The organism is Pseudomonas sp. S04 (assembly GCF_009834545.1).
Taxonomy (GTDB): Bacteria; Pseudomonadota; Gammaproteobacteria; order Pseudomonadales; family Pseudomonadaceae; genus Aquipseudomonas.
Map to the genome: position 1 here is coordinate 4167995 of NZ_CP019427.1, position 57671 is coordinate 4225665.

Annotated in this window: 46 protein-coding genes and 1 other RNA gene (2 of these 47 running past the window's edge); 28 read left to right on the plus strand and 19 right to left on the minus strand. The window is 62.1% G+C overall.

The genetic code is table 11. From position 1 onward, the window contains the following. A protein-coding gene (locus PspS04_RS18365) for an ATP-binding cassette domain-containing protein (protein WP_159997043.1) crosses the window boundary here: on the minus strand, nucleotides 1-443 show its start. The gene continues 1480 nt to the left of window position 1, outside the view; 443 of the gene's 1923 nt are visible here — the first part of the coding sequence; its start codon is at nucleotides 441-443; its stop codon lies off the left edge, out of view. A gap of 213 nt (nucleotides 444-656) precedes the next feature. Here PspS04_RS18365 and PspS04_RS18370 point away from each other — a divergent pair, with 213 nt between their 5' ends. Then, a complete protein-coding gene (locus PspS04_RS18370) occupies nucleotides 657-2585 on the plus strand; it encodes a transglycosylase SLT domain-containing protein (protein ID WP_095165339.1) in 1929 nt (642 codons plus the stop codon). Nucleotides 2586-2657: 72 nt separating this feature from the next. Here the strand turns inward: PspS04_RS18370 and PspS04_RS18375 are convergent, their stop codons facing one another. Continuing rightward, nucleotides 2658-3716: a Fic family protein gene (locus PspS04_RS18375; RefSeq protein WP_159997045.1), complete on the minus strand. Its 1059-nt coding sequence runs from the start codon at nucleotides 3714-3716 to the stop codon at nucleotides 2658-2660. Nucleotides 3717-3784: 68 nt separating this feature from the next. Next, the gene (locus PspS04_RS18380) at nucleotides 3785-5560 is read right to left on the minus strand and encodes an ABC transporter transmembrane domain-containing protein (RefSeq protein ID WP_162530208.1); all 1776 of its coding nucleotides are present in this window, start codon (nucleotides 5558-5560) and stop codon (nucleotides 3785-3787) included. Nucleotides 5561-5820: 260 nt separating this feature from the next. On the opposite strand from PspS04_RS18380, the gene PspS04_RS18385 reads away from it, so the two are divergent. After that, nucleotides 5821-6000, plus strand: coding sequence for a PA1571 family protein (locus PspS04_RS18385; protein ID WP_095165344.1), 180 nt, complete (start codon nucleotides 5821-5823; stop codon nucleotides 5998-6000). A 63-nt stretch (nucleotides 6001-6063) separates the two neighbouring features. Here the strand turns inward: PspS04_RS18385 and pdxB are convergent, their stop codons facing one another. Further along, entirely contained in the window at nucleotides 6064-7206 is a 1143-nt protein-coding gene (gene pdxB / locus PspS04_RS18390) for a 4-phosphoerythronate dehydrogenase PdxB (RefSeq protein ID WP_159997049.1), read from the minus strand. A 148-nt stretch (nucleotides 7207-7354) separates the two neighbouring features. Here pdxB and PspS04_RS18395 point away from each other — a divergent pair, with 148 nt between their 5' ends. After that, complete coding sequence (locus tag PspS04_RS18395) at nucleotides 7355-8770, plus strand: MATE family efflux transporter (protein WP_159997051.1); 1416 nt, start codon at nucleotides 7355-7357, stop codon at nucleotides 8768-8770. A gap of 76 nt (nucleotides 8771-8846) precedes the next feature. Here the strand turns inward: PspS04_RS18395 and tusA are convergent, their stop codons facing one another. Then, entirely contained in the window at nucleotides 8847-9089 is a 243-nt protein-coding gene (gene tusA, locus PspS04_RS18400; RefSeq protein ID WP_174244624.1) for a sulfurtransferase TusA, read from the minus strand. Between the two features lie 116 nt (nucleotides 9090-9205). Beyond that, entirely contained in the window at nucleotides 9206-10279 is a 1074-nt protein-coding gene (gene rlmM / locus PspS04_RS18405; RefSeq protein ID WP_159997053.1) for a 23S rRNA (cytidine(2498)-2'-O)-methyltransferase RlmM, read from the minus strand. Nucleotides 10280-10477: 198 nt separating this feature from the next. On the opposite strand from rlmM, the gene acnA reads away from it, so the two are divergent. Together acnA and PspS04_RS18415 are read left to right on the plus strand one after the other, a co-directional pair. Further along, nucleotides 10478-13219 carry an aconitate hydratase AcnA gene (gene acnA, locus PspS04_RS18410; RefSeq protein ID WP_159997055.1) on the plus strand — a complete coding sequence of 914 codons (2742 nt, stop codon included), beginning with the start codon at nucleotides 10478-10480 and terminating at the stop codon, nucleotides 13217-13219. Between the two features lie 224 nt (nucleotides 13220-13443). Further along, nucleotides 13444-15009 (plus strand): methyl-accepting chemotaxis protein, encoded by a 1566-nt coding sequence (locus PspS04_RS18415; protein ID WP_159997057.1) that lies wholly within the window; start codon nucleotides 13444-13446, stop codon nucleotides 15007-15009. A 661-nt stretch (nucleotides 15010-15670) separates the two neighbouring features. Here PspS04_RS18415 and PspS04_RS18420 read toward each other — a convergent pair. Next, complete coding sequence (locus PspS04_RS18420; protein ID WP_159997059.1) at nucleotides 15671-16345, minus strand: alpha/beta family hydrolase; 675 nt, start codon at nucleotides 16343-16345, stop codon at nucleotides 15671-15673. A gap of 98 nt (nucleotides 16346-16443) precedes the next feature. Between PspS04_RS18420 and ccoN (PspS04_RS18425) the strand changes: the two genes are divergently transcribed. The 17 genes from ccoN (PspS04_RS18425) to PspS04_RS18505 all read left to right on the plus strand — a co-directional run bounded on the left by ccoN (PspS04_RS18425) (nucleotide 16444) and on the right by PspS04_RS18505 (nucleotide 32796). Then, nucleotides 16444-17868 (plus strand): cytochrome-c oxidase, cbb3-type subunit I, encoded by a 1425-nt coding sequence (ccoN, locus tag PspS04_RS18425; protein ID WP_095165357.1) that lies wholly within the window; start codon nucleotides 16444-16446, stop codon nucleotides 17866-17868. Between the two features lie 10 nt (nucleotides 17869-17878). After that, the gene (ccoO, locus tag PspS04_RS18430) at nucleotides 17879-18487 is read left to right on the plus strand and encodes a cytochrome-c oxidase, cbb3-type subunit II (protein WP_095165359.1); all 609 of its coding nucleotides are present in this window, start codon (nucleotides 17879-17881) and stop codon (nucleotides 18485-18487) included. A gap of 3 nt (nucleotides 18488-18490) precedes the next feature. After that, entirely contained in the window at nucleotides 18491-18706 is a 216-nt protein-coding gene (locus PspS04_RS18435) for a cbb3-type cytochrome oxidase subunit 3 (RefSeq protein ID WP_095165361.1), read from the plus strand. Beyond that, a complete protein-coding gene (gene ccoP, locus PspS04_RS18440; RefSeq protein ID WP_095165363.1) occupies nucleotides 18703-19656 on the plus strand; it encodes a cytochrome-c oxidase, cbb3-type subunit III in 954 nt (317 codons plus the stop codon). The genes PspS04_RS18435 and ccoP (PspS04_RS18440) overlap by 4 nt, the downstream gene beginning before the upstream one ends. A 481-nt stretch (nucleotides 19657-20137) precedes the next feature. Continuing rightward, nucleotides 20138-21580 (plus strand): cytochrome-c oxidase, cbb3-type subunit I, encoded by a 1443-nt coding sequence (ccoN, locus tag PspS04_RS18445; RefSeq protein ID WP_095165365.1) that lies wholly within the window; start codon nucleotides 20138-20140, stop codon nucleotides 21578-21580. After that, nucleotides 21580-22188, plus strand: coding sequence for a cytochrome-c oxidase, cbb3-type subunit II (ccoO, locus tag PspS04_RS18450; RefSeq protein ID WP_009042961.1), 609 nt, complete (start codon nucleotides 21580-21582; stop codon nucleotides 22186-22188). Before ccoN (PspS04_RS18445) ends, ccoO (PspS04_RS18450) begins: the two co-directional genes overlap by 1 nt. A 5-nt stretch (nucleotides 22189-22193) precedes the next feature. Then, on the plus strand, nucleotides 22194-22379 hold the full coding sequence (locus tag PspS04_RS18455; RefSeq protein ID WP_003175465.1) for a CcoQ/FixQ family Cbb3-type cytochrome c oxidase assembly chaperone: 186 nt from the start codon (nucleotides 22194-22196) through the stop codon (nucleotides 22377-22379). Continuing rightward, a complete protein-coding gene (gene ccoP, locus PspS04_RS18460) occupies nucleotides 22376-23353 on the plus strand; it encodes a cytochrome-c oxidase, cbb3-type subunit III (RefSeq protein ID WP_095165367.1) in 978 nt (325 codons plus the stop codon). The genes PspS04_RS18455 and ccoP (PspS04_RS18460) overlap by 4 nt, the downstream gene beginning before the upstream one ends. Nucleotides 23354-23841: 488 nt before the next feature. Further along, the gene (locus tag PspS04_RS18465; RefSeq protein ID WP_159997061.1) at nucleotides 23842-24048 is read left to right on the plus strand and encodes a hypothetical protein; all 207 of its coding nucleotides are present in this window, start codon (nucleotides 23842-23844) and stop codon (nucleotides 24046-24048) included. A gap of 305 nt (nucleotides 24049-24353) precedes the next feature. Further along, complete coding sequence (gene ccoG, locus PspS04_RS18470) at nucleotides 24354-25769, plus strand: cytochrome c oxidase accessory protein CcoG (protein ID WP_159997064.1); 1416 nt, start codon at nucleotides 24354-24356, stop codon at nucleotides 25767-25769. Nucleotides 25770-25780: 11 nt separating this feature from the next. Then, nucleotides 25781-26320: a FixH family protein gene (locus PspS04_RS18475; RefSeq protein ID WP_159997066.1), complete on the plus strand. Its 540-nt coding sequence runs from the start codon at nucleotides 25781-25783 to the stop codon at nucleotides 26318-26320. 146 nt (nucleotides 26321-26466) lie between these two features. After that, nucleotides 26467-28917, plus strand: a complete 2451-nt coding sequence (locus PspS04_RS18480; RefSeq protein ID WP_159997068.1) for a heavy metal translocating P-type ATPase — start codon at nucleotides 26467-26469, stop codon at nucleotides 28915-28917. Nucleotides 28918-28939: 22 nt separating this feature from the next. Beyond that, nucleotides 28940-29167, plus strand: coding sequence for a cbb3-type cytochrome oxidase assembly protein CcoS (ccoS, locus tag PspS04_RS18485; RefSeq protein ID WP_095165375.1), 228 nt, complete (start codon nucleotides 28940-28942; stop codon nucleotides 29165-29167). Further along, a complete protein-coding gene (locus PspS04_RS18490) occupies nucleotides 29160-29843 on the plus strand; it encodes a sulfite exporter TauE/SafE family protein (RefSeq protein WP_159997070.1) in 684 nt (227 codons plus the stop codon). Before ccoS ends, PspS04_RS18490 begins: the two co-directional genes overlap by 8 nt. A gap of 98 nt (nucleotides 29844-29941) precedes the next feature. After that, complete coding sequence (gene hemN, locus PspS04_RS18495; protein WP_159997072.1) at nucleotides 29942-31324, plus strand: oxygen-independent coproporphyrinogen III oxidase; 1383 nt, start codon at nucleotides 29942-29944, stop codon at nucleotides 31322-31324. Nucleotides 31325-31434: 110 nt separating this feature from the next. Beyond that, a complete protein-coding gene (gene fnr, locus PspS04_RS18500; RefSeq protein WP_095165381.1) occupies nucleotides 31435-32169 on the plus strand; it encodes a fumarate/nitrate reduction transcriptional regulator Fnr in 735 nt (244 codons plus the stop codon). Between the two features lie 78 nt (nucleotides 32170-32247). Further along, nucleotides 32248-32796: an adenine phosphoribosyltransferase gene (locus PspS04_RS18505; protein WP_095165383.1), complete on the plus strand. Its 549-nt coding sequence runs from the start codon at nucleotides 32248-32250 to the stop codon at nucleotides 32794-32796. Between the two features lie 47 nt (nucleotides 32797-32843). Here PspS04_RS18505 and PspS04_RS18510 read toward each other — a convergent pair whose 3' ends face one another. From PspS04_RS18510 to dnaX, 5 genes are all read right to left on the minus strand, one after another. After that, nucleotides 32844-33992 carry an acyl-CoA dehydrogenase family protein gene (locus tag PspS04_RS18510; protein ID WP_159997074.1) on the minus strand — a complete coding sequence of 383 codons (1149 nt, stop codon included), beginning with the start codon at nucleotides 33990-33992 and terminating at the stop codon, nucleotides 32844-32846. A gap of 114 nt (nucleotides 33993-34106) precedes the next feature. Beyond that, the gene (gene recR / locus PspS04_RS18515; protein WP_095165387.1) at nucleotides 34107-34709 is read right to left on the minus strand and encodes a recombination mediator RecR; all 603 of its coding nucleotides are present in this window, start codon (nucleotides 34707-34709) and stop codon (nucleotides 34107-34109) included. A 76-nt stretch (nucleotides 34710-34785) separates the two neighbouring features. Next, nucleotides 34786-35820, minus strand: coding sequence for an NADP-dependent oxidoreductase (locus PspS04_RS18520; protein ID WP_159997076.1), 1035 nt, complete (start codon nucleotides 35818-35820; stop codon nucleotides 34786-34788). A 267-nt stretch (nucleotides 35821-36087) separates the two neighbouring features. Then, on the minus strand, nucleotides 36088-36426 hold the full coding sequence (locus PspS04_RS18525; RefSeq protein WP_008028561.1) for a YbaB/EbfC family nucleoid-associated protein: 339 nt from the start codon (nucleotides 36424-36426) through the stop codon (nucleotides 36088-36090). A gap of 68 nt (nucleotides 36427-36494) precedes the next feature. Then, entirely contained in the window at nucleotides 36495-38570 is a 2076-nt protein-coding gene (dnaX, locus tag PspS04_RS18530) for a DNA polymerase III subunit gamma/tau (RefSeq protein WP_159997078.1), read from the minus strand. Nucleotides 38571-38715: 145 nt separating this feature from the next. On the opposite strand from dnaX, the gene PspS04_RS18535 reads away from it, so the two are divergent. Continuing rightward, nucleotides 38716-39465, plus strand: coding sequence for a substrate-binding periplasmic protein (locus PspS04_RS18535; protein ID WP_159997080.1), 750 nt, complete (start codon nucleotides 38716-38718; stop codon nucleotides 39463-39465). A gap of 2 nt (nucleotides 39466-39467) precedes the next feature. Here PspS04_RS18535 and PspS04_RS18540 read toward each other — a convergent pair whose 3' ends face one another. Continuing rightward, a complete protein-coding gene (locus PspS04_RS18540) occupies nucleotides 39468-41168 on the minus strand; it encodes a putative bifunctional diguanylate cyclase/phosphodiesterase (RefSeq protein ID WP_095165394.1) in 1701 nt (566 codons plus the stop codon). 487 nt (nucleotides 41169-41655) lie between these two features. On the opposite strand from PspS04_RS18540, the gene PspS04_RS18545 reads away from it, so the two are divergent. Continuing rightward, the gene (locus PspS04_RS18545) at nucleotides 41656-41970 is read left to right on the plus strand and encodes a helix-turn-helix domain-containing protein (protein ID WP_095165396.1); all 315 of its coding nucleotides are present in this window, start codon (nucleotides 41656-41658) and stop codon (nucleotides 41968-41970) included. 236 nt (nucleotides 41971-42206) lie between these two features. Here PspS04_RS18545 and ffs read toward each other — a convergent pair. The 6 genes from ffs to PspS04_RS18575 form a co-directional block, all read right to left on the minus strand. Further along, nucleotides 42207-42303: signal recognition particle sRNA small type (gene ffs / locus PspS04_RS18550), an RNA gene on the minus strand. 293 nt (nucleotides 42304-42596) lie between these two features. Beyond that, nucleotides 42597-43763 (minus strand): zinc-binding metallopeptidase family protein, encoded by a 1167-nt coding sequence (locus PspS04_RS18555; RefSeq protein ID WP_159998878.1) that lies wholly within the window; start codon nucleotides 43761-43763, stop codon nucleotides 42597-42599. 147 nt (nucleotides 43764-43910) lie between these two features. Then, complete coding sequence (ligA, locus tag PspS04_RS18560) at nucleotides 43911-46268, minus strand: NAD-dependent DNA ligase LigA (protein ID WP_159997082.1); 2358 nt, start codon at nucleotides 46266-46268, stop codon at nucleotides 43911-43913. 128 nt (nucleotides 46269-46396) lie between these two features. Beyond that, nucleotides 46397-47251 (minus strand): cell division protein ZipA, encoded by an 855-nt coding sequence (gene zipA / locus PspS04_RS18565; protein WP_095165425.1) that lies wholly within the window; start codon nucleotides 47249-47251, stop codon nucleotides 46397-46399. Between the two features lie 256 nt (nucleotides 47252-47507). Further along, nucleotides 47508-50996 carry a chromosome segregation protein SMC gene (gene smc, locus PspS04_RS18570; RefSeq protein WP_159997084.1) on the minus strand — a complete coding sequence of 1163 codons (3489 nt, stop codon included), beginning with the start codon at nucleotides 50994-50996 and terminating at the stop codon, nucleotides 47508-47510. 2 nt (nucleotides 50997-50998) lie between these two features. Then, nucleotides 50999-51658: a GntR family transcriptional regulator gene (locus tag PspS04_RS18575; RefSeq protein ID WP_159997086.1), complete on the minus strand. Its 660-nt coding sequence runs from the start codon at nucleotides 51656-51658 to the stop codon at nucleotides 50999-51001. 267 nt (nucleotides 51659-51925) lie between these two features. Between PspS04_RS18575 and xdhA the strand changes: the two genes are divergently transcribed. The 4 genes from xdhA to guaD form a co-directional block, all read left to right on the plus strand. After that, a complete protein-coding gene (gene xdhA, locus PspS04_RS18580) occupies nucleotides 51926-53380 on the plus strand; it encodes a xanthine dehydrogenase small subunit (protein WP_159997088.1) in 1455 nt (484 codons plus the stop codon). Continuing rightward, complete coding sequence (xdhB, locus tag PspS04_RS18585; protein ID WP_159997090.1) at nucleotides 53373-55772, plus strand: xanthine dehydrogenase molybdopterin binding subunit; 2400 nt, start codon at nucleotides 53373-53375, stop codon at nucleotides 55770-55772. The genes xdhA and xdhB overlap by 8 nt, the downstream gene beginning before the upstream one ends. A 135-nt stretch (nucleotides 55773-55907) precedes the next feature. Beyond that, a complete protein-coding gene (gene xdhC, locus PspS04_RS18590) occupies nucleotides 55908-56750 on the plus strand; it encodes a xanthine dehydrogenase accessory protein XdhC (protein ID WP_095165434.1) in 843 nt (280 codons plus the stop codon). Between the two features lie 8 nt (nucleotides 56751-56758). Next, on the plus strand, nucleotides 56759-57671 hold the 5' portion of the coding sequence (gene guaD, locus PspS04_RS18595) for a guanine deaminase (protein ID WP_095165436.1). The gene runs 392 nt beyond the window's last position; the window shows 913 of its 1305 coding nt (coding positions 1-913); it begins with the start codon at nucleotides 56759-56761; its stop codon lies beyond the right edge, outside the window.

A 57671-nucleotide genomic window follows, 5' to 3' on the forward strand; every position in this document is an offset into this window, starting at 1 on the left:
TCGGCAGGCAATTGCAGACGGCTCAGGGTGCTGTCGACCAATTGCTGCAAGCGCCAGCCGTCACGGGCTTCGAGGTCGTGCTGGACGTGCATCAGCTTGTCCAGGTCGGCATCGGTAACGATGTTCTGGCTCAGGTGATGGTACTGCGCGAGCAGTTCGCCAACACCGTCCAGGCCTTCGGCGACCACGTCGAACACGGTCCGCTCGTCGGCCACCGGCAATTCTTGCGGCAATTCGCCGATCTTGAGGCCAGGTGCGCGCCAGACGGAGCCGTCATCGGGCTTCTGATCGCCCTTGACCAGCTTCATCATGCTGGACTTGCCTGTGCCGTTGCGGCCGATGATGCACACCCGCTCACCACGGGCGATCTGCCAGGACACCTTGTCCAACAACGGCATAGAGCCGAAAGCAAGGGACACATCGCTGAATTTGAGCAGGGTCATGAGCTTCTCCAAAAACTGGGCGCGCATTCTACCTGACTTGAGGCGTCAGAAGGCTGGCATTTTCACTGTAGGAGCACTCTGCACATTAATTGTTGCGAACTTGTGCCGGCGGGCCGGCAAAGCTTTCACCCGTTGCTGGCAAAAGGCTAAGCTACAGATAATCAGTGCTGGCACCTGCTGGCACTTGTCATGATTTCTCTGCCCGGATGTCTCATGCGCAGTCGCCTCTTCAGCTTTTTATCCTGTCTGCTTCTTTCTGCCACAGCCGTTCAATCCGCCCAGGCAGTGGACCTGTCCACCCAACGCCAGTATTACGATGAAGCCAAGCGCGCCCTGGCCAAGGGTGACACTGGCCCGTACTTTCGCTACAGCCAGGCCCTCGCCGACTACCCGCTGGAGCCCTACCTGGCGTATGACGAGCTGACCGCCCGCCTGAAAAGCGCGAGCAACGCCGAAATCGAGAAATTCCTCGCCGAACACGGCGACCTGCCCCAGGCCAACTGGATGAAGCTGCGCTGGTTGCGCTGGCTGGCCGATCGCGGGGACTGGGCGACCTTCCAGAAATACTACGACCCCAAGCTCAACTTCACCGAGCTGGACTGTCTCAACGCGCAGTACCAGATCAGCCACAACCTCAAGGCTGAAGGCTACGCCAACACCGAAAAACTCTGGTTGACCGGCAAATCCCAGCCGGCCGCATGCGACGCCCTGTTCGGCATGTGGGCGGCCCAAGGCCAACTCACCGAACAGAAACGCTGGGAACGCGCCAAGCTGGCCGCCCAGGCGCGCAACTACGCGCTGGCCAACAGCCTGGTCAGCAGCATGACCACCTTGGCACCCCGCGGCCGCCTACTGGTGGACGTGGCGCAGAAACCCGAACTGCTGAACCAGCCATCGCGCTTCACCCCGGCGGATGAGCCCATGGCCGATGTGGTCAGCCTGGGCCTGCGTCGCCTGGCCCGCCAGGACCCGGAAAAGGCCATGGCCCTGCTCGATGGTTATGCCGCCAGCATGCATTTTTCCCGCGATGAAAAAGTCGCGATTGCCCGCGAGATCGGCCTGACCCTGGCCCGCCGCTTCGACAGCCGCGCCCTGGACGTGATGACCAAATACGACCCGGAACTGCGCGACAACACCGTGTCCGAATGGCGCCTGCGCCTGCTGTTGCGCCTGGCCCGCTGGGACGACGCCTATCAGCTGACCCGGCGCCTGCCGCAAGACCTGGCCACCACCAATCGCTGGCGCTACTGGCAGGCCCGCAGCCTGGAACTGGCACAACCGCAGAACCCGGAAGCGCAGACCCTGTACCGCAACCTCGCCCGTGAGCGGGACTTCTACGGCTTCCTCGCCGCCGACCGCTCGCAGTCTGCGTATTCGCTGAACAACAAGCCCCTGGTGATGAGCCAGGCCTTGATCAACAAAGTGCGCAACACCCCCGGCGTGCGCCGCGCCCTGGAATTCCATGCCCGCGGGCAGATCGTCGACGGCCGCCGCGAGTGGTACCACGTCAGTCGCCACTTCAACCGGGACGAAATGGTCGCCCAGGCCAAGCTGGCCTACGACTTGAAATGGTACTTCCCGGCCATCCGCACCATCAGCCAGGCGCAGTACTGGGACGACCTGGACATCCGTTTCCCGATGGCCCACCGCAACACCCTGGTCCGCGAAGCCAAGGTGCGTGGCCTGCACTCCAGCTGGGTGTTCGCCATTACCCGCCAGGAAAGCGCCTTCATGGATGACGCCCGCTCCGGCGTCGGCGCCAGCGGCCTGATGCAGTTGATGCCCGGTACCGCCAAGGAAACCGCGCGCAAATTCAACATCCCCCTGGCCTCACCCCAGCAAGTGCTGAACCCGGACACCAACATCCAGCTCGGCGCCGCGTACCTGAGCCAGGTCCACAGCCAGTTCAACGGCAACCGGGTACTCGCTTCTGCCGCCTACAACGCCGGCCCCGGCCGCGTGCGCCAATGGCTGCGTGGCGCCGACCACCTGAGCTTCGACGTCTGGGTAGAAAGCATCCCGTTCGACGAAACCCGCCAGTATGTGCAGAACGTGCTGTCTTATTCGGTGATCTACGGGCAGAAGCTCAACTCTCCCCAGCCGCTGGTGGATTGGCATGAGCGCTATTTTGACGATCAGTAACCTTCCTAACTGAAACAAAAAATGCCCGCATCATTGGATGCGGGCATTTTTTTGTACTTCGATAAACGCGCCTCACCGACCCCGTGCAACAGAACCAGAGCGTGCCGCGACCCTCTCGCCAAGCTCTGTCAGGCGATACCTTTGAGCAGGGTTGTTGGGCGAGTCCGGCTGAGTCATCTCGATCAAACCTGCCATCAATGCGGGCTTGAGGTAGTTAGCCCGGAATGTCGCTTTATGCGTCAATCCAACCTCAGCCATCAGTTCACTGATCTTCAGCGCTCCTGCCCCCGCCAGCACGCCCAGCAGCCTGGCCACTTGGTCGGTTACTGGGTCGGTGACTAGGTCGGTTACTGGGTCGGTTACTGGGTCGTTCAGGACGGCCTCGGCCAAGGCCAGGCTCAAAGACTGCAACATGAACTCGACAAAAGGTGTCGATTCGGCCATCCGATCGGCGGCGGACAAGGCCGCGTAATAAGCATCCTGTTGCTCGCGAATGACCGCATCGACCGGCAGATAGGCCAGCACCGGCCGCCAATGACTGAGAATCAGGGTCTGCCACAGCCGCCCCATGCGTCCATTGCCGTCAGCGAAGGGATGAATGAATTCGAATTCGTAGTGAAAGACACAGCTGAGGATCAGCGGATGCCAATCGCTGGCATCCAGCCAGGCCAGCAAGTCATCGATCAGGGTTGCCACACGACTTGGTGGTGGAGCCATATGAACCAGTTGCTCGCCTCGGTAAATACCGACTCCCTCGCGGCGGAACCGACCACAGTCGTCGATCAAGCCCTGCATCAACAACTGGTGCGCCGACAGCAGATCGGTCCGACTGCTGGCACGCCACTGCGGCATGGACTCATAGGTCGCAAACGCGTTGCGCACCTCCTGAATCTCCCTGGGTAACCCCAGCACTCGCTGCCCCGCCAGTACCGCCGTCACCTGCGCGACGCTGAGGGAATTGTTTTCGATGGCCAACGAAGCCTGAATAGTGCGGATCCGGTTCCCGCGACGCAGTTGAGGTGTTTGCCGAGCTTCGTCCACTGCCGAAAGCTGACCGATCTGCTCGCTGATTTCAGCGATCAGCGTCAGAATTCTGGTGTTCAGGGTCAACGGGGGTTGATAGCGGCTCATTGGCGGATCCAGGTATTTCCTTGAGCCCGACATAATGCCCGAAGGCGGATGCATTCAGCAGCCTTCATTCATGACACCTCATGCCCATCACTGAACTGCAACGCCGCCAGCCGCGCGTACAACGCGTTACTGCCGATCAGTTGCTGATGGGTGCCCACCGCCACCAGCTTGCCTTGGTCCATCACGGCGATCCGGTCGGCGTTTTTCACCGTGGCCAGCCGATGGGCGATGACCAGCGTGGTGCGGTTTTTCATCAGACTGGGCAGGGCTTGCTGGATCAAGTGTTCGCTCTGCGCATCGAGGGCGCTGGTGGCCTCGTCCAGCAGCAGGATCGGTGCGTCCACCAGCAAGGCGCGGGCGATGGCCAGGCGTTGCCGCTGACCACCGGAAAGCCCCAACCCGCCATCACCCAGGTGGGTCTGGTAGCCGGCGGGCATCTGCTCGATAAACTCGTGGGCGTAGGCAATCCGCGCGGCCTCCTGGACCTGCGCCAGGGTCGCCTCGGGCTTGCCATAACGAATGTTCTCTTCAATGCTGCCAAAAAACAGCGCCGGGGTTTGTGAGACCAGGGCGAAGCAGCGCCGCAGATCCTGCGGGTCGAGCCGGGTCAGGTCGACGCCATCCAGCAGGATCTGCCCCTGCAGCGGATCGTAGAAGCGCAGCAGCAGGTCATACACCGTCGACTTGCCCGCCCCCGAAGGCCCGACCAGCGCCAGGGTTTCGCCGGCGTTGATCCGCAGGCTCAAACCGTCGACGGCAAAGCTTTGCGGGCGCGACGGGTAGCTAAAGCGCACCTCCTGCAGTTGCAACTCACCGCGAACCCGCTCGGGCAAGGTCACCTGGCCACTGCGTGGCGGCTGGATGATGTTTTCCGAACGCAGCAACTCGGCAATCCGCTCGGCCGCACCGGCAGCCCGCTGCAATTCGCCAATTACCTCGCTCAGGGTGCCAAAGGCACCGCCGACGATCAGGCTGTAGAACACGAACGCCGCCAGTTCCCCAGCGCTGATGCGACCGGCGATCACGTCCATGCCACCGACCCAGAGCATGACCCCGACTGCGCCGAGCACCAGGATGATCACCAACGTGATCAGCCAGGCACGCTGCAGAATGCGTTTGCGCGCGGTGTCGAACGCCTGCTCCACCGTGGCCGCGAAACGCTGCTCGTCCTGGGCCTGGTGGTTGTAGGCCTGGACGGTCTTGATCTGGCCCAGGGTCTCAGCGACATAGCTGCCGACATCCGCTATCCGGTCCTGGCTCAGGCGCGACAGGCTGCGTACGCGCCGGCCGAAAATCAGGATCGGCGCCAGCACCAGCGGCAGCGCCACCACCACAATGCTGGTCAACTTGGGGTTGGTGATGAACAGCAGCACGATGCCGCCGATCACCATCAAGGCATTGCGCAAGAACAGCGACAGCGACGAACCGATCACCGATTGCAGCAAGGTGGTATCGGCGGTCAGGCGCGACTGGATCTCGGAACTGCGGTTGTCCTCGTAAAACCCGGGATGCAGGTAGATCAGGTGGTTGAACACCTGCCGACGGATGTCCGCCACGCAGCGCTCGCCAATCCACGACACCAGGTAAAAGCGGGTGAAGGTGCCGATCGCCAGACCCACTACCAGCAGCAGGAACAGGCCGATGCTCTGGTTGAGCAGGTGCGGTGACTGGGTCATGAAGCCCTGGTCCACCAACAACCGAATGCCCTGCCCCATGGACAGGGTAATGCCGGCAGTGACGATCAGCGCCAGCAAGGCACCTAACGCCTGCCAGCGATAGGGCGCAATAAAACGCAGGGACAAACGAATCGCGCGACGGTGGCGGGCTGACAGCATCAGGATCATCCAAAAGGGCCAACTGAAAGAATTAACGCGGGCCAGCGTACACCGGTCAATTCAAGGGAACTTGGGTAAATCGTAATCAGTCGGATTGAATATGACCTGTAACAATAGAGCCTAGATGCTATCGGTCTAAAGTCCGGCTGGAAGTTGAAGAGTATTTCTGGTGGAGTGGAGATACCGCCTGATCGGCCTGTGTAGAGCTGTCACAGCGTGGTCACCTGGCGGATCTAGAGTAAGCGCACAACCTGATGAGGAGACAGGCCATGTCCTTGCAACACAGCAGCGATGACAAGATTCAAGTGATCCGCACGCAGCCGCACCAGTCTCTAGGGTGCGCCATTATTGACGCCCAAGGCCGCGAAGTACCGATCACTGAAGACATGATCCAGAGCGCATGCCGCGAGCTGGAACAGCGATTGGTCAAGCCTGCCGAACAAAAGTGACATATAGCCTGATGTCTTCGAACCCGGCCCGCCTAGGCCGGGTTTTTTATCGCCGCGATTACGCTATACCGCCTGCGCACCCAAGGCTGCCACGATCTGTCGCAACTCAGGCGCCTGACCCTCGATCTGCACGCGCAGCCCGTCAATCTCACGGCGCTGCGGGTAGTGCTTGCGCAACAGGTCAAATGCCGTGCGCTGCTCAGCGCCGCTGACCACCAGGCTGCGACGAAAATCCGCATCGTCGCGACGCGGGTCGTACACCCCACGGCAGAGCATCGCCAAGGCCCAAGCCGGATCACTGCTGGCGCTCAGGCTGACCTGCGCCAGCCAGGGGGCAGGTAGCAGCTGGTCCAGCGACACAGTCGCAGGCTGGCCAAGGAACTGGCACAACGCCTGATAGATCTGCGCAGTGCCACGCTGTTTGCCATCGAGGCTGTAGCCGGCGATATGCGGGGTGGCAATCACGCACAGTTCGGCGAGGGCGATATCGACACTCGGCTCGCCTTCCCAGACGTCCAGTACCGCTTGCAGGTCTTCGCGCTCCAGCAGCACTTCACGCAGTGCCTGGTTGTCCACCACCGGGCCGCGACTGGCATTGATCAGCCAGGCACCCGGCTTGAGTTGCTCCAGGCGCTGGCGATCAAACAGGTGCCGGGTCGATTGCTCGCCGGACGAGGTCAAAGGAGTGTGCAGGCTGATCACGTCGCATTGCGCGATGATTTGCTCAAGGCTGGCGTAATCGCCTCCTTCGCTTGCCTGGCGCGGCGGGTCGCAGACCAGCACCTTCCAGCCCAGGCCTTGCAGCACCTTGACCAGCCGCCCACCCACTTCGCCAGCCCCGACCACCCCATAGGTGCGCTCGGCCAGTGCTACGCCTTCGATCTCGGCGAGGGTCAGCAAGCTACCCAGCACATAGTCGACCACCCCACGGGCATTGCAGCCCGGGGCGCTGGACCAACCGATATTGGCCTCGGCAAAGTAATCGAGGTCCAGGTGATCGGTGCCAATGGTGCAGGTGCCGACAAACCGCACCTTGCTGCCTTGCAGCAGGTCGCGACTGACGTTGGTCACCGAGCGCACCAGCAGCACATCGGCCTGCTCGACAGTGGCGCGATCAATGGAGCGGCCCGGCACGCGGCGGATTTCGCCGAAACCTTCGAAGAAGGCATCGAGCAGCGGAATATTTTCGTCAGCAACAATCAGCATGGCAGGCTCCTTTGGCGGACCGGCAGTGTAGCTCAGCTCCCGCCAGAGGCGGCGATTACAAATCCGCAACACTGGAGTTTTCCTGACTGCTGCGTCAGGGCGTAGAATGCGCCGCCTTGCGCATCAAAACCCTTTGGACGCTTCGCCTGTGAACTCCGTGACTGACAGCACCGCCGCTACTGCCCCGCCCCGCACAACCCCGGTTCGCCTGGAGCTCAAAGGCCTGCTGGGCCTGGCCCTGCCGATCATGGTCGCGCAACTGGCCACTACCGCCATGGGGTTTGTCGATGCAGTGATGGCCGGCCGGGTCAGCCCACGGGACCTGGCGGCAGTGGCCCTGGGCAACTCGATCTGGATTCCGGTGTACCTGTTGATGACCGGCGTCCTGCTGGCCACCACGCCCAAGGTCGCCCAGCGTTTTGGCGCCGGACAATTCGAGCAGATCGGCCCACTGACCCGCCAGGCCCTGTGGCTGGCGCTGGTCGTCGGCCTGCTGGGCAGCGGCCTGTTGCTCAGCGCCGAGCCGATCCTGCACTGGATGAAAGTCGACCCGCTGCTGATCGACCCGAGCATGGGCTACCTGCAGGGCATCGCCTTCGGTTTTCCGGGTATCGCCTTCTACTACGTACTGCGCTGCTACAGCGACGGCATGGGTCGTACCCGCCCGAGCATGGCCATCGGCCTGAGCGGCCTGCTGCTCAACATCCCGCTCAACTATGCGCTGATCTACGGCCACTTCGGCCTGCCGGCCATGGGCGGCGTTGGCTGCGGCTGGGCCAGTGGCATTGTGATGTGGTTCATGGCCTTGAGCATGGCCGGCTGGACCCGCTGGGCGCCCTTCTATGCCCGCACCCGGGTGCTGGTGCGGATCGATTGGCCGCAGTGGGCAGTGATCAAGCGCCTGATCGGCATCGGCCTGCCGATCGGCATCGCGGTATTCGCCGAATCGAGCATCTTCGCGGTCATCGCCCTGCTGATCGGCAGCCTCGGCTCGACCGTGGTGGCCGGGCACCAGATCGCGCTGAACATCAGCTCGCTGCTGTTCATGATTCCCTACTCGCTGGGCATGGCGGTCACGGTTCGGGTCGGCCAGGCACTGGGTGCCGGCAATCCCTACCAGGCGCGTTTCGCGGCGAAGGTCGGGCTGGGTGCAGCCCTGGTGTTCGCGGCATTCTCGGCGAGCCTGATCCTGCTGCTGCGCGAACCCATCGCCTCGATCTACACCCCTGACCAGAGCGTGATCCAGATCGCCTCGATGCTGATCGTGTATGCCGCGCTGTACCAGTTCTCCGATGCGATCCAGGTGATCTGCGCCGGTGCGCTACGAGGCTATCAGGACACCCGGGTGACGATGATCCTGACCCTGTTCGCCTATTGGGGCATCGGCCTGCCGGTGGGTTACGTACTGGGACTGACCGACTGGTTCGGCCCCGCCAGCGGCCCGAGCGGGTTGTGGGAAGGGCTGATTGCCGGCCTGAGCTGCGCAGCGCTGATGCTGTCGATCCGCCTGGTGCGCAGTGCCCGCAAGCGGATTCGTATTCACCAGCGCACCCCGGCCGTGTAGGAGCGGGTGCCCGCTTGCGGCTTGCTCGCGATGGACGTCAACGCAATCGCGTACTAGTGGCTGCCCCTAACGCCGATCAACCGGACTTCTTGCGAATCCAGTACAGGTAGGTGCCGCCATCCTCATGTTGACCGACCAGCTCATGGTCGAGAAACACGCAGAACTTGGGAATGTCGCGACGGGTCGAAGGGTCCGTGGCGATCACCTTGAGCAGGCCGCCCGGGACCAGGTCGCGAATGTGTTGGTGCAGCATCATCACCGGTTCCGGACAGTTCAGGCCGGTGGCGTCAAGGGTGCCGTCAACCGGCGTATGGATCAATTCACTCATGTCTGACTCCTGAAACGTGCCGGCATTGTCGCGCAAAGCCGGGGGCCCCGTCAGCTATGGCATAACACCATTACTGTGGCAGCGCCCCCGCTCGCGACGGAGCCCGCTCAACGGGACCTGGTTTTCTTCACATCATGGCGACGCAAATGGCAGGTCACTTCCTCGCGGTCGTGATACAGCTGCTTGCAGCCGATGTCGACCCGGATCCCGCGGGCCTTGAAACCTTCCGCGATGCGCTCGAGCAGGCGCTTCACTTCGGCATAACGCTGCTTCATCGGCAGCTTGAGGTTGACCACCGCTTCGCGGCAATGCCCGTCACCGATCCACTCTTCCAGCATCGCCGCGTTGCGCGCCGGTTTCTCGACGATGTCGCAGACCATCCAGTCCACCGGCTGCTTGGGCTTGAAGGTGAAGCCGTCGGCCATCAAATGCTGTACCAGCCCGGTATCCATCAGGCTTTGCGCCATCGGCCCGTTGTCGATGGCCGTCACCAGCATGCCCCGATTGACCAGTTGCCAGGTCCAGCCACCCGGTGCGGCACCCAGGTCGACACCGGTCATGTCGCTGTGCAAGCGCTCATCCCACTGATCGCGCGGGATGAAGTGGTGCCAGGCCTCTTCCAGTTTCAGGGTCGAGCGGCTTGGCGCTTCGCGGGGAAACTTCAGGCGCGGAATGCCCATCGGCCACATCGCCGAGTTGTTGGCTTCAGCCAGCCCCATGAACACTTCGCGCCCACTTTTGAAGGTCAGCAGCAAACGTGGCTTGAGCGGGTCTTCCACCAACTTGCCAGCCGCGATGAGGGCCTTGCGCAAATGGCCTTCGAATTTCTTGCAGAAGTTCGACAGCTCCTTGCCGTCATTGGTATCGACCATTTCCAGCCACAGGCTGCCGCACACCGGGAACTGCGCCAGGTGGGCGAGGATCACACTGATGCGATCGGTTTCCGGCAGGTCGATGAAGATCCCGCGTGCCCATTGCCGCGGGAAGATCAACTGGGCAAAACGCTGGCCGCGCATCAAGCGCTCGGCGCCGTCTTCCTCGGTGCAGACGAACTCGGTGCAGGCGCTGGCGGTTTTCGCCTTGGCGTAGCCGGCCACGTTCAAACGCGCGGCATGTTCGGCGATCTCCGAGCAGACTTCACCTTCGAAGCCCGGCCGGCAATGCATAAAGAGGATGTTCATTAAATCTCCTGGGCAAGTGCGCGCAAACTTGCCCTGTAGCAAAGCCTGTCACGAAAACCGGCGCATGATAGCTGACTTCGCAACCCTGGACCTGCCCATAAAGTCCAGTAATTAGCCAGCTACTTAAAACAGGGCTAGGTTTAATGCTCTGTCCATCCCGTCAGTCCGTAGCCGTGCGGACTCAAAGGAGTCATTTCAATGCCGTCCCTCGATAGCCTGAAAACCCTTGGCACCCTGCAAGTCGACGACAAGACCTATCACTACTTCAGCTTGCCAGCGGCTGCCAAAGCCCTGGGCAACCTTGACCAGCTGCCGATGTCGCTCAAAGTCCTGCTGGAAAACCTGTTGCGCTGGGAGGACGGGAAAACCGTCACCGGCGCTGATCTCAAGGCCCTCGCGGCCTGGCTCAAGGAGCGGCGCAGCGACCGGGAAATCCAGTACCGTCCGGCGCGCGTGTTGATGCAAGACTTTACCGGAGTACCGGCGGTGGTCGACCTGGCCGCCATGCGCGCCGCCATGGCCAAGGCCGGCGGCGACCCACAGCGGATCAATCCGCTGTCGCCGGTGGACCTGGTGATCGACCACTCAGTGATGGTCGACAAATTTGCCAGCAGCAGCGCATTCGAAGAGAACGTCGACATCGAAATGCAGCGCAATGGCGAACGTTATGCCTTCTTGCGCTGGGGCCAGAGCGCCTTCGACAACTTCAGCGTGGTACCGCCGGGCACCGGCATCTGCCACCAGGTGAACCTCGAATACCTCGCACGCACGGTGTGGACCAAAGACGAGGACGGCCGTACCTATGCCTTCCCCGACACCCTGGTGGGCACCGACTCCCACACCACCATGATCAACGGCCTCGGAGTACTGGGCTGGGGTGTCGGCGGGATCGAGGCCGAAGCGGCGATGCTCGGCCAACCGGTGTCGATGCTGATTCCGGAGGTGATTGGCTTCAAGCTCACGGGCAAGCTCAAGGAGGGCATCACCGCCACCGACCTGGTGCTGACCGTGACCCAGATGCTGCGCAAAAAAGGCGTGGTGGGCAAATTCGTCGAGTTCTACGGCGACGGCCTGGCCGAACTGCCCCTGGCCGACCGCGCCACCATCGCCAACATGGCGCCGGAATACGGCGCGACCTGCGGCTTCTTCCCGGTGGACCAGGTAACACTGGACTACCTGAGCCTGTCCGGCCGTCCGACTGCAGTGGTCAAACTGGTGGAGGCCTACAGCAAAGCCCAGGGCCTGTGGCGCCTGCCCGGCCAGGAACCGCTGTTCAGTGACAGCCTGGCGCTGGACATGGGCAGCGTCGAAGCCAGTCTCGCCGGACCAAAACGCCCGCAAGACCGGGTCTCGTTGCCCAATGTGGCCCAAGCCTTCAGCGATTTCCTCGGTCTGCAGGTCAAACCCACCAGCAAGGAGGAAGGCCGCCTGGAAAGTGAAGGCGGTGGCGGTGTGGCCGTAGGCAATGCCGACCTGGTCGGCGAGGCGGACTACCAATACGAGGGTCAGACCTATCGACTGAAAAACGGCGCGGTAGTGATAGCCGCCATCACCTCCTGCACCAACACCTCAAATCCCAGCGTGATGATGGCCGCCGGGCTGGTGGCAAAAAAAGCCGTGGAAAAAGGCCTGCAGCGCAAACCCTGGGTCAAGAGTTCCCTGGCGCCCGGCTCCAAGGTGGTGACCGACTACTACAAGGCCGCCGGCCTGACCCAATACCTCGATCAACTGGGCTTTGCCCTGGTGGGTTACGGCTGCACCACCTGCATCGGCAACTCCGGCCCCTTGCCGGAGCCGATCGAAAAAGCCATCCAGGGCTCCGACCTCACCGTCGCTTCGGTGCTGTCGGGCAACCGCAACTTCGAAGGCCGGGTCCACCCCCTGGTGAAAACCAACTGGCTCGCCTCGCCACCGCTGGTGGTGGCCTATGCACTGGCCGGCACGGTGCGCATCGATATCAGCCGCGAATCACTGGGCGACGACAAGGACGGCAACCCGGTGTACCTGCGCGACATCTGGCCTAGCACCCAGGAGATCGCCGAAGCGGTCAACCAGGTCAACACCGCGATGTTCCACAAGGAGTACGCCGAAGTGTTCGCCGGCGACGAGCAGTGGCAAGCCATCGAGGTGCCGCAAGCGGCTACCTACGTCTGGCAGCCAGACTCCACCTACATCCAGCACCCACCGTTCTTCGACCACATCGACGGCCCTCCGCCAGTGGTCGAGGACATCAGCCACGCCCGGGTACTGGCGCTGCTCGGCGACTCGGTGACCACCGACCACATCTCCCCCGCCGGCAACATCAAGGCCGACAGCCCGGCCGGCCGCTACCTGCGCGAGCAAGGGGTCGAGCCACGGGACTTCAACTCCTACGGCTCACGGCGCGGCAACCATGAAGTAATGATGCGCGGAACCTTCGCCAATATTCGTATCCGCAATGAAATGCTCGGCGGCGAAGAAGGCGGCAACACCCTGTACATCCCCACCGGCGAGAAAATGGCGATCTATGACGCGGCCATGCGCTACCAGGCTGCCGGCACTCCGCTAGTGGTGATCGCAGGGCAGGAATATGGCACCGGCTCCAGCCGCGACTGGGCGGCCAAGGGCACCAACCTGCTGGGGGTCAAGGCGGTGATCGCCGAAAGCTTCGAACGGATTCACCGCTCCAACCTGGTGGGCATGGGCGTCCTGCCACTGCAGTTCAAGCTCGACCAGAACCGCAAGAGCCTGAACCTGACCGGCAAGGAAACCCTGAGCATCCAGGGGCTCAGCGGCGTGGAACTGACGCCACGGATGAACCTGCCCCTGATCATCACCCGCGAGGACGGCAGCCGCGAGAAAATCGAGGTGCTGTGCCGGATCGACACCCTCAATGAAGTGGAGTACTTCAAGGCCGGGGGAATCCTGCATTACGTGTTGCGCCAGTTGATTGCCTCATAAGGGCAGCCCCGAGCGCTTTTCGGTGGGTACTCGCGCTGCCTTTTCAGCAGCGCGAGTACATGATTGGCAGGGCCACAAACGCCTGCCTCAACCCGCAAGGGTTTATCTGACGGCAAATGACGCACCAGTCGTTTTGCGACGCAGGGCCGATTTCTTGAAAAAAAATTTCAATAATCCAGCGGGCTGGCCGAAACCCTGTCAAAGCCTTGCGGATTGAAAAAGCCATGCGTAATAACCAGCCCATCACTCAACGCGAACGGACCTTCCCGGCTCAGCAACGGTTGATTTCCACCACCGATGCCAAAGGCGTGATCAACTACTGCAACGACGCTTTTGTCGAGATCAGTGGGTTCTCCCGTGAAGAACTGATCCGTGCGCCGCACAATCTGGTCCGTCACCCCGACGTCCCGTCGGCGGTCTTCGCGCATATGTGGGGCACATTAAAACAAGGCCTGCCATGGATGGGCATTGTCAAGAATCGCTGCCAGAACGGTGACCATTACTGGGTCAACGCCTACGTGACCCCGGTATTCGACGGCAACCAGGTGATCGGCTACGAGTCGGTTCGGGTCAAGCCCACCGCCGAGCAGATCCGGCGCGCCGAAACCCTGTACCAGCGCATCAACCAGGGCAAGTCCGCCGTTCCCCAGCGTGACAAATGGCTGCCGGTGCTGCAGGACTGGCTGCCATTCATCCTGGTCAGCCAGTTGAGCTTCATGATCGGCGCCACCCTCAATTCGCAATGGGGCTTTGCCCTCGCTGCCGGCCTTTCGGTGCCGCTGGGCCTGCTGGGGCTGAGCTGGCAACAACGCGGTCTCAAGCGCCTGTTGCGCCTCGCCGAGCAGACCACCTCCGACCCGCTGATCGCCCAGATGTACACCGACAGCCGTGGCGCCCAGGCGCGCCTGGAGATGTCGATCCTCAGTCAGGAAGCCCGCTTGAAAACCTGCCTGACCCGCCTGCAGGACACCGCCGAGCACCTGACGGAGCAGGCACGTCAATCTGACCAACTGGCGCATAACAGCTCCACGGGCCTGGAACGTCAGCGCGTGGAAACCGAGCAGGTGGCCACCGCCGTCAACCAGATGGCCGCCACCACCCAGGAAGTGGCCAGCCACGTCCAGCGCACCGCAGACGCGACCCAGGAAGCCAACCGCCTGACCGGGCGTGGTCGCGATATCGCCGGGGAAACCCGCGACGCCATCCAGCGCCTGTCGGTGGTAGTCGGGGAAACCGGCCTGACGGTGACCCAACTGGCCAAGGACAGCGACGAAATCGGTGGTGTGGTCGATGTGATCAAAGGCATTGCCGACCAGACCAACCTGCTGGCCCTCAACGCCGCCATCGAAGCCGCCCGCGCCGGCGAAATGGGCCGGGGTTTTGCGGTGGTGGCCGACGAAGTCCGCCAACTGGCACAACGCACCAGCGAGTCGACCGGACAGATCCACAGCCTGATCGCCAAGCTCCAGCAAACCGCCAGCACCGCCGTGCAAACCATGGAAGCCGGCCATCGCCAGGCCGAAGAAGGCGTGGCGCGGGTCCTTGAGGCAGACCAGGCCCTAGTGGGCATCAGCGAAGCGGTGGCCAATATCACCGACATGACCACTCAAATCGCCGCCGCCACCGAGGAGCAGAGCGCGGTGGCCGAAGAGATCAGCCGCAACATCAGCAACATTTCCGAACTGGCCGACCAGACCTCGGAACAGGCGCAGAACTCGGCCCTCCTCAGCGAAGAACTGACCCGGACCGCGAATACCCAGTATTCACTGGTGGAGCGCTTCAACCGCTGATTGCGATTGATCGCATGACCCTGGGGGAACGGGCTTGCCCGGGATGGCGGTGTGTCAGGGGCCATGAATGCTGGCTGTGCTGGCCCCATCGCTAGCAGGCTAGCTCCCACAGTAAATCTGGCTGCCCGCAAATCTTGCGTACGGCCACCCAACCTGTGGGAGCGGGCCGGGCGGCGCTACGCTTGCCCGGGATGGCGTTGTGTCAGGCAATATCGATGTTGGATGTGCCGGCCCCATCGCTAGCAGGCTAGCTCCCACAGGGGAAATTCTTACACCAGGAAAAAATCAGGCCGGCCGGTAGGCCGCCTCGCCCGCCCTTACCACTCAGGCCGACCGGCAGGTCGCCGTGCTTTTGCTCTTGATCCACCCGCCCCATCGGCAGGCTGAGCGAAGGTGTCCATCTGGGGGGAGGCGCGTAGCGCCGTGCGGCGTAGCCGCATACATCGAGAGGAGGTGCAGCGAAGCAAACCGGAGGCGATGCCCCCGGATGGATACCGTAGCGAAGGAACCCCGAGCCTAAGCGAGGGGCCATACGTCAGGGGTAAGAGCCCTTGGTTACTTGGGGCTTTTCCAAGTGACCCGCCGTAAGGGCGGAACCCTAAGCAGCCATCACCGCAGCAACGGATATGCCCCCCCTATAGCCATCACACCCAATCGACCACTACAAAAATGCCGCAATTCTCTGAGCCGCAGCAGCCAAATGCTGCTCATGACTAAACCCTGAAACCTTCAGCGGCTTCAAGTCATGATCCGCCGCCGCCAGCCACATCAGCTCGATACTCGGTGACAAGTCATAACCCTGCACCGCCTCCCGATGACCCAGGCCATCCCGCTCGCCCTGGATAATCAAGGTTCGGGTTTTCAATCCGGCCAAATGCTCCACTCGCGGCTTCTGCGGCTTACCCACGGGGTAAAACGGATAGCCCAGGCACACCAACGCATCCGCCCCCAACTCATCCGCCAGCAAACTGGCCATCCGCCCGCCCATGGACTTGCCACCAATGGCCAGGGGCCCAGCGACATGACGTCGCACCAGGGCATACACCTCTCGCCAGCACTCGAGCAGCTTCGGCGCCGGATTGGGCGGCCGCCGACCGCCGTCCAGGCGTCGCTGGGCCATGTAGGGAAACTCGAAACGCAGCACATTGACCCCACGGGCCGCAAGGCGTCCAGCCATGTCGGCCATCCATGCGCTGTCCATCGGCGCACCCGCTCCATGGGCAAGAATCAGGGTCGCCACGGCCGGCGTCGAGGCGCCATTCCACAACCAGCCCTGCTGACGCACACACTGCGCCCATTGATCCCCGTCAATACTGGCCCTGTGCTCTTTGTCCATGCTTGCCTCGCTTTTAATCTGCCTATAACTCCAGGCGAAGGGAGCGTTCGTGCCTTGCGCAGACGCCTTCACTTCGGCTGAACCGTGGATGGGGAACCATGAACACTTCTTTAAGTACCGCCTATAACTACAAGGTGGTCCGCCAATTCGCCATTATGACGGTGGTATGGGGCATCGTCGGCATGGGGCTCGGGGTTTTTCTCGCGGCTCAATTGGTCTGGCCCGAACTGAACTTCAATTTGCCGTGGACCAGCTTCGGTCGCCTGCGCCCGCTGCACACCAACGCGGTGATCTTCGCCTTTGGTGGCTGCGCACTGTTTGCCGCCTCGTTCTACTCGGTCCAACGCACTTGCCAGACGCAATTGTTCGCGCCAAAAATCGCCGCGTTCACCTTCTGGGGCTGGCAACTGGTGATCCTGCTGGCAGCCATCACCTTGCCGCTGGGCTACACCAGCTCCAAGGAATACGCCGAGCTGGAATGGCCGATCGACATCCTGATCACCATCGTCTGGGTCGCCTACGCCATCGTGTTCTTCGGCACGCTGATGAAGCGCAAGACCAAGCACATCTACGTCGGCAACTGGTTCTTCGGCGCGTTCATCATCACCGTGGCCATCCTGCACATCGTCAACAACCTGGAACTGCCGGTCAGCCTGACCAAGTCCTACTCAGTGTATGCCGGTGCGACCGATGCCATGGTCCAGTGGTGGTACGGCCACAACGCCGTAGGCTTCTTCCTCACTGCCGGTTTCCTGGGGATGATGTACTACTTCGTGCCGAAACAGGCCGAGCGCCCTGTGTACTCCTATCGCCTGTCGATCGTGCACTTCTGGGCCCTGATCACCCTGTACATCTGGGCCGGCCCGCACCACCTGCACTACACCGCGCTGCCGGACTGGGCTCAGTCGCTGGGCATGGTGATGTCGCTGATTCTGCTGGCGCCGAGCTGGGGCGGCATGATCAACGGCATGATGACCCTCTCGGGCGCCTGGCATAAGCTGCGCAGCGACCCGATCCTGCGCTTCCTGGTGGTGTCCCTGGCGTTCTACGGCATGTCGACCTTCGAAGGCCCGATGATGGCGATCAAGACCGTCAACGCCCTCTCCCACTACACCGACTGGACCATCGGCCACGTACACGCCGGCGCCCTCGGCTGGGTAGCGATGATCTCCATCGGCGCGCTGTACCACATGATCCCGAAAATCTTCGGTCGTACGCAGATGCACAGTGTCGGCCTGATCAACGCGCACTTCTGGCTCGCCACCATCGGCACCGTGCTCTACATCGCCTCGATGTGGGTCAACGGCATTGCCCAGGGCCTGATGTGGCGTGCCGTCAACGAAGACGGGACCCTGACCTACTCCTTCGTGGAAACCCTGGTGGCCAGCCACCCAGGCTTCGTCGTACGCCTGGTCGGCGGGGCGATCTTCCTGAGCGGCATGTTCCTGATGGCCTACAACACCTGGCGCACCGTGCGTGAGGCCCAACCAGCCGAAGTCGCCGCCGCGGCGCAGATGGCCTGAGGAGTCCACCATGAAACACGAAACGATTGAAAAAAACGTCGGCCTGCTGCTATTGCTGATGGTCTTTGCGGTGAGCATCGGCGGTCTGACGCAGATCGTCCCGCTGTTCTTCCAGGACGTCACCAACAAGCCGGTCGAAGGCATGAAGCCCTACACCGCACTGCAACTGGAAGGTCGAGACATCTACATCCGCGAAGGCTGCGTGCAGTGCCACTCGCAGATGATCCGGCCGTTCCGCGCCGAGACCGAACGTTATGGCCACTACTCGGTAGCCGGTGAAAGCGTGTGGGACCACCCGTTCCTGTGGGGTTCCAAGCGTACCGGCCCGGACCTGGCACGGGTCGGCGGTCGTTACTCCGATGACTGGCACCGCGCCCACCTGTACAACCCGCGCAACGTGGTACCGGAGTCGAAAATGCCGGCCTATCCATGGCTGGTTACCCAGGCCGTGGACAGCAGCAATACCGAAACCAAGCTCAAGGTGATGCGCACCCTGGGCGTGCCCTACACCGACGAGGACATCGCCGGGTCAGTCGCCACGCTCAAGGGCAAGACCGAGATGGACGCCCTGGTCTCCTACCTGCAAGTGCTCGGCACTGCGATCAAGAGCAAGAGGTGAGCCATGCCCTATGAAATATTGAGCGTAATCAGCACTGGAATGATCCGCGGCCTGGGCACCGTCGTGGTGTTCGTGGCCTTTATCGGCCTGACCCTGTGGGTGTTCAACAGCAAGCGCAGCGCGCAATTCGCCGAAGCCCGCCTGCTGCCGTTTGCCGATGAACCCCTGGCCGAAGACGCCAGCACTCAAGAACCCGCAACAAGGAGTACCCGGCCATGACCACCTTCTGGAGTACGTGGATCTGCGTACTGACCATCGGCAGCCTGATCGGCCTGACCTGGCTGCTGGTAGGCACCCGCAAGGGTGAGACCAAGGGCAGTGTCGACCAGACCATGGGCCATGCCTTCGACGGCATCGAGGAATATGACAACCCGCTGCCCCAGTGGTGGTTCCTGCTGTTCGCCGGGACCCTGGTGTTTGCCGTGGGCTACCTGATCCTCTACCCGGGCCTGGGTAACTGGAAAGGCATCCTGCCGGGCTATCAGGACGGCTGGACCCAGACCAAGGAATGGGACAAGGAAATGGCCAAGGCCGACGCCAAGTTCGGGCCGATCTTCGCCAAATTTGCAGCCATGCCCGTGGAAGAAGTAGCCAAGGACCCACAAGCACTGAAGATGGGCGGACGCCTGTTCGCCTCCAACTGCTCGGTGTGCCACGGCTCGGATGCCAAGGGTGCCTTCGGCTTCCCCAACCTGGCGGACAGCGACTGGCGCTGGGGCGGTAGCGCGGAGGCGATCAAGACCACCATCATGGGTGGGCGGATGGCGGCGATGCCGGCCTGGGGTGAAGTCCTGGGCGATGCCGGGGTGAAAAACGTTGCCGCCTATGTACGCCACGAACTCGCCGGCCTGCCGTTGCCAGAGGACAGCGGTGCCGACCTGGTCGCCGGACAGCAAGCGTACAGCACCACCTGCGTAGCCTGTCACGGCGCCAATGGCCAGGGCATGGAACTGATGGGCGCGCCAAACCTGACGCACCCGGCGGCGTTCATCTACGGCACTAGCCTGGCCCAGTTGCAGCAGACCATTCGCCATGGTCGCCAGGGTCACATGCCGGCGCAGAACGAACTGCTCGGCAATGACAAAGTGCAATTGCTGGCAGCGTACGTCTACAGCCTCTCCCACGGTGCCAGCGCTCAGCCGCTGCAGGCAGAGGGTAAAAGCGAATAACTCGCAACCGCATTACTGTCGCACCTTCCTGGTGCGGCAGTTCCCTACCTCTTTGCGACGCATTGTCGCACCCCAAAAAGGTCTGCCTTTGCGTCCGGCAGATTCACGTCTAAGCTTGCTGCCAAGCGGACTGGCAAAGGCCGGTCACAGGTCAACCGTAAAGGATGGGTTCGACGATTCGGTTCGATGACAGGCCGCAAAGGCCGGTAGACACCGGCTGTCGTCCAAGTTGCCGTCTGTCACCTGCACGCCTCGTTTGAACACACCCCGTTACAACTGACCCGACCCCCTCGCCCTTTTCCCCTGCCGGGACATTTTCCCCCTGGGCAAATTTGTCCCTACGCGGCGCATGGAAAGGCCGCAGAATCAGCTTTTGAAAGCATTGACGCAGGTCATGGCGCGTTGCAATGACCCCCCGCTTTCTCCATACTTGCGGCCGATTTTTATCCCTAATAAAACACCCAAACCGTGGAACCTTAGAATGAGCACAGCAATCAGTCCGACTGCTTATAACTATAAGGTAGTCCGCCAGTTCGCCATCATGACGGTGGTCTGGGGGATCCTTGGCATGGGGCTCGGTGTCTTCATCGCCTCGCAACTGGTCTGGCCGGAGTTGAACTTCGGTCTGCCGTGGACGAGCTTTGGACGCCTGCGCCCACTGCACACCAACCTGGTGATCTTCGCCTTCGGTGGTTGTGCATTGTTTGCCACTTCTTATTACGTCGTGCAGCGAACCTGCCAAACGCGACTGATTTCCGACAGTCTCGCGGCCTTCACCTTCTGGGGTTGGCAAGCGGTGATCGTCGGCGCGATTGTTACCTTGCCGCTGGGTTACACCACCACCAAGGAATACGCGGAACTGGAATGGCCTCTGGCTATCCTGCTGGCTATCGTCTGGGTCACCTACGGTCTGGTGTTCTTCGGCACCATCACCAAGCGCAAGACCAAGCACATCTACGTCGGTAACTGGTTCTACGGTGCCTTCATCGTTGTGACGGCGATGCTGCACATCGTCAACCACGCCTCCCTGCCGGTCAGTTTCTTCAAGTCCTACTCGGCCTACGCCGGTGCGACCGACGCCATGATCCAGTGGTGGTACGGCCACAACGCGGTAGGTTTCTTCCTGACCACCGGCTTCCTGGGGATGATGTACTACTTCGTGCCGAAGCAGGCCGAGCGTCCGATCTACTCGTATCGCCTGTCGATCGTGCACTTCTGGGCCCTGATCACCCTGTACATCTGGGCCGGTCCGCACCACCTGCACTACACCGCACTGCCGGACTGGGCTCAGTCCCTGGGCATGGCGATGTCGATCATCCTGCTGGCTCCAAGCTGGGGCGGCATGATCAACGGCATGATGACCCTGTCGGGCGCCTGGCATAAGCTGCGCACCGACCCGATCCTGCGCTTCCTGGTGGTCTCCCTGGCGTTCTACGGCATGTCGACCTTCGAAGGCCCGATGATGGCCATCAAGACCGTCAACTCGCTGTCGCACTACACCGACTGGACCATCGGCCACGTACACGCCGGTGCCTTGGGCTGGGTAGCGATGATCTCGATCGGCGCGATCTACCACATGATCCCGAAACTGTTCGGTCGTGCGCAGATGCACAGCACTGGCCTGATCAACACCCACTTCTGGCTCGCGACCATCGGTACCGTGCTCTACATCGCTTCGATGTGGGTCAACGGCATCACCCAGGGCCTGATGTGGCGTGCAATCAACGACGACGGCACCCTGACCTACTCGTTCGTTGAAGCGCTGCAAGCCAGCCACCCGGGCTTTATCGTTCGTGCCCTGGGCGGTGCATTCTTCGCCTCCGGCATGCTGTTCATGGCCTACAACGTATTCCGTACCGTACGCGCCTCGAACCCGGCAGAAGCCAAAGCCGCCGAACAGATTGCTGTAGTTGGAGCTCACTGATGAAGCATGAAGCAGTCGAGAAGAATATTGGCCTGCTGGCCTTCTTCATGGTCATCGCCGTCAGCATCGGCGGCCTGACCCAGATCGTCCCGCTGTTTTTCCAGGATGTCACCAACAAGCCGGTCGAAGGCATGAAGCCACGTACCGCCCTTGAACTGGAAGGCCGCGACGTCTACATCGCCAACGGTTGTGTCGGCTGCCACTCGCAGATGATCCGTCCGTTTCGCGCTGAAACCGAACGTTATGGCCACTACTCGGTAGCCGGTGAAAGCGTCTGGGACCACCCCTTCCTGTGGGGTTCCAAGCGTACCGGTCCGGACCTGGCCCGCGTCGGCGGTCGTTACTCCGATGACTGGCAGCGTGCGCACTTGTACAACCCGCGCAACGTGGTGCCCGAGTCGAAAATGCCGGCCTACCCGTTCCTCGTGGAAAACAAGCTCGACGGCAAGGACACCGCGAAGAAAATGGAAGTCTTGCGCACGCTCGGCGTCCCTTACACCGACGAAGACATCGCCGGCGCCAAGGATGCTGTGAAGGGCAAAACCGAAATGGACGCGCTGGTGGCCTATCTGCAAGGCCTGGGCACCATCATCAAAAGCAAACGGTGATTTAGATGGATATCGGGATGATTCGTGGCCTGGGCACCGTTGTCGTGATGGTTGCCTTTATCGGTCTGGCCTTGTGGGTGTTCAGCCCCAAGCGCAAGTCCGAGTTTGAAGACGCGACCTTGCTGCCTTTCGCGGATGATCCCGAAGCCATCAAGCACGTCGAGCAAGCTTCTAGGAGTAACAAAGAATGACTACGTTCTGGAGTCTGTACGTCACAGTCCTCAGTCTGGGTACCATCTTCGCCCTGACCTGGCTGCTGCTGTCGACCCGCAAGGGCCAGCGCAGCGAGCAGACAGATGAGACGGTTGGCCACTCCTTCGACGGGATCGAGGAGTACGACAACCCGCTGCCGAAATGGTGGTTCATGCTGTTCGTCGGCACCATCGTCTTCGCCCTGGGTTATCTGGTGCTGTACCCGGGCCTGGGCAACTGGAAAGGCCTGCTGCCGGGTTACAGCTACCTCGATAACGAGAAGCAGACCCCGTTCGCCAACGGCCAGTCCGGCTGGACCGGCGTTCACGAGTGGGAAAAGGAAATGGCCAAGTCGGACGCCAAGTTCGGTCCGATCTTCGCCAAGTTCGCTGCCATGCCGATCGAAGAGGTCGCCAAGGACCCACAAGCCCTGAAGATGGGTGGCCGCCTGTTCGCCTCCAACTGCTCGGTTTGCCACGGCTCCGACGCCAAGGGTGCTTATGGCTTCCCGAACCTGACCGACGCCGACTGGCGCTGGGGCGGTTCGCCAGCAGAAATCAAGGCCACCATCCTCGGCGGTCGTCACGCCGTGATGCCAGCCTGGGCTGAAGTGATCGGTGAACAAGGCGTCAGCGACGTTGCGGCATTTGTCCTGACCAACCTCGATGGCCGCAAACTGCCAGAAGGCAGCAAAGCCGACCCGGTTGCTGGCCAGAAGCTGTTCGCCGCCAACTGCGTGGCCTGCCACGGCCCAGCGGGCAAAGGCACGCCAGCAATGGGTGCACCTGACCTGACTCACCCGGGCGCGTTCATCTACGGCTCGAGCTTTGCTCAACTGCAGCAGACCATCCGTTACGGCCGTCAGGGCCAGATGCCTGCGCAAGAGCAAATGCAGGGTAACGACAAGGTTCACCTGCTGGCCGCTTACGTCTACAGCCTGTCGCACGGCGAGAAGGCAGCGGACGCCGAGTAAGGCAAACGCTTGAAGTAACAAGAAACGGCCCCGCCAATGAGAATTGGCGGGGCCGTTTGCATTTCCCGGTTAGTTGAATACGCGGACAACTTCATCGATCTGGTTAACGACTGTTTCAAGCAACGGTATTACCCGGGCCGCACATCACGCCCCCCCATTCACCCTCGAACACCAATTCAATATAAAAACTTTCACCACCCTGATTAAAGACAACAACTCCGTTAATCAATAACGGCATCCACACTATTGCCATCGGCGAACGTTCCCCCAAGGCTGCTGCGGACCAGAAGCACCTATCATAGGCTGGGGAGCGTTTTTACAAACATCATGCACTACAAATTTCACGCCTTGAAATCAACAAGCAATAGATCAGGTTCGCGCCAACTGATAACTTCTCACTCAGCTTGATCAATGGCTAAATAATCATATTCCAGCCACTACGATCAACGCTGACAAAACAGTGGGCCAACAAACAAGGAAGTTATGACATGAGCAAAAACAACACCACGGATAACGAACCCAACAACACCGAACAAACGATCAATTGCGAGATTCGTCCTCCAAAGGGAGCGACTAAGACTAACAAAACCGATACCCAAAAGCGCCGAGTACGCTCCGCGGACATTGAAAGCGCCGCTGATAAAAAACGCGGTACCGGTGGGCTGGATTCTCTCGGAGGCGGTAACCTTCCTTGACGCCAGCGCATCATCGGAGTGAACTACACAGGTAACCGGTGTGCTGCGCCAACCCGCCGCACACCCCTCCCCGAGCCAAATCATGTGCAGGCAGCCAAGGAAAAAGGGGAATCGGCTAGAGTCAATTGACCTGCATCATGATTTGTTACATTTGCTACACCATCCTTCCATTTTCCCCAACGCGACCAAAGGTCGCACCCTTGCGCTAGAGCTTCAGGCGTATCATTGCGCCACTGCAACAGCCTTTTTGACCGCGGTCGGCACGTACTGACCGAGGCATTTTTCCACTGCCGTGGGATGCAATGATGAGCAATCAGATTCCGGTACACGACGTTACACCACCTGCCAAGAACGCGAACAACAGCGTCGACCTTTACGCCTCAAGAGAAAAAATCTACACCCGCGCCTTCACCGGCCTGTTCCGCAATCTGCGGATGATGGGCGGTGCCGGGCTGTTCCTGCTGTATTTCGGTACGGTGTGGCTCAACTGGGGCGGCCACCAGGCCGTGTGGTGGAACCTGCCTGAACGCAAATTCTTCATTTTCGGCGCCACCTTCTGGCCGCAGGACTTCATCCTGCTCTCGGGCCTGCTGATCATTGCCGCCTTCGGGCTGTTCTTCATTACCGTCTACGCCGGACGCGTCTGGTGCGGCTATACCTGCCCGCAGAGCGTCTGGACATGGATTTACATGTGGTGCGAGAAGGTCACCGAAGGCGACCGCAACCAGCGCATCAAGCTCGACAAGGCGCCAATGAGCGCCAACAAGTTCCTGCGCAAGTTCAGCAAACACAGCCTGTGGCTGTTGATCGGTTTCGTCACCGGCATGACCTTCGTCGGCTATTTCTCGCCGATTCGTGAGCTGGTCATCGACTTCTTCACCGGCCAGGCGGATGGCTGGTCGTACTTCTGGGTCGGCTTCTTCACCCTCGCCACCTACGGCAACGCCGGCTGGTTGCGCGAGCAGGTGTGCATCTACATGTGCCCGTATGCACGTTTCCAGAGCGTGATGTTCGACAAGGACACCCTGATCGTCTCCTACGACCCGCGCCGTGGCGAAGCCCGTGGCACGCGCAAAAAAGGCGTGGACTACAAGGCCCAGGGCCTGGGTGACTGCATCGATTGCACCATGTGCGTACAGGTGTGCCCGACCGGCATCGACATCCGCGACGGCCTGCAGATCGAATGCATCGGCTGTGCCGCGTGCATCGACGCCTGCGACAGCATCATGGACAAGATGGACTACCCCCGTGGCCTGATCAGCTACACCACCGAGCACAACCTGTCCGGCCAGAAAACCCATAAACTGCGACCGCGCCTGATCGGCTATGCGCTGGTGTTGCTGGCAATGATCAGCCTCCTGGTGACCGCTTTCTTCATGCGCCCACTGGTGGGCTTCGACGTCAGCAAGGACCGCGTGCTGTACCGCGAGAACGGCGAAGGGCGGATCGAGAACGTCTACAGCCTCAAAGTCATGAACAAGGACCAGCGCGACCATACCTACCTGCTGGAAGCCGCCGGCCTGCCGGACCTCAAGCTGCAAGGCAAGCGTGAGATCAAGGTCGCCGCCGGGGAAATTTTCAGCATGCCGGTCGAGTTGTCGAGTGCACCGGAGCAACTGCCGTCGAGCACCAACGAGGTGAAATTCATCCTCAAGGATGCCGACGACGACAGCGTCCACATTGAAGCCAAGAGCCGATTCATCGGCCCACAAATTCGTTGAGAGAAGTCATCATGCCTGCAGCAAATGCCACCAGCCCTTGGTACAAGCACCTCTGGCCCTGGATCATCATCGCGATCCTGGCCTGTTCGGTGACGCTGACCCTGTCGATGGTGACCATCGCGGTGAACAACCCGGACAACCTGGTCAACGACAATTACTACGAGGCTGGCAAAGGCATCAACCGCTCCCTGGACCGTGAACTGCTGGCCCAGACCCTGCTGCTGCGCGCCAGCGTGCACCTGGATGGGGTCACCGGCGAAGTCGACCTGCACCTGACCGGCAACAGCCAGCCCAAGACCCTGGAGCTGAACCTGATCTCGCCGACCCAGCCAGAGAAAGACCGCAAGATCACCCTGACTCGCAGCGAAACCGAACCAGGCCGCTACATCGGCCAGGTGACCGACAAGGTCGAAGGCCGCCGCTTTGTCGAATTGCTCGGCAGCCAGGACGATCACATCTGGCGCATGTTCGAAGAAGAACAGGTCAGCCACGACAAGGACCTGCTGTTGGGTGACGAACCGCTGCAAGGCGCCGAAGACCTGAAGAACTAAAAACTGCGCTTCGCGCATTCGCGGGCAAGCTCGCTCCCACAGTTGATCAGCGGTCGTGAGCTCGCCAACGATCCCTGTGGGAGCGGGTTTGTCCGCGAAGCGGCCCTATCCGACGATAGAGATCCAGCGGTACTAGTGATTACCCCATGACCACCAGCCCAACCCCCTGCTACCACTGCGCCCTGCCCGTCCCGTCTGGCAGCCGGTTTACTGCCGTGATCCTCGGCGAAACCCGCGAGCTCTGCTGCCCAGGATGCCAGGCGGTGGCCGAAGCGATAGTCGCCGGTGGCCTGGAGCATTACTACAGTCACCGTAGCGAAGCCTCGGCCAACCCCGAAGCCTTGCCGGTGCAACTGGTCGACGAACTGGCACTGTACGACCGCGCCGACGTGCAGCAACCCTTCGTCCGCCACGACGGCGACCTGGCCGAAACCACGCTACTGATGGAAGGCATCAGTTGCGCCGCCTGTGGCTGGTTGATCGAAAAACACCTGCGCGGCCTGCCTGCCGTGGCCGAGGCGCGGCTGAACCTGTCGAACCATCGCCTGCACGTGCGCTGGGTCGATAGCCAGTTGCCGTTGAGTCAGGTGCTCAGCGAATTGCGCCACATCGGCTATGCCGCCCACCCCTACCAGGCCGACCGCGCCAGCGAACAACTGGCCAGCGAAAACCGCCTGGCCCTGCGCCAACTGGGTGTAGCCGGCCTGCTGTGGTTCCAGGCGATGATGGCGACCATGGCGACATGGCCGGAATTCAACATCGACCTCAGCCCCGAACTGCACACCATCTTGCGCTGGGTCGCGCTGTTCCTGACCACGCCGATTGTGTTCTACAGCTGCGCGCCGTTCTTCAAAGGGGCGATGCGCGACCTGCGCACCCGCCACCTGACCATGGACGTATCGGTCTCGCTGGCCATTGGCGGCGCCTACCTGGCGGGCATCTGGACCTCGATCACCGGCACCGGCGAGCTGTATTTCGACGCGGTCGGCATGTTCGCCCTGTTCCTGCTGGCCGGGCGTTACCTGGAGCGCCGGGCCCGGGAGCGCACGGCCGCGGCCACCGCGCAGCTGGTGAACCTGCTACCGGCCTCCTGCCTGCGCCTGAGCACCGATGGCCAAAGCGAACGGATCCTGCTCAGCGAGTTACGCCTGGGCGACCAGGTGCTGGTGCACCCCGGCGCGATCCTGCCGGCTGACGGGCGGATTCTCGACGGCCAGTCGAGCGTCGATGAGTCGCTGCTGACCGGCGAATACCTGCCCCAGGCCCGCACACGTGGCGATACGGTCACCGCGGGCACCCTGAATGTCGAAGGCGCGCTGACCGTCGAGGTCCAGGCCCTCGGCCAGGACACGCGCCTGTCGGCCATCGTCCGCTTGCTGGAGCGGGCCCAGGCGGAAAAACCGCGGCTGGCGGAGATCGCCGACAAAGCCGCGCAATGGTTCCTCCTGCTGTCACTGGTGGCCGCCGCGGTGATCGGCCTGCTGTGGTGGCAACTGGATGCGTCCCGGGCGTTCTGGATCGTCCTGGCGATGCTGGTGGCTACCTGCCCGTGCGCCTTGTCACTGGCCACGCCCACCGCCCTGACTGCCGCCACTGGCACCCTGCACAAACTCGGCCTGTTGCTGACCCGTGGGCATGTGCTCGAAGGCCTGAACCAGATCGACACGGTGATTTTCGACAAGACCGGAACCCTCACCGAAGGACGCCTGGCCTTACGCTCGATCCGGCCCCTGGCCAGCCTCGACAGCGACCAGTGCCTGGCCCTCGCCGCCGCCCTGGAAAACCGTTCCGAACACCCGATTGCCCGCGCATTCGGCCGCGCCCCGCTGGCCGCCGAAGAAGTCCTCAGCAGCCCAGGCCTGGGCCTCGAAGGGCGAGTCGGCGAGCAGCGCCTGCGCATTGGCCAACCGGCCTTCGTCTGCGCGCTCAGCGGCTGTGCGGTGCCGGCCATGCCTGAGGAAGCCGGGCAGTGGCTGCTGCTGGGTGACAGCAGCGGCGCACTGGCCTGGCTGGTCCTCGACGACCGCCTGCGCAGTGACGCCCCCGCCCTGCTCGCCGCCTGCAAGGCCCGGGGCTGGCGTACGCTGCTGCTGTCCGGCGACAGTTCGCCAATGGTCGCCAGCGTGGCCGCCGAGCTGGGCATCGATGAAGCCCGGGGCGGTTTGCGCCCGGACGACAAGCTGCAAGTGCTCAAGCAACTGCAACAGCAAGGCCGCAAGGTGTTGATGCTCGGCGATGGGGTCAATGATGTGCCGGTGCTGGCCGCCGCCGACATCAGCGTGGCCATGGGTTCGGCCACTGACCTGGCGAAAACCAGCGCCGATGCGGTGTTGCTGTCCAACCGCCTGGACGCCCTGGTGCAAGCCTTTAGCCTGGCCCGCCGGACCCGTCGGGTAATCATCGAGAACCTGCTATGGGCCGGGCTGTACAATGGCCTCATGTTGCCCTTCGCGGCCCTCGGCTGGATCACTCCGGTGTGGGCTGCGGTCGGCATGTCCATCAGTTCGTTGACCGTGGTGCTCAATGCCCTGCGCCTGACTCGCCTGCCGAGCGCGCCCGCAAGCACCCCGCCACACACCCCCGCGCTGCCGGCCTGAGCCGCGCGCGCATGGAGTCCCGATGCCAGCTCTCTACGTGATGATCCCGGCGGCACTGCTGATCGTCGCCATCGCTATCTACATTTTCTTCTGGGCGGTCGACAGCGGTCAGTACGACGACCTCGACGGACCGGCCCACAGCATCCTGTTCGACGACCAGGACCCTAACCACCAGGCGGCGATCAACGAAGCCGACGGCCACCCGACGGATCCGGCCAAGCCGACCGACAAGACCCCACCCCATGCTTGAACTGGCACCCCTGCTGGTCTCGGCACTGATCCTCGGGCTGCTCGGTGGCGGCCACTGCCTGGGCATGTGTGGCGGGCTGATGGGCGCGCTGACCCTGGCGATCCCCAAGGAACAACGCAGTCGGCGTTTTCGCCTGCTGCTGGCGTACAACCTCGGGCGGATTCTCAGCTACGCCACCGCCGGCCTGCTGATCGGCCTGGCGGGATGGGCAGTGGCCAACAGCCCGGCGGCGATGTTCATGCGCATCCTCGCCGGCCTGCTGTTGATCGCCATGGGCCTGTACCTGGCGGGCTGGTGGAGCGGCCTGACCCGCATCGAAGGCCTGGGCCGTGGCCTGTGGCGTTATATCCAGCCCGTGGCCAACCGTTTGCTGCCAGTCTCGAGCCTGCCGCGCGCCTTGCTGCTGGGTGCGCTGTGGGGTTGGCTGCCTTGCGGGCTGGTGTACAGCACCCTGCTGTGGTCCGCCAGCCAGGGCAATGCGCTGGACAGTGCGCTGCTGATGCTCGCCTTTGGCCTCGGCACCTGGCCGGTGCTGCTGGCCACCGGGCTGGCCGCCGAACGAGTCACCGCCCTGCTGCGCAAGCGTAGCGTGCGCATGGCGGGTGGCCTGCTGGTGATCCTGTTCGGCATCTGGACCCTGCCGGGGCCGCATCAGCATTGGTTGATGGGGCACTGAGCACGGCGCCTGCTGCGCCCCTTGATACAAGTCAACATGCCCACGTTGGCAACCCCCTAGACTCGCTGTCACTGCCAGCCTATCCGGGGAATGCCCGCATGCTCGACGCCATTCGTTGGGACACAGATCTGATCCGCCGTTACGACCTGGCGGGACCTCGCTACACCTCGTACCCGACCGCGGTGCAATTCCACAGCCAGGTCGGCTCCTTCGACCTGTTCCACGCCCTGCGCGAGAGTCGCAAGGCCCAGCGACCGTTGTCGCTGTACGTGCATGTGCCGTTCTGCGCGAACATTTGCTACTACTGCGCCTGCAACAAGGTCATCACCAAGGACCGTGGCCGTGCGCTGCCGTACCTGCAACGCCTGGAGCAGGAAATCCAGCTGGTGTCCTGCCACTTGGACCCGCAGCAGAAAGTCGAGCAATTGCATTTTGGTGGCGGCACCCCGACCTTCCTCAGCCACGACGAGTTGCGCCAGCTGATGGCGCAACTGCGCAAGCACTTCAACCTGCTGGACGATGACTCCGGCGACTACGGTATCGAGATCGACCCTCGCGAGGCCGACTGGTCGACCATGGGCCTGCTGCGCGAACTGGGCTTCAACCGGGTCAGCATCGGCCTGCAAGACCTCGATCCGGCAGTGCAGCGGGCGGTCAATCGCCTGCAGAGCCTGGAAGAGACCCGTGCGGTGATCGATGCGGCGCGCACTCTGCAATTTCGCTCGATCAATATCGACCTGATCTACGGCCTGCCCAAGCAGACCGCGGAAAACTTCGCTCGCACCGTCGAGGAAGTCATCAGCCTGCAGCCGGACCGGCTCTCGGTGTTCAACTACGCCCACTTGCCCGAGCGCTTCATGCCGCAGCGGCGGATCAACAGCAGCGACCTGCCCGCTCCGGCGGAAAAACTGCAGATGCTGCAGCGCACCATCGAGCAATTGACCGCCGCCGGTTATCGCTACATCGGCATGGACCACTTCGCCCTGCCGGACGATGAACTGGCCATTGCCCAGGAAGAGGCCACCCTGCAGCGCAACTTCCAGGGTTATACCACCCACGGGCATTGCGACCTGATTGGCCTGGGGGTTTCGGCCATCAGCCAGATCGGCGACCTGTACTGCCAGAACAGCAGCGATCTCAACGAGTACCAGAATGCCCTGGCCAGCTCCCAACTGGGCACCAGCCGTGGCCTGGTCTGCACCCAGGACGACCGGATCCGGCGAGCGGTGATCCAGCAGTTGATCTGCAATTTCCATCTGCAGTTCGCAACCATCGAACAGCAGTTCAACCTCGACTTTCGTGGCTACTTCGGCGAGCTCTGGCCGCAGTTGCAGGCCATGGCCACTGATGGCCTGATTGAGCTCGATAGCGAGAAAATCCTGATCCTGCCGGCCGGGCGCCTGCTGGTGCGATCGGTGTGCATGGTGTTCGACGCATACCTGGAACAGCAGAACCGCCAGCGTTTTTCACGAGTGATTTGACCCAGGCTACGGACAAATAGACTGCGCCATGTTGCCGCAGTCTGGCCTCCGGGTCCTCCCGTGGGGTACCCTTACGTCTTATGTGTGTTTTTCCCACAAGGATCTAAGAAATGTCCGAGCCAGTTAAACTGCGCGCTCACAGCCAGGCTCACTGCAAGGATTGCAGCCTGGCCCCCCTCTGCCTTCCACTATCGCTGAATCTGGAAGACATGGATGCGCTGGACGACATCGTAAAACGCGGCCGTCCGCTGAAAAAGGGCGAGTTCCTGTTCCGTCAGGGTGACCGATTTGATTCGGTATTTGCCGTGCGCTCCGGCGCCCTGAAGACTTTCAGCCTCAGCGACGGCGGTGAAGAACAGATCACCGGCTTCCACTTGCCGAGCGAACTGGTCGGCCTGTCGGGCATGGACACCGAGTCTCACCCGGTGTCCGCCCAGGCGCTGGAAACCACTTCAGTGTGCGAAATCCCTTTCGAGCGTCTCGATGAACTGGCCCTGCAACTGCCGCAATTGCGCCGTCAGTTGATGCGGGTGATGAGCCGCGAGATTCGCGACGACCAGCAAATGATGCTGCTGCTGTCGAAGAAGACCGCTGACGAGCGAATCGCCACCTTCCTGGTCAACCTCTCGGCGCGTTTCCGCGCACGCGGGTTCTCGGCCAACCAGTTCCGCCTGAGCATGTCGCGCAACGAAATCGGCAACTACCTGGGGCTGGCGGTGGAAACCGTGTCCCGGGTGTTCACCCGTTTCCAGCAAAACCAGTTGATCGCCGCCGAGGGCAAGGAAGTACACATCCTCGACCCGATCCAACTGTGCGCGCTGGCCGGCGGCTCTGTCGAAGGCTGAGGAGGCACGGGCGGCCGAGCGAACCTGCTCGGCCGCCGTTATACTGCTGCATTTGCAGCCTGCCAGGACATCTCGACGATGCTCATCGACTCCTTCGACATCAAATCCCTGATCCGCCCCGTGATCGACTTTCCCAAGCCTGGCGTGATCTTTCGCGATATCACTCCCTTGTTCCAGTCGCCCAAGGCCCTGCGCCTGGTGATGGACAGTTTTGCCCATCGTTATGTAGAGGCCGATTTCACCCACATCGGCGCGATGGATGCCCGTGGTTTCCTGATCGGCTCGGTGCTGGCCTATCAACTGAACAAGCCACTGGTGCTGTTTCGCAAGCAAGGCAAGCTGCCGGCCGACGTACTGGCCGAGGGTTACCAGACCGAGTACGGCGAAGCCTTCCTCGAAGTCCACGCCGACAGCCTGTGCGAAGGCGACTCAGTGCTGATGTTCGATGACCTGATCGCCACCGGCGGCACCCTGATTGCCGCGGCCAATCTGGTCCGGCGCATGGGCGCGAAAATTTTCGAAGCGGCAGCGATCATCGACCTGCCGGAACTGGGCGGCTCGCAGCGCCTGGAAGACATGGGCATCCCGACGTTCTGCCTGACGCAGTTTGCCTTGTCCGAACAGTAGCCGGTGTCGGTGCTGAGATCATCGCGGGCAAGCCGCCACAGCGCAATCTACAGCCCCATCTGCTTGCTGATTATCTCGTTCATCACTTCCCGCGTGCCGCCGCCAATGGACAGGATCCGGTTGTCGCGGTACAGCCGCTCCACCAGGCTGTCGCGCATGTAGCCCAGCCCGCCGAGGATCTGCACCGCGTCGTGGGTGATCCGATCCGCGGTGTTGGTGGCGAAGTTCTTGGCCATGGAGATTTCCTTGATCACACTTTGCCCGGCAGCCATTTTTGCCGCCTGGCGATAGGTGAACTCCCGGGACACCTCCAGCGCCGTGGCCATTTCCGCCAGGCGATGCTTGAGCACCTGGAACTTGCCAATGGGCTTGCCGAACGCTTCGCGCTGGCGGGCCCACTTCAGGCTTTCTTCCAGTGCCAGTTGCGCGGTCATGTTGGCCATGAGGGCCAGGGCCAGGCGCTCACTCTGGAAGTTGCCCATGATGCAGGCAAAGCCCATGTTCTCGGCGCCGATCAGGTTCCCGACGGGCACTGTGCAATCGTCGAAAAACAACTCGGCGGTGTCCGACGCCCACCAACCCATTTTCTTCAATTGACGCCCAACGCTGAACCCTGGGGTGTCGCGCTCGATCAGCAACAGGCTGATGCCGCCGAACCCGGTGTCGCCGGTGCGCACCGCCACCGTATAAAAGTCCGCGCGCACCCCGCTGGTGATGAAGGTCTTGCTGCCATTGACCCGGTAGTGATCGCCGTCGCGCACAGCACGGGTCTGCAGGTTGGCCACGTCGGAGCCGCCGCTAGGCTCGGTGACCGCCAGCGCGCTGATCTTTTCGCCGCTGAGCACCTGCGGCACCACCCGCTCACGCACCTCGGGCCGCGCCCACTTGACGATCGGCGGCAGTCCGATGTCCAGCGATCCCAGCCCCGCCACCAGCCCGCCGGAGCCACAGCGCATCAGCTCTTCGCTGGCGGCGATCTTGGCGAACAGGTCACCCTCGTGGCTACCACCCAGCGCTTCGGGGTAACCGATGCCCAGGATGCCCGCCGCGCCAGCCTTGAGGTAGAGCTCGCGAGGAAAGCCCTCGGCCTCCTCCCACTGGTCGATGTCCGGGATGATCTCGCGTTCGACGAAACGTCTTACGCTATCGCGGACCAATTCATGGCTGGGATCGAAGTATTCCTGGAAGGCAGGCATCGGCGAACTCCACTGAAGGTTCAGCGAAGTTAACCGAGCGCTTGCTTGGTTTTCAACAGATTTATGCCCGTAGGAGCAAGGCTTGCCCGCGAAGGCATCAAACCAGATGCTGGATTACAACGCGATCGGCTTACGCCCGGCAAACGAATGCGCCAGCGTGCCGCCATCCACCAGTTCCAACTCGCCCCCCAACGGTACGCCGTGGGCGATACGCGAGGTGATCAAGCCTTTGTTGGCGAGCAACTGGGCGATGTAGTGAGCGGTGGCTTCGCCTTCCACGGTCGGGTTGGTGGCCAGGATGATTTCGCTGAAGGTACCGGCGTCTTCGATCCGTGCCAGCAATTGCGGAATGCCAATGGCTTCCGGCCCCAGGCCGTCGAGTGGCGACAAATGGCCCTTGAGCACGAAGTAGCGACCGCGAAAGCCGGTCTGCTCCACGGCATACACGTCCATCGGCCCCTCCACCACGCACAGCAGGCTGTCGTCGCGGCGGGTGTCGGAGCACTGCGGGCACAGTTCTTCTTCGGTCAGGGTACGGCACAGACGGCAATGACCGACCCCTTCCATTGCCTGGCTCAAGGCCAGCGCCAACCGCGAGCCACCGCTGCGGTCGCGTTCGAGCAGTTGCAACGCCATGCGCTGGGCAGTTTTCTGGCCGACCCCAGGCAAGGTGCGCAGGGCGTCGATCAGTTGGCGAATCAAAGGGCTGAAGCTCATGGGCAAAGGTCCGACAAAACAACGAGACGCGGTTTATACCCGCGCCTCTGGCCAGCGTCAAATGCTCATCGGTCGGTCAGTCCTTGGCCACCTGCACCACCAGCTTGCCGAAGTTGCGCCCCTCCAGCAGGCCAATAAAGGCCTCGGGCGCCTGCTCCAGGCCTTCGACCACGTCCTCGCGGAACTTCACCTTGCCCTCGCGTACCCAGGGCGCCATGGCCTTGGCAAACTCGGAGTGGCGATCACCATAGTCGTCGAACACGATAAACCCCTGCATCCGCACCCGCTTGGTCAGCAACGTGCGCTGCAGCAGCGGCATGCGGTCCGGGCCCGGTGGCGCCTCTTGCGCGTTGTATTGCGCAATCAAGCCGCACACCGGGACCCGCGCCTTGGGATTGAGCAACGGCAGGACCGCGTCGAATACCTTGCCGCCAACGTTTTCGAAGTAGATGTCGATACCAGCACCACACGCCTGCGCCAGTTGCTCGGCAAAGTCCGCGCTCTTGTGATCGATGCACGCGTCAAAACCCAGCTCATCGACCACGTAGCGGCATTTATCCGCGCCGCCGGCGACGCCGACCACCTTCAGGCCCTTGATCCGCGCCACCTGGCCCACCACCGAGCCCACGGCCCCGGACGCAGCCGCCACGACCAGGGTCTCCCCTTCCTTGGGCTGGCCGATGTCCATCAGCCCCATGTAGGCGGTCATGCCCGGCATGCCGAGCACGCCCAGGGCCATGGACGGACTGGGCAAGCCGGACGGCACCGGGATCAGGGCCCGACCGTCGCTGATGCTGTGGCTCTGCCAGCCGGTGGCACCGACGACCAGGTCACCTTCGTGGAATTTCGGGTTCAGCGAGCGCTCGACCCGGCTGACAGCGCCACCGGTCATGACCTCGCCGATGGCCACTGGGGCGGCGTAGGACGGTGCGTCGCTCATGCGCCCGCGCATGTAGGGATCAAGCGACAGGTACAGCGTCTTGAGCAGCACCTGGCCTTCGGCCAGATCGGGCAAGGCTTCGCGCTCGAGCCGGAAGTTTTCCGGGGTCGGCGCGCCCACCGGGCGCGACACCAGCACGATGCGTTGGTTGAGGGTCATGGCGTCGGACATGGCAGCGTCTCCTGTGATCGTTGAGGTTCAGTGATATAGGGAGCAGACCTTTGTGGCGGTATGGCGTTCGATGTTTATTCAGTTGCATCGGGGTGACTTCATCGCGAGCAAGCTCGCTCCCACAGGTTTTGCGAGCGCCGCGAATCCTGTGGGAGCGGGCTTGCCCGCGATGGCGGCATGTCAGCCACACATATCTGTCAGCCAGAAACAAAAATGCCAAGCGCTATGCCTGGCATTTTTGTAACTCATCTGCCGCCTGAAGGCGAATCAGAATGGCAGTTTCATGCCCGGTGGCAGTTGCATGCCGGCGGTCATGCCGGACATCTTGTCCTGGCTGTTGGCCTCGATCTTGCGCACGGCGTCGTTCACCGCAGCCGCGAACACCGCCTCGAGCATCTCTTTGTCATCTTCGCTCAGGCCTTCTACCAGGCTTGGGTCGATGGTCACGCGCTTGACGTCGTGACGACCGGTCATGACCACGGTGACCATATCGCCACCGGCTTTACCGGTGACTTCGGCGTTGGCCAGCTCTTCCTGCATCTTGGCCATCTTTTCCTGCATCTGCTGCGCCTGCTTCATCAGGCCGGCCATGCCACCTTTCATCATGGGAATCACCTCAAAAGTACGTGGATCAAAACGGCGCCCGGACCAGTGGGCCGAGCACCTTCAGTTTGTTAGCCCTGGCTGACCAGAGCCTCGACAGGTTCAATAGTATCGTTACGGATCACTGCGCCGAACTGTTGCATCATCTGCTGGATGAACGGATCGCCGTGGATCGAATCCTCGGCCTCGCGCTGACGGTTGGCGCGGCGCCGGGACGATGCCTGGGCCGGGGTTTCCTGCTCCGGCTTGATCAGCTCGATGCTGATTGTCAGGGTGCGCTGCAGCAACTGGTTCAGGGCATCGTTGAGCCGCCGTTGCTGGGTGGCGTTGAACAGCGCGCTGTGGGCCGGGTCCAGGTGCAACAGCCACTGGTCGCCCTCCACGGCGATCAGCGTGCAGTTGGCGGCGATGCTGCCGGTCATGCCGGAAATCGGCAGTTTCGGGAACAGTTCCAGCCACTGTAGGGCCAGGCCGGTGGCTGGCATCGCCGCAGGCTCGGGTTCCGGTGCCGGCGCAGGCTCGGCGGTGTGCTCGCTGGCGAGCTCATCGAGGTAGCTGTACGCCGAGTCCATGTCCGGCTCAATGTAATCCTCGTCCAGCGGCGGCTCGTCATCCAGGTCCATACCTGGGGTGGCGGCATCCACCTGGGCCACTGAAGGCTCGGGAATCGGCGCGGCGGCCCATTCCGGCGCATCCAGCACCACGCTATCGGGCACCGGAACGGGCATCGGTGTCAGGTCTGGCTGTTCGGCGACGGTCTCGAGCACCGGCTCGACCGCCGGTTGCAGCGCAGCCGCCGGCTCTACCGGGTCGTTCCAGGGCAGATCGACGACCTCCTCGACAGCGGCCGCCGGCTCAGGCGCCACATGCACCACAGGCTCCGGCTCGACCACCGGCGCAACAGGTGCAACAGGCGCAGGGGTTGGTGCAGGCGCGGCAACCGGCGGCGCAGCGGCCACGACCGGCGCAACAGGTACCGCGCCAGCCACTGAGTGAGCGGAATCAACTGTGGCCTGGCTGATCCCCACTGGCTTTAGCGGCTGCCTCGGCGCATCGGCGGTGTCTGCCGGGCGGAAAGCCAGCATCCGCAGCAGGACCATTTCAAAGCCGCCCCGCGGATCGGGGGCCAGCGGCAAATCGCGTCGACCGATCAGCCCCATCTGGTAATAGAACTGCACATCCTCGGCCGGCAGGGCCTGGGCCAGCGCCAACACCCGGTCGCGGTCGCCCTGTCCGTTGTCGACACCGTCCGGCAATGCCTGGGCAATCGCCACGCGGTGCAGCACATTGAGGATTTCCGAGAGCACGCCATTCCAGTCCGGGCCTTGCTCGGCCAGGTGCCGGACACCTTCGAGCAACGCCTTGGCGTCGCCTTCGATCAGCGCGTGCAGGACATCGTAGACCTGCCCATGGTCGAGCGTGCCGAGCATAGCCCGCACGTCCGCCGCCATGACCTTGCCTTCACCGAAAGCAATGGCCTGGTCGGTCAGGCTCATGGCATCGCGCATCGAACCGTCGGCGGCGCGCCCGAGCAACCACAGGGCGTCGTCTTCGAACGGCACGTTCTCCACACCCAGGACGTGGGTCAAATGCTCGACCACGCGCTCCGGCGTCATGTTTTTCAGGGAGAACTGCAGGCATCGAGACAAAATCGTTGCTGGAAGTTTCTGCGGGTCAGTGGTCGCCAGGATGAACTTGACGTAGGGCGGCGGCTCTTCGAGGGTTTTCAACAGCGCATTGAAGGAATGACTGGAGAGCATGTGCACTTCGTCGATCAGGTAGACCTTGAAGCGCCCACGGCTCGGCGCGTACTGCACGTTGTCCAGCAGTTCGCGGGTGTCCTCGACCTTGGTCCGGCTCGCGGCGTCGATCTCGATCAGGTCGACAAAGCGCCCTTCGTCGATCTCGCGGCACACCGAACAGGTGCCACACGGCGTCGACGTGATACCTGTTTCACAGTTCAGGCATTTGGCGATGATCCGCGCGATGGTGGTCTTGCCCACCCCGCGAGTGCCGGTAAACAAATAGGCGTGGTGCAGCCGCTGGCTGTCCAAGGCATTGATCAGAGCCTTGAGCACATGGGTCTGGCCGACCATTTCGCGGAACGAGCGCGGACGCCATTTACGTGCAAGAACCTGATAACTCATCGAAAACCGTCGCGACTGGGAAGCGGAAGCGGGTAATGCTAGCGGAGCAAGGGCAAAATTGCATCCGGTGTGCTCGGCTAATCTGGCTAAGCTGGTGTTCGGGGGACGTTTTAATCGGCGTCGGGCGGTATTTGCTGGAGTGTTTATGCGGTCAGCCTTGGGGGCATTGTTATTGGTCAGCGCCAGCACTCTTGCCGCGCCCAGCCCTTTACGCTTCGCGATCACCGACAGCTGGGCCATGCCCATGGTGCAAATCGAGTACGGTCGCCCGACCCAGGGCATTCTGCATGACGTGATGCTGAGCCTGGCGACCCAGGTCGGTTTGCCCGCCGAATTCCATGTCCTGGCGCGCGCGCGCGTGCAAAACGCCATGGAGCACGGGGAAATCGACGTCCGTTGCTACGCCGCGCAATCCTGGCTACCCAACCAGTCCGGCGACTACATCTGGAGCATTCCCCTGTGGTTCCAGCGCGACCTGCTGATCAGCAACCAGCACCACCATACCGGGGTAGTCCCGGCCGACCTCGCACCACAAACCATCGGCACGGTGTTGAGCTACCACTACCCTACCCTGCAGCCGCTGTTCGATAGCGGGCAACTCAAGCGCGACGACGCCCGCAACCAGGACCAGGTCCTGCAAAAGCTGCTGGCCGGGCGCAATGAGTATGGGGTCAGCAACCAGTGGACCCTGGACTGGTTCAATCAACGTCTAATGCCGGAGCGGCAATTGCGCGCCGTCGCGGTCCTGCAGGAGCTGCACGTCGGCTGCTACGTGCGCAACGATCCGGACCTGCCGGTGCAGCGCATTTTGCGGACCCTGCTGCGCATGAAGATGTCCGGCGAGATCGATGACATCATCCGCCTGTATACCGGCTCTCAAGAACCGTCACCCTAGGCTCAGATGGCCTCATCCAGCGCCTGCCACTGGCTGGGCGCGACAAAATCGGCGACCCAGCCCGGCACTTCGCTGGCCGGCATCGGCCGGGCAATGAAATATCCCTGGGCCACTTCGCACCCCAGGCTCAGCAATAGTTGGCCATGCTCGAGGCTTTGCACTCCCTCGGCGATCACCTCTCGACCAAACGCCCTGGCCAGGCCGATCACTGCGGTGGTCAGGGCCAGGTCGTCGCGATCATGCAAGATATCGCGGACAAAGGATTTATCGATCTTGATGGTTTGCGTGTTGAGGCGCTTGAGGTAGCTGAGGGACGAATACCCGGTACCGAAATCCCCCAGCGAGAACCTCACCCCCAGCGCCTGGCAGGCCTGCAGGCAGGTGGTGACATGCTGGATGTTTTCGATCGCCATCGACTCGACAATCTCCAGGTCCAGCAGATGGGGGGCGACCCGGGCGTGACGCTCCAGCACCTGCTTGAGCCGGTCGAAGAAGTCCGTGCGCTGGAAATGCCGGGCCGCGATGTTGACGCTGACCGGCCACTGCTGCCCGACCGATTGCCACAGTGCCAACTGCGCCAGCACCTGATCAATGACCCACTCGCCAATGTCGACGATCAGGTCGGTTTCTTCCACCAACGGCAAAAACTCCCTGGGCGGCACCACACCCTTCTCCGGGTGTTCCCAGCGCAACAAGGCTTCGAAACCGACCACGACACCACCACGCATATTCACCTTGGGCTGGAAGTGCAGGCACAGCTCGTTGTCCAGCAAGGCCTGGCGCACCCGGGCGACGGTCTGGTGCGTCGCCCTGACCTCACGGTCGCGTACCACATCAAACAGGTGAAAACGGTTGCGCCCGCTCTGCTTGGCCACGTACATGGCCTGGTCGGCATGCCGCAACAAGGTCTCGGCATCTTCGTTGTCCTGGGGGAACAGGGTCACGCCGATACTGGCATAGACGTGAATGTCCTTGCCCTGGATTGAATAGGCCGCCGAGATCACCCCCAGCACCCGGTTCAACGCCGCACGCAGCTCCGCGACGTCATGCACATAGCGCAGGATCAGCACAAACTCGTCCCCGGCCAGGCGTGCCACTACATCCTCGCCGCGCACGATACTGCGCAGGCGCTTGGCCACTTCCACCAGCAGCAGGTCGCCACTGGCGTGGCCATAGCCGTCGTTGACCGCCTTGAAACCGTCCAGGTCGAGCATGCACACCGCCAGCGGTACCTCCTCGATGCGCGAACAGTCCAGGGCCTGGTCCAGCAGGTCGGAGAGGAACGCCCGGTTGGGCAAGCCGGTCAACACGTCATGCCCGACCCGCCATTGCAGCGAATGCAGCAACTGGCGCTGCTCGCTGGTATTAAAGCCAATCGACACGTAGCGGTGCACCCGCCCGGTCGCCTTGTCCAGCACCGGCAGCAGGGTACTTTCGACCCAATACAGGCTGCCGTCCCGGGCTCGATTGCACAGTTCACCCTTCCAGACGTTGCCCAGGGCGATAGTGCGCCACAGCGTGGCGAAAAACTCGTCGGGGTGCAGGCCGGAATTGAGCAGCCGGTGATCAACGCCCAGCAACTCTTCCCGGCGGTATCCGGAGACCGCGCAGAACTGGTCGTTGACGTAAGTGATTCGACCATTGAGGTCGGTTTCGGAAAACAGGGCGGCTGCATCCACCGCCCTGCGGTATTTCTCGTCCATGAGTTCGGCCTGTGGTGGCTAGCGGTAGTACCGCTCGACCAGCGCGCAACGCTTGGAAGAGGTATGGGGGGCGTAGCAGAATGGCTCGGCAGGTCGCCGCCGGGGAGGCAGCGCAGGCAAAGTCCTTTTAATCGTGCGGGCTGGCATATTCAGATGCACATTAACACTCCATGAACAGCAGGTGATGGCCCCCGAACGGGCGAAGACCAACTAGCCTTAAAGGCTTCTAACCAGTCAGACAAAAATCCGCACGGTCGACACTCAACCAGCCATCTGGTTCATTTTTGCCGCTTCCCGTACAGAGGAAACCTGCGCAATGATGGCTGTTTCACATCGCCCCAACTGCGGATCTTTAGCCACCCAATGCTCGTATCAAGCGCCAATTCTACGAAATACATCACATATATGAAAGCAAGGTGATGAATCATGCAGTTGTGCAATGTCAAAATCTGTCGTTAAGTTCTTGATTCTAAATGGGAATTGAGCGATGCACATTTCAAGTTTGGGTCCAGCCATCAAACGTTATCGCAAGGTAGCGGGGCTAACTCAGGCTGAACTCGGCGAAAGAACCGGTTTTGACCCTAAAACCATCAGCCGCTTCGAAACCGGCACCTATACCCCCAGCGTTGAAGCCCTGTTCATGCTTGCCAGCGCACTGGGAGTGAAGCTCAAAGTGTTTTTCGCCGACTTTGGCGACGAAGACGAACAGCGAGCCTATCTGTTTGGTGTCGTACACAAAGCCCCCCCAAAGGATCTGGGAAAGCTGATCGCAGCGGTTGATCACGCCTTGTCCAAGCCTTAGCGCCACATACAACCAACAGCAGAGGCAACGTTTTTCGCTGCCTCTGCTGTGTCGTTCACGCGCCCGCAAAAAAGCCCGGCACCTGTTAGCGACGACGCTGGGGGCAGACAGCAGAAAACACCCTGGACCGAGAAACGCTCGGAGGGCAACAAACAGCAGGATTCAGGAGAAGAAGCTGACAGCGCGGATGGACTGGCGATTGCCAGCAAGGCTGTAGCAAGGCGTTAAGGTGGTAACCCCACCAGCCACACCCCGGCACACAATGTTCCCGCTGTGGCTGCTTCCTTCCGGATCTGACCAGGTTCACGGGTAATCGTTGCGGGGGGACCGATGGGGTCACCATAACGACACTCACCAGTCGGCGAGCCGCGCCATTGTACCTATCTGAGACGAAGTTACAACCGTTCCCGCGGATTAAAAAAAATGAGCCGCTTCAATGACATGCGATAGCCCTGCAAGATCAGGACGTGTATCCGCTGGCGCAGCCTGCGTTCGGCGGCTTAGCCGTCGTCGCCCCTGCTCACTTGACGGACCTGATTCAGCGCATGGCGGCCGCTGCGCGGCCGAACGCAGCCTCGCGGGCTCGGCAGCTGCTACGGAAATTGCGCGCCCCCCTGTAACGCGGGCTACAGGCTTTGCACTGCCTGGTCGGCCCGGCCGCCCTCTTGCTGGATCACCAGGTGAATGAAATGCAGTTTGCCGATGACCGCTGGCGGCAGGACGAAGGGGTAGAAGTCCGGCTGGCCCATGCTGCGCGACAGTTCGTTGAGCATGCCTGCCAGTTCGATCCAGGCATTGACGAACGACAGGAACGCCGCGCCGCCAGGGTGCTGCGGGTCATAGAGCACGCTGCAAGGAAATGCCGGGTAGTCGAAGTCCATCTGCCGAGCGCTCATGCCCAAACCCAGCGCCGTGTCCACCGCGTCCATCATGTGCAGGTAATGCGCCCAGGTTTCCGCCCAGTCTTCCCAGGGGTGCATGGTGGCATAGGCACTGACGTGGCTTTGCTGCCAATCCGCCGGGGCGCCCTGCTGATAATGCCGCTCCAGCGCCTCGGCATAACTGGTGCGCTCATCGCCGAATACCTGACGAAAGCCCTCGAGCCACGGACCGTTGGCTATCAGGCGATCCCAGTAATAATGTCCGACCTCATGCCGCAAGTGCCCCAACAGGGTGCGGTAGGGCTCGCCCATCTGCACCCGCACCCGTTCGCGGTGCGCGTCGTCAGCCTCGCGGATATCCAGGGTCACCAGGCCGCTGGCGTGCCCGGTCATCGGCGACTTGCCTTCGAGATCGATGCTGACAAAGTCAAAGGCCAGTCCGCGCTCTTCGTCGATGGACCGGTCGATAACCTGTAACCCGAGGTCGAGCAATTGCGCGACCAGCCGGCGCTTGGCGATCTCCACCTTGCGCCAGTGTTCGTGATTTTGCGCGATGGACAGGTCGGGAATGGTCCGGTTCAGGCGGCAGGCAATGCAGTGCAACTGCGGATCATCGGCCGGCAGCAGCCAGTTGCAGGCTGCCGGGGTATCGAGGTTGGCGCAGCGACGGAACAGCCCAGCCCCAGGGTCGGCGTCCAACTGCCAGGTGTCCGGCTGCGGGCCGGGCTGCAGCGACGACAAGCGGCTTTGCTCAGGTTGGTAGCCCAGGGCTGCGGAACAGGCCAGGCACTGGCTGTTGCGAAAAAACAGCGACTGCCCGCACCGACACGGCCAGACCTTGCTGTTGCGTGAACTGTCGCCGATGAAGGGCGCGGCGATCCGCGCACTGAGCTGCTCGAAGAAACGGTACATGGCGATCTCTTCCTGGGGGCTGGCCAAGTCTAGATCCTGGCGCAGCGACTATCGTTCCCTCCGAGCATTCGGTTGTCGCCAAGCACTTCATCGCGGGCAAGCCGCAAGCGGGCGCCCGCTCCCACAGCGACTCGCCCACGAAGAGGATCACACAGCAATACCGTGCCCAGCCAAGAACCCGACGAATGCCTCTTCATCCAACACCTTGAGCCCTAGCTCATTGGCCTTGACCAGTTTCGAGCCGGCGCCCGGCCCCGCCACCACACAGAACGTCTTGGCCGACACCGAGCCCGCAACCTTGGCGCCCAGGCTTTCCAGCTTATCCTTGGCGACGTCGCGGCTCATCAGCTCCAGGGAACCGGTGAGCACCCAGGTCTGCCCGGCCAGCGGCAAGCCTTCGACGACCTTCTTCTCGCTCTGCCAATGCATGCCGAAGTCACGCAACTGCTGTTCGGCCGCCAGGGCTTGCTGGCGATTGTCCTCGATCGCAAAAAACTCGCGCACCGCGTTGGCCTGCTTCTCCGGCAGTGCCTGGCGCATGTCCAGCCAGTCCGCGTCGATCACCGCCTGCAGCGAACCGAACTTGTCGGCCAGCTTCTGCGCCCCGCCCGGACCGACCGAAGGAATGTGCAACTTGTCGAGCAGGCCACCGAGGGTGGTGCTCGCCGCAAACTCGGCGCCCAACTCGCCCTGGTCCTGAATCTCCAGGCCATGCGCCAATAGCTGCTTGATCACCTGCTGGTTGTGGTTGTCGGTGAAGAAGCTGTGGATCTCGTGAGCGACCTCCAGACCAACATCCGGCAAGTACGTCAGCACTTGCGGCAATGCCTGCTGCACGCGCTCCAGCGAGCCCAGCGAGCGCGCCAGGACCTTGGCGGTCTCCTCACCGACATCCGGAATGCCCAGCGCATAGATAAACCGTGCCAGGCTCTGGCGCTTGCTGTCGGCAATGGCCGCCAGCAGGTTCTTGCTCGACAGCTCGGCAAAACCTTCCAGGTCGACGATCTGCTCGAACGTCAGCCCATACAGGTCCGCCGGTGAGCTGACCAGGCCTTCATCGACCAACTGCTCGACGCTCTTTTCGCCCAGGCCTTCAATGTCCATGGCCCGTCGCGAAACGAAATGGATGATCGCCTGCTTGAGCTGCGCCCCACAGGCCAAGCGTCCGACGCAGCGGTACACCGCGCCCTCGCTGACGGTTTCGCGCCCCTTGCTGCGCTTGATCAACTGCGTGCGCTCGACGTGGGAGCCACAGACCGGGCAACTCTCGGGAATCTGCACCGGCCGGGCATCGGCCGGACGCCGCTCGGCGACCACCTGGACCACCTGCGGAATCACATCACCGGCCCGGCGAATGATCACCGTATCGCCGATCATCAGGCCCAGGCGCGCCACTTCGTCCATGTTGTGCAGCGTCGCATTGGACACCGTCACACCCGCCACTTTCACCGGCTTGAGGCGCGCCACCGGCGTCACCGCTCCAGTGCGGCCGACCTGGAATTCCACGTCGAGCAGTTCGGTGAGTTCTTCCATGGCCGGGAATTTATGGGCAATCGCCCAGCGCGGCTCACGGGCACGGAAGCCCAGCTCACGCTGCGCGGCGATACTGTTGACCTTGAACACCACGCCATCGATCTCGTAAGGCAGTGCATTGCGCCGCTCACCGATATCGCGGTAGTAGTCCAGGCATTCGCCGATGCCCTTGGCCAGTTTCAGTTCACGACTGACCGGCATGCCCCAGGCCTTGAGTTGCTGCAGATTGCCGATGTGCGTGTCGGCAATGTCCGCCGACACCTGGCCGATGCCGTAGCAGCAGAACTCCAGCGGCCGGCTGGCGGTGATTTTCGAATCCAACTGGCGCAAGCTGCCGGCGGCGGCATTGCGCGGGTTGGCGAAGGTCTTGCCGCCCACTTCCAGTTGCGTGGCATTCAGGCGCTCGAAACCGGCCTTGGACATATAGACTTCGCCGCGCACTTCCAGGGTCGCCGGCCAGCCGCTGCCCTGCAGCTTGAGGGGAATATTGCGCACCGTGCGCACATTGACGCTGATGTCTTCCCCCGTGGTGCCGTCGCCGCGGGTAGCGCCTCGTACCAGCAGGCCATCCTGATACAGCAGGCTGACCGCCAGGCCATCGAGCTTGGGCTCGCAGCTGTACTCCACTTCGGCGCCGCCGCCAAACAGATCACCGACCGGCAAGTCCAGGCCTTCGGTGACCCGGCGATCGAACTCGCGCATATCGGTTTCTTCGAAGGCGTTGCCCAGGCTCAGCATCGGCACTTCGTGACGCACCTGGGTAAATGCCGAGAGCGCCGCACTGCCCACGCGCTGGGTCGGCGAGTCGCTGCTGATCAGTTGCGGGTTGGCCGCCTCCAGCGCCTTGAGCTCATGGAACAACCGATCGTACTCGGCGTCCGGAATGCTCGGCTCGTCCAGCACGTGGTAGCGGTAGTTGTGCAGATCCAGTTCAGCGCGAAGCTCTAGAATGCGTTTTTCGGCGGCGTTCATGGGTGTTCTCTCATAAAGCAAAAGAGCAGCCGAGGCTGCTCAATCTGTTGATGCGGACAAATTCACTGCAGGCGCTGAGCTGGCTCAGCGCCTGCAGGGTGCGGGAGGTATCCCACACATTGCCAATTTCAGCGCTTCTGGGTCAGGGCGCGACGCTCGAATTCGACGATGCGCTGACGGTAGTGTTCGATGGTCTGTGCCGTCAGGACGCTGCGCTGATCGTCCTTGAGCTCGCCATTGAGCTCCTGGGACAACTTGCGTGCAGCGGCGACCATCACATCGAACGCCTGCTTCGGATGACGCGGACCCGGCAGGCCAAGGAAGAAGCTGACCGCCGGGGTGCTGAAGTGGTCGATGTCGTCCAGGTCAAAAATACCCGGCTTGACTGCGTTAGCCATGGAGAACAGGACTTCGCCGTTGCCCGCCATGCTTTCGTGGCGGTGGAAAATATCCATCTCGCCGAAACGCAGGCCACTTTCGAGAATGTTCTGCAACAGCGCCGGGCCCTTGAAGCCACCGGCATCACGGCAGATCACGCTGATCACCAGCACTTCTTCGGCTTGCGGTTGGTCCTTGCTCGCCGCCCCGCTCGAGGCCTTGGTTTCATCCGGGAAATCGCCGTCACGGCTGCTGAAGCTCGGGCCGCCGTCCAGGTCCAGATTAAGGTTCAAGTCGCCTTGCGCCGGCTCGCCGTGGCCACGCTTGCCACGCTTGGAGCCCGACTCGCGGGGCTCACGGGCAGGCATGCTGACCGACGGCAGGTCGTGCTCGTCCAGTTGCGGCTCTTTGTGGTTATCGAGCACCCGCGGCGGGCCCAGCAGTTCGGCACCGCTGTCCTCGTCCGGCAGATTGGACAGGCTGCGGTCCAGGCGAAACTTGAGTTTGCCCTTGCCGCCGCGCATGCGCCGCCAGCCATCAAAAAGAATACCGGCAATGACTATGATGCCGATGACGATCAGCCACTCGCGCAGACCGATTTCCATGTAATCCCGTGCCTCTATAAAAAATGCTGAAAAATAAGGGGTTTACAAGCTGTAAACCGCTTTAAAACGTGGCGCCAACTCTATGTTCTGACAGGCGTTTTGCCCACGTACACGATAAATTGACATTAAACTAGCACGACCAAAGGTAACTTTACACCGTCTGTCACAGTGGCTTCAGCGAATATGTCGATTGGCCAGTAATCCGTACCGGTAAAAATCCTTACTTCCCATAAACATATGGCTTAAACCCAGGACGTCAGGCGTCCACCATCGCCATCGCCTCCTCGACATCCACAGCCACCAGACGCGAACAACCGGGCTCGTGCATCGTCACCCCCATCAACTGGTCGGCCATTTCCATGGCGATCTTGTTGTGGGTGATATAGATGAACTGCACCGTCTGCGACATCTCTTTGACCAGTCTTGCGTAGCGTCCAACGTTAGCGTCATCCAGCGGGGCGTCAACTTCATCGAGCATACAGAACGGCGCAGGATTGAGTTTGAAGATGGCAAATACCAGGGCCAATGCGGTCAGGGCTTTTTCGCCGCCAGAGAGCAAATGGATGGTGCTGTTCTTCTTCCCGGGTGGACGCGCCATGATTGTCACCCCTGTATCGAGTAGATCTTCGCCCGTCAGTTCCAAATAAGCGCTGCCGCCACCGAAAACTTTTGGAAACAAGGCCTGCAAACCACCGTTGATCTGATCAAAGGTGTCCTTGAAGCGATTGCGGGTTTCCTTGTCGATCTTGCGAATGACGTTTTCCAGGGTATCGAGGGCTTCCACCAGGTCGGCGTCCTGGGCGTCGAGATAGTGTTTACGCTCGGACTGTTGCTGATATTCGTCGATGGCCGCCAGGTTGATCGCCCCCAGGCGCTGAATCCGTGCGGCGATGCGCTCAAGTTCTTCTTCGGCGTCGTTCTCGTTCGCCTCGGCCACCAGGGTCGCGAGCACGCCGTGCAGGTCATAGCCGTCTTCGAGCAATTGCTCCTGCAGGGTTTTGCGGCGCACGGTCAGGGCCTGCCATTCCATGCGCTGCTGCTCGAGCTGGCTGCGGATCAACTGCGACTGCTGTTCCGCCTGGGTGCGCCGCTTCTCGGCCTCGCGCAGCTCACGGTCGGCCTCCTCCAGCGCGACCTGGGCGGTGCGCAGTTCTTCATCGACACTCATGCGCTTGTCGAGCAGTTCTTCGAGCTTGAGCCGCAACTCTTCCAGCGGCGCTTCACCCTCCTCCAGGTTGAGGCTCAGCTGTTCACGCTTTTCGGTCAGGCGCTCGGACTGCAGCTCCAGGCGTTCCAGGGCCTGGCGGGTGGAATCGTGTTGCGCCTTGAGTGAACCCAGGCGCACCGCCAACTGGTGCGCATGATCCTTGTGCTGCCGGGCTTCCTGGCGCACCCGATCGAGGCGCTCGCGCAGGCTGTCGCGCTGGGCCAGCAGCAACTCGCGCTGCTCGGTGTCCAGGGCCATGCTGTCGAGGGCGCCTTGCAATTGCAGGCGCGACTCGCCGATCTGTTCATGTTCGAGCTCGCGCTGCTCGCCCAGCTCCACCAACTCTTCGTCGAGCCGGGTACGGCGCAAGGTCAACTGCTCGGCCTTGGCCTTGCCCGCGGACAATTGCGCCTTGAGCTCGCCCTGCTGGCGCGCTTCGTCCTGCAGCAGGCGGCGCAGGTGTTCGCGGCCGTTTTCCTGTTGCCGCTGCTGGGCGCGCAGGTTCTGCAGGGTGGTTTCAAGCTGTTCGACCGTGGCTTCACGCTCCTCGCGCTCCAGGCCCAGGGCCTGGATTTCCTGGCCACGGGCCAACACCCCGCTTTCGGCTTCGCTGGCGCGACGCACGCGCAAAAAGTGCCGGCCGATCCAGTAGCCGTCGCGGCTGATCAGGCTTTCGCCGGCCGCCAACTGGCCGCGCAAGGCCAAGCCCTGCTCAAGGGTTTCCACCGGCTTGACCTGGCCCAGCCACGGCGACAGGTCGATCTGCGCCTCGACCTTGTCCAGCAAGCTGCCTGCCACCCGCACACCGTCGATGCCCGGGCTGAGCAGGCGCAAATCGCCCTGGGCAAACCCAGCCAGGTCGAGGCCGGCAAAATCGTCCACCAGCACTGCCTGCAAGTCGGCGCCAAGCACGGTTTCCACCGCCAGCTCCCAGCCCGCCTGCACGCTCAGGCCCTCGGCCAGGCGCGGGCGCTCGGCCAGTTCTTGCTCACGCAACCATTGCGCCGTGCCGGTACCCGGGTCGAGCGCGGCTTGCTGCAAGGCTTCCAGCGACGCCAGGCGACCATTGAGTCGTTGCAGGTCGCCCTGGGCCTGCTGCTGATTGTGCAAGGCCTGCTGGAGCTCCTGGCGCAACTGTTCAAGGCGCTCGACCTGGGCCTGCTCGCTGGCCTGCAAGTCCTCGAGGGTTGCTTCGCTGGCGGCGAGTTGCTCGCCCAGCTCCATGATTGCCGCGTCTTCCGGGTCCGCCGCGAGCAGGTCGCGCTCCTCGGCCAGGCGGCGTTGGCGCTCGGCCAAGCGCTCGACGCTGGTTTCCAACTGCTGAATGCGCGACTGCTGCACCTCGGCCTGGCGTCGGGGCTCGGCCGAACTGAGGTTGAAAGCGTCCCACTGCTCCTGCCAGCCATGCATGGTGGTTTCGGATTCTTCCAGCGCGGCTGCGGCTTCCTCGGCCGCGGCGCTGGTGATTTCCTGCTCCGGGGTCAGCATGTCCAACTCTTCGCCCAGGGTCAGCAGCAGCGTGCGGTCATGGCCCAGGTGGGATTCGGTTTCCAGGCGCGCGCGCTCGGCTTCCTTGAGATCGTCCTGCAGCTGGCGCAAGCGTTGCTGGCCGTGCTGGATACTCTGCTCGACCCGGGCGATGTCGCCGCCAACCGAATAAAAGCGCCCCTGCACCAGATTGAAGCGTTCGGAGAGATCGTGGTGCCCGTCACGCAAGCGTTCGATGCTCGCATCGGCATTGCGCTGCTCGGCCACCAGGGCTTCGAAACTGACTTCCTGATTACCGATGATCGCTTCACGCTGGCCGACCTGCTCGTTCAAGGCCTGCCAACGCAGCGCCGACAGCTGGGCCTTGAGCTGACGCTCCTCGGCTTTGTATTCCTGATACTTCTTGGCGGACTCGGCCTGGCGGTGCAAGCGTTCGAGCTGACGCGTCAGCTCTTCGCGCAGGTCGGTCAGGCGCTCAAGGTTTTCGTGGGTGCGGCGGATCCGGTTTTCCGTCTCGCGCCGACGCTCCTTGTATTTGGAGATCCCCGCCGCTTCCTCGATGAAGTTGCGCAGGTCTTCGGGCTTGGACTCGATCAGCTTGGAGATCATCCCCTGTTCGATGATCGAGTAACTGCGCGGACCCAGGCCAGTGCCGAGGAAAATGTCGGTGATGTCGCGGCGCCGGCACTTGGTGCCGTTGAGGTAATAGGTGGTCTGGCTGTCGCGGGTGACTTTGCGGCGAATCGAAATCTCCGCATAGGCGGCGTATTCACCGAGCAAGGTACCGTCGGAGTTGTCGAACACCAGTTCGATGCTGGCCTGGCTCACCGGCTTGCGGCTGGTGGAGCCATTGAAGATGACGTCGGTCATCGACTCGCCACGCAGGTTCTTCGCCGAGCTCTCGCCCATCACCCAACGTACGGCGTCGATGATGTTCGACTTGCCGCAGCCATTGGGCCCGACCACCGCCGCCATGTTACTGGGGAAGTTCACCGTGGTCGGGTCGACGAAGGATTTGAACCCCGCCAGTTTGATGCACTTGAGCCGCACGCTCAGGCCGCCGGCAAGGCAGACAGCACCAGGTCGCAACTGCGCTGGGCGTAGGCCGAGAGCACGATGCGGATCTGTGGCAGGTCACGGGCGAGCACGGCGGCGAGCAGGCGTTCGAACAGTTCGAGGAACTCGCTCATTTCCGCCTTGCGTTGTTCCAGGGCCAGGAAATACGCGCGACTCATGGCCGGCTGCAGGTTCTCGACAGTCTCCTGCAGGTAGGGGTTATTGGCGAACGGGTACGCGGCGCGCATCACATTGAAGCTGTCGTCGACGAAGGTGCGGATGTCCTGGCGTTCGTAGCTGGCGTTCAGGCGCTGCTGGATCTGCACGAAGGGCGCCATGTCGGCCTGGACGCGCCAGCCATTGGCCACGGCGTTGCCCAGCAGGATGTACAGCTCGCTCATCAGGGTGCACAGGCTCTGCACCTTGTGCGCGGTGAGCTCGGTGACATGGGCGCCGCGTCGCGGCAGGATCGCGATCAGGTGGCGTCGTTCGAGGATCAGCAAGGCTTCACGGACCGAACCGCGGCTGACATTGAGCGCCAGCGTGACCTTCTGTTCCTGGATGCGCTCTCCTGGCTTCATTTCGCCGCGAATGATGCGTTCGGCGAGGTGTTGAGCAATTTGCTCGGCGAGGCTGTCCGGCGCCTTGAACGTCATGGTTTTCCTTCAAACTCTTCGATCTGTACAAGCGGCGCAGTGTAGCGCACTTGGTAGTGGATGATGCAGGGCCCGGCCAGTGGAAATTGGCACGATTCAAGCAAAAAGCGAGCTGGGCCCAGAGGGTCAATACTCAAAGCATGAGGTTGCTGATCGACAAAAGGTAATTTCCTGACCTTTAAGTCAGAAAACCATTGACCGAAAAGTCAGACCTGATAAATTCAGGTCATAACGGTTAACAACAATAATGAGTCTGCGAGGCCTTCCGTGATCCAGTTTTTACTCAACCAGGAACTCCGTAGCGAGCACGCCCTGGACCCCAACCTGACTGTGCTCAACTACCTGCGCGAGCACTTGGGCAAGTCCGGCACCAAAGAAGGTTGCGCCAGCGGTGACTGTGGCGCGTGCACTGTGGTGGTCGGTGAACTGCAAAGTGATGACGCCGGCCGCGAACATATTCGCTATCGCAGCCTCAACTCGTGCCTGACGTTTGTCTCCTCGCTGCATGGCAAACAGTTGATCAGCGTCGAAGACCTCAAGCATCAGGGCCAACTGCACAGCGTGCAGAAGGCCATGGTCGAATGCCACGGCTCGCAGTGCGGCTTCTGCACGCCGGGGTTTGTCATGTCGTTGTTCGCCCTGCAGAAAAACAGCGACCAACCCGACGCCCACAAGGCCCATGAAGCCCTCGCCGGCAACCTCTGCCGCTGCACCGGCTACCGGCCGATTCTCGAAGCCGCCGAACAGTCCTGCTGCGGCAAACAGCCCGACCAGTTCGATGCCCGTGAAGCCGAGACCATCGCCCGCCTGAAGGCCATCGCCCCCACCGACATCGGTGAACTCAACTGCGGCGACAAACGTTGCCTGGTGCCGTTGACCGTGGCTGACCTGGCCGACCTCTATGACGCCTATCCGCAAGCCCGGCTGTTGGCCGGCGGCACTGACCTGGCGTTGGAAGTCACCCAGTTCCACCGCACCCTGCCAGTGATGATCTACGTCGGCAATGTCGCCGAAATGAAGCGCATCGAACACTTTGCCGATCGCCTGGAAATCGGCGCGGCCACCGCCCTCTCCGACTGCTACGAGGCCCTCAAGGCCCAATACCCGGACTTCGGCGAACTGCTGCAACGCTTCGCCTCGCTGCAGATCCGCAACCAGGGCACCCTGGGTGGCAACATCGGCAATGCCTCGCCCATCGGCGACTCGCCACCGCTGCTGATCGCCCTGGGCGCACAGATCGTGCTGTGCAAAGGCAACACCCGCCGCACCCTGGCCCTGGAAGACTACTTCATCGATTACCGGGTTACCGCGCGCCAGGAAAGCGAGTTCATCGAGAAGATCATTGTGCCGCGCGCCAGTGCCGTGCAGCAGTTCCGCGCCTATAAAGTGTCCAAGCGCCTGGACGATGATATTTCCGCGGTCTGCGCCGCCTTTAACCTGCGCATCGACAACGGCGTGATCGCTGACGCCCGCGTCGCCTTCGGCGGTATGGCCGCCACCCCGAAACGAGCCAAAAGCTGCGAAGCGGCACTGCTCGGTTCGACCTGGAACCATGCCACCGTCGAAGCCGCGTGCGCGGCCCTGGCCGAAGATTTCACCCCGCTCTCGGACTTTCGCGCCAGCAAGGAATACCGCCTGCTCAGCGCGCAGAACCTGCTGCGCAAGTATTTCATCGAGCTGCAAACACCGCACATCGAGACCCGGGTGACCGCTTATGTCTAATCATCACGCCGTAGAGAAGACCCAGGCCGAACTGGCTGAACTGTTCGCCAAGGACCTGACCACCGGGGTCGGCCGTAGCGTCAAGCACGACAGCGCCGCCAAACACGTGTCCGGTGAAGCCCAGTACATCGATGACCGGCTGGAGTTTCCCAATCAGCTGCACGTCTATGCACGCCTGTCGGACCGCGCCCACGCGAAAATCATCAGCATCGACACCCAGCCCTGCTACGCCTTCGAAGGCGTGCGCATTGCCATTACCCATGCAGACGTGCCGGGCCTGAAAGACATCGGGCCGCTGTTGCCGGGCGACCCGCTGCTGGCGATCGATGACGTGCAATTCGTCGGTCAACCGGTGCTCGCCGTCGCGGCGAAAGACCTGGAAACCGCGCGCAAGGCCGCCATGGCCGCGATCATCGAATACGAAGACCTGGAACCGGTGCTGGACGTGGTCGAAGCCCTGCGCAAACGCCACTTCGTACTCGACAGCCACACCCACCAGCGCGGCGACTCGGCCACTGCGCTGGCCACCGCCGAGCATCGCATCCAGGGCACGCTGCACATTGGCGGCCAGGAACACTTCTACCTGGAAACCCAGATTTCCTCGGTGATGCCGACGGAAGATGGCGGCATGATCGTCTACTGCTCGACCCAGAACCCCACCGAAGTGCAGAAGCTGGTGGCCGAAGTCCTCGACGTGTCGATGAACAAGATCGTGGTCGACATGCGCCGCATGGGCGGCGGTTTCGGCGGCAAGGAAACCCAGGCCGCCAGCCCGGCGTGCCTGTGCGCGGTGATCGCCCACCTGACGGGCCAACCGACCAAGATGCGCCTGCCGCGGGTCGAAGACATGCTGATGACCGGCAAGCGCCACCCGTTCTACGTCGAGTACGACGTCGGCTTCGACAACAGCGGGCGCCTGCACGGTATCGCCCTCGACCTGGCGGGCAACTGCGGTTGCTCGCCGGACCTGTCGGCCTCCATCGTCGACCGGGCGATGTTCCACTCCGACAACTCGTACTACCTGGGCGATGCGACCATCAATGGTCACCGCTGCAAGACCAACACCGCCTCGAACACCGCCTACCGTGGTTTCGGCGGCCCTCAGGGGATGGTCGCCATCGAAGAAGTGATGGACGCCATTGCCCGTCACCTGGGGCTCGACCCGCTGGCCGTGCGCAAGGCCAACTACTACGGCAAGACCGAGCGCAACGTCACCCACTACTACCAGACCGTCGAGCACAACATGCTCGAGGAAATGACCGCGGAACTGGAAGAAAGCAGCCAGTACGCCGAGCGTCGCGAAGCGATCCGCCGCTACAACGCCAACAGCCCGATCCTGAAAAAGGGCCTGGCGCTGACCCCGGTGAAATTCGGCATTTCCTTCACTGCCAGCTTCCTCAACCAGGCGGGCGCACTGATCCACGTCTACACCGACGGCAGCATCCACCTCAACCATGGCGGCACCGAGATGGGCCAGGGCCTGAACATCAAGGTCGCGCAGGTGGTGGCCGAAGTGTTCCAGGTGGAAATCGATCGCGTACAAATCACCGCGACCAACACCGACAAGGTGCCGAACACCTCGCCGACCGCCGCCTCCAGCGGTGCCGACCTCAATGGCAAGGCGGCGCAGAATGCCGCAGAAATCATCAAGCAGCGCCTCGTGGAGTTCGCCGCGCGCAAGTATGAAGTCAGTGAAGCCGACGTGGAGTTCCACAACGGCCACGTGCGGATTCGGGATCACATCCTGACCTTCGAAGCGCTGATCCAGCAGGCGTATTTCGCTCAGGTCTCGCTGTCCAGCACCGGCTTCTACAAGACTCCGAAAATCTTCTACGACCGCAGCCAGGCCCGTGGTCGGCCGTTCTACTACTTCGCCTTCGGTGCGGCCTGCTGCGAAGTGCTCATCGACACCCTGACCGGCGAATACAAAATGCTGCGCACCGACATCCTGCATGATGTCGGCGCCTCGCTGAACCCGGCCATCGACATCGGCCAGGTCGAAGGCGGTTTCATCCAGGGCATGGGCTGGCTGACCATGGAAGAGCTGGTGTGGAACAACAAGGGCAAGCTGATGACCAACGGCCCGGCCAGCTACAAGATCCCGGCGGTGGCCGACATGCCGCTGGACCTGCGGGTCAAGCTGGTGGAAAACCGCAAGAACCCGGAAGACACGGTGTTCCACTCCAAGGCCGTGGGCGAGCCGCCGTTCATGCTCGGCATCGCCGCCTGGTGTGCGATCAAGGACGCGGTGGCGAGCCTGGGCGACTACCGGCACCAACCAAGGATCGACGCACCGGCGACCCCGGAACGGGTGTTGTGGGGCTGTGAACAGATGCGCCAGTTGAAGGCGGTGAAGCCAGTCGAAACTGAGTCTGAGTTGGCTCCGCTTTGAGACTGCGTCGCGCCCTTCGCGGGCAAGCCCGCTCCCACAGGGTCATGTGCTGACTGATAGACCTGTACAGATCCAATGTGGGAGCGAGCTTGCTCGCGATAGCGGACTAACAGACACACAGATGTCGAGGTGAACATGTACAACTGGATCGACGCCCTCGCCGACCTGCAATCCCAGGGCGAAGCCTGCGTCCTGGTGACCATCATCGAAGAGCTCGGCTCGACGCCGCGCAACGCTGGCTCGAAAATGGTCATCAGCGCCACGCACACCTACGACACCATCGGTGGCGGGCATCTGGAATACAAGGCGATGCAGATCGCCCGGCAGATGCTGTCCAGCGGCAAGCAGGACACCCACCTGGAGCGCTTCAGCCTCGGCGCTAGCCTCGGCCAGTGCTGTGGCGGCGCCACCGTGCTGTTGTTCGAACCCATGGGCCAGGTGCAGGCACAGATCGCCGTGTTTGGCGCCGGTCATGTCGGCCGCGCCCTGGTGCCCCTGCTCGCCAGCCTGCCCTGCCGGGTGCGCTGGATCGACTCGCGGGATGCCGAGTTCCCGGAACACATTCCCCATGGCGTGCGTAAAATCGTCAGCGAAGACCCGGTGGACGAAATCGACGACCTGCCGGCGGGCAGCTACTGCATCGTCATGACCCACAATCACCAGCTCGACCTGGAGCTCACGGCCGCCATCCTCAAGCGCAACGACTTCGCCTATTTCGGCCTGATCGGCTCGAAGACCAAGCGCGTGAAGTTCGAACACCGCCTGCGCGATCGCGGATTCGACACCAGCACCGTGCAACGCATGCGTTGCCCGATGGGCATCGGCGAAGTCAAAGGCAAATTGCCTGTGGAAATTGCCATCTCCATCGCCGGCGAAATCATCGCCACCTATAACGCGAATTTCGGCCAGGGCACCGCTCGCGCCGAACCCATTGCCAAACTGCTGCCCGCCTCACGCCGCAGTCAAGCCACGAACTGAGAACCCCCATGCCTTCGACTCGCAAAGCCTACCGCGCCGCCATCCTGCACAGCATCGCCGACCCTGCCGTGGTCGGCATTGAAGCCTCTTACCAGTATTTCGAAGATGGCTTGCTGGTCACCGAAAACGGCCGGATCAGCGCCCTCGGCCATGCCAGCGAGCTGCTGGCCAGCCTGCCGGCGGACATTGAAGTGGTCCACCACAAAGACGCCTTGATTACCCCTGGCTTCATCGACACCCACATCCACCTGCCGCAAACCGGCATGGTCGGTGCGTATGGCGAACAATTGCTGGACTGGCTCAACACCTACACCTTCCCTTGCGAAAGCCAGTTCGCCGACAAGGCCCACGCCGAAGAAGTCGCCGGGATCTTCATCAAGGAACTGCTGCGCAACGGCACCACCACTGCCCTGGTGTTCGGCAGCGTGCACCCGCAATCGGTGGACTCGTTCTTCGAGCAGGCGCAAAAACTCGACCTGCGGATGATCGCCGGCAAGGTGATGATGGACCGCAACGCGCCGGACTACCTGACCGACACCGCTGAATCCAGCTACGAGCAAAGCAAGGTGCTGATCGAGCGCTGGCACGGCAAGGGCCGCCTGCACTACGCAGTGACCCCACGCTTTGCGCCGACCAGCACCCCGGAGCAACTGACCCTCGCCGGCCAGTTGCTCAGCGAGTACCCCGACCTGTACATGCAGACCCACATCAGTGAAAACCTGCAGGAGATCGAATGGGTCAAGGAACTGTTCCCGGAGCGCAAGGGCTACCTGGATGTCTACGACCATTACCAGTTGCTGGGTGAGCGCTCGGTGTTCGCCCATGGCGTGCACCTGTGTGACGACGAATGTGCACGGCTGGCCGAGACCGGCTCGGCGGTGGCGTTCTGCCCGACTTCCAACTTCTTCCTCGGCAGCGGCC

Excerpts from the sequence above, each read along its gene's own strand:
- PspS04_RS18370 (WP_095165339.1), top strand. The coding sequence starts at position 657 with ATGCGCAGTCGCCTCTTCAGCTTTTTATCCTGTCTGCTTCTTTCTGCC.
- PspS04_RS18375 (WP_159997045.1), bottom strand. The coding sequence starts at position 3,716 with ATGAGCCGCTATCAACCCCCGTTGACCCTGAACACCAGAATTCTGACG.
- PspS04_RS18380 (WP_162530208.1), bottom strand. The coding sequence starts at position 5,560 with ATGATCCTGATGCTGTCAGCCCGCCACCGTCGCGCGATTCGTTTGTCC.
- PspS04_RS18385 (WP_095165344.1), top strand. The coding sequence starts at position 5,821 with ATGTCCTTGCAACACAGCAGCGATGACAAGATTCAAGTGATCCGCACG.
- pdxB (WP_159997049.1), bottom strand. The coding sequence starts at position 7,206 with ATGCTGATTGTTGCTGACGAAAATATTCCGCTGCTCGATGCCTTCTTC.
- rlmM (WP_159997053.1), bottom strand. The coding sequence starts at position 10,279 with ATGAACATCCTCTTTATGCATTGCCGGCCGGGCTTCGAAGGTGAAGTC.
- acnA (WP_159997055.1), top strand. The coding sequence starts at position 10,478 with ATGCCGTCCCTCGATAGCCTGAAAACCCTTGGCACCCTGCAAGTCGAC.
- PspS04_RS18415 (WP_159997057.1), top strand. The coding sequence starts at position 13,444 with ATGCGTAATAACCAGCCCATCACTCAACGCGAACGGACCTTCCCGGCT.
- PspS04_RS18420 (WP_159997059.1), bottom strand. The coding sequence starts at position 16,345 with ATGGACAAAGAGCACAGGGCCAGTATTGACGGGGATCAATGGGCGCAG.
- ccoN (WP_095165357.1), top strand. The coding sequence starts at position 16,444 with ATGAACACTTCTTTAAGTACCGCCTATAACTACAAGGTGGTCCGCCAA.
- ccoO (WP_095165359.1), top strand. The coding sequence starts at position 17,879 with ATGAAACACGAAACGATTGAAAAAAACGTCGGCCTGCTGCTATTGCTG.
- PspS04_RS18435 (WP_095165361.1), top strand. The coding sequence starts at position 18,491 with ATGCCCTATGAAATATTGAGCGTAATCAGCACTGGAATGATCCGCGGC.
- ccoP (WP_095165363.1), top strand. The coding sequence starts at position 18,703 with ATGACCACCTTCTGGAGTACGTGGATCTGCGTACTGACCATCGGCAGC.
- ccoN (WP_095165365.1), top strand. The coding sequence starts at position 20,138 with ATGAGCACAGCAATCAGTCCGACTGCTTATAACTATAAGGTAGTCCGC.
- ccoO (WP_009042961.1), top strand. The coding sequence starts at position 21,580 with ATGAAGCATGAAGCAGTCGAGAAGAATATTGGCCTGCTGGCCTTCTTC.
- PspS04_RS18455 (WP_003175465.1), top strand. The coding sequence starts at position 22,194 with ATGGATATCGGGATGATTCGTGGCCTGGGCACCGTTGTCGTGATGGTT.
- ccoP (WP_095165367.1), top strand. The coding sequence starts at position 22,376 with ATGACTACGTTCTGGAGTCTGTACGTCACAGTCCTCAGTCTGGGTACC.
- PspS04_RS18465 (WP_159997061.1), top strand. The coding sequence starts at position 23,842 with ATGAGCAAAAACAACACCACGGATAACGAACCCAACAACACCGAACAA.
- ccoG (WP_159997064.1), top strand. The coding sequence starts at position 24,354 with ATGAGCAATCAGATTCCGGTACACGACGTTACACCACCTGCCAAGAAC.
- PspS04_RS18475 (WP_159997066.1), top strand. The coding sequence starts at position 25,781 with ATGCCTGCAGCAAATGCCACCAGCCCTTGGTACAAGCACCTCTGGCCC.
- PspS04_RS18480 (WP_159997068.1), top strand. The coding sequence starts at position 26,467 with ATGACCACCAGCCCAACCCCCTGCTACCACTGCGCCCTGCCCGTCCCG.
- ccoS (WP_095165375.1), top strand. The coding sequence starts at position 28,940 with ATGCCAGCTCTCTACGTGATGATCCCGGCGGCACTGCTGATCGTCGCC.
- PspS04_RS18490 (WP_159997070.1), top strand. The coding sequence starts at position 29,160 with ATGCTTGAACTGGCACCCCTGCTGGTCTCGGCACTGATCCTCGGGCTG.
- hemN (WP_159997072.1), top strand. The coding sequence starts at position 29,942 with ATGCTCGACGCCATTCGTTGGGACACAGATCTGATCCGCCGTTACGAC.
- fnr (WP_095165381.1), top strand. The coding sequence starts at position 31,435 with ATGTCCGAGCCAGTTAAACTGCGCGCTCACAGCCAGGCTCACTGCAAG.
- PspS04_RS18505 (WP_095165383.1), top strand. The coding sequence starts at position 32,248 with ATGCTCATCGACTCCTTCGACATCAAATCCCTGATCCGCCCCGTGATC.
- PspS04_RS18510 (WP_159997074.1), bottom strand. The coding sequence starts at position 33,992 with ATGCCTGCCTTCCAGGAATACTTCGATCCCAGCCATGAATTGGTCCGC.
- recR (WP_095165387.1), bottom strand. The coding sequence starts at position 34,709 with ATGAGCTTCAGCCCTTTGATTCGCCAACTGATCGACGCCCTGCGCACC.
- PspS04_RS18520 (WP_159997076.1), bottom strand. The coding sequence starts at position 35,820 with ATGTCCGACGCCATGACCCTCAACCAACGCATCGTGCTGGTGTCGCGC.
- PspS04_RS18525 (WP_008028561.1), bottom strand. The coding sequence starts at position 36,426 with ATGATGAAAGGTGGCATGGCCGGCCTGATGAAGCAGGCGCAGCAGATG.
- dnaX (WP_159997078.1), bottom strand. The coding sequence starts at position 38,570 with ATGAGTTATCAGGTTCTTGCACGTAAATGGCGTCCGCGCTCGTTCCGC.
- PspS04_RS18535 (WP_159997080.1), top strand. The coding sequence starts at position 38,716 with ATGCGGTCAGCCTTGGGGGCATTGTTATTGGTCAGCGCCAGCACTCTT.
- PspS04_RS18540 (WP_095165394.1), bottom strand. The coding sequence starts at position 41,168 with ATGGACGAGAAATACCGCAGGGCGGTGGATGCAGCCGCCCTGTTTTCC.
- PspS04_RS18545 (WP_095165396.1), top strand. The coding sequence starts at position 41,656 with ATGCACATTTCAAGTTTGGGTCCAGCCATCAAACGTTATCGCAAGGTA.
- PspS04_RS18555 (WP_159998878.1), bottom strand. The coding sequence starts at position 43,763 with ATGTACCGTTTCTTCGAGCAGCTCAGTGCGCGGATCGCCGCGCCCTTC.
- ligA (WP_159997082.1), bottom strand. The coding sequence starts at position 46,268 with ATGAACGCCGCCGAAAAACGCATTCTAGAGCTTCGCGCTGAACTGGAT.
- zipA (WP_095165425.1), bottom strand. The coding sequence starts at position 47,251 with ATGGAAATCGGTCTGCGCGAGTGGCTGATCGTCATCGGCATCATAGTC.
- PspS04_RS18575 (WP_159997086.1), bottom strand. The coding sequence starts at position 51,658 with ATGACGTTCAAGGCGCCGGACAGCCTCGCCGAGCAAATTGCTCAACAC.
- xdhB (WP_159997090.1), top strand. The coding sequence starts at position 53,373 with ATGTCTAATCATCACGCCGTAGAGAAGACCCAGGCCGAACTGGCTGAA.
- xdhC (WP_095165434.1), top strand. The coding sequence starts at position 55,908 with ATGTACAACTGGATCGACGCCCTCGCCGACCTGCAATCCCAGGGCGAA.